This is a genomic window from Sulfurovum xiamenensis, from assembly GCF_030347995.1.
In the GTDB taxonomy this organism is placed as follows: domain Bacteria; phylum Campylobacterota; class Campylobacteria; order Campylobacterales; family Sulfurovaceae; genus Sulfurovum; species Sulfurovum xiamenensis.
Map to the genome: position 1 here is coordinate 1 of NZ_JAQIBC010000004.1, position 56,928 is coordinate 56,928.

The 56,928-nt window shown below is 39.9% G+C and carries 62 protein-coding genes and 5 tRNA genes (1 of these 67 only partly in view); 32 read left to right on the plus strand and 35 right to left on the minus strand.

Annotated elements, in window-relative coordinates:
- Positions 1-126 precede the first annotated feature (126 nt).
- The 3 genes from PF327_RS07255 (at position 127) to PF327_RS07265 (ending at position 1,479) form a co-directional block, all read left to right on the plus strand.
- Entirely contained in the window at positions 127-306 is a 180-nt protein-coding gene (locus tag PF327_RS07255; protein WP_289401934.1) for a hypothetical protein, read from the plus strand.
- Between the two features lie 71 nt (positions 307-377).
- Complete coding sequence (locus PF327_RS07260; protein ID WP_008245166.1) at positions 378-1,064, plus strand: Bax inhibitor-1/YccA family protein; 687 nt, start codon at positions 378-380, stop codon at positions 1,062-1,064.
- The gene (locus PF327_RS07265) at positions 1,057-1,479 is read left to right on the plus strand and encodes a thiamine-phosphate pyrophosphorylase (RefSeq protein WP_289401935.1); all 423 of its coding nucleotides are present in this window, start codon (positions 1,057-1,059) and stop codon (positions 1,477-1,479) included. The genes PF327_RS07260 and PF327_RS07265 overlap by 8 nt, the downstream gene beginning before the upstream one ends.
- Here the strand turns inward: PF327_RS07265 and PF327_RS07270 are convergent.
- Positions 1,451-2,173, minus strand: a complete 723-nt coding sequence (locus PF327_RS07270; RefSeq protein WP_289401936.1) for a methyltransferase — start codon at positions 2,171-2,173, stop codon at positions 1,451-1,453. The two genes, PF327_RS07265 and PF327_RS07270, sit on opposite strands and share 29 nt — an antisense overlap.
- 118 nt (positions 2,174-2,291) lie before the next feature.
- Here PF327_RS07270 and secG point away from each other — a divergent pair, with 118 nt between their 5' ends.
- From secG to pyrE, 3 genes are all read left to right on the plus strand, one after another.
- Positions 2,292-2,633 carry a preprotein translocase subunit SecG gene (secG, locus tag PF327_RS07275; protein ID WP_008245163.1) on the plus strand — a complete coding sequence of 114 codons (342 nt, stop codon included), beginning with the start codon at positions 2,292-2,294 and terminating at the stop codon, positions 2,631-2,633.
- A 155-nt stretch (positions 2,634-2,788) separates the two neighbouring features.
- Positions 2,789-3,346, plus strand: coding sequence for a ribosome recycling factor (gene frr, locus PF327_RS07280; RefSeq protein ID WP_008245162.1), 558 nt, complete (start codon positions 2,789-2,791; stop codon positions 3,344-3,346).
- A gap of 2 nt (positions 3,347-3,348) precedes the next feature.
- On the plus strand, positions 3,349-3,966 hold the full coding sequence (gene pyrE / locus PF327_RS07285) for an orotate phosphoribosyltransferase (protein WP_008245161.1): 618 nt from the start codon (positions 3,349-3,351) through the stop codon (positions 3,964-3,966).
- 55 nt (positions 3,967-4,021) lie between these two features.
- Here pyrE and PF327_RS07290 read toward each other — a convergent pair whose 3' ends face one another.
- From PF327_RS07290 to PF327_RS07330, 9 genes are all read right to left on the minus strand, one after another.
- Entirely contained in the window at positions 4,022-6,355 is a 2,334-nt protein-coding gene (locus PF327_RS07290) for an ATP-binding protein (protein ID WP_289401937.1), read from the minus strand.
- 84 nt (positions 6,356-6,439) lie between these two features.
- Positions 6,440-7,000: a PulJ/GspJ family protein gene (locus tag PF327_RS07295; protein ID WP_289401939.1), complete on the minus strand. Its 561-nt coding sequence runs from the start codon at positions 6,998-7,000 to the stop codon at positions 6,440-6,442.
- A 5-nt stretch (positions 7,001-7,005) separates the two neighbouring features.
- The gene (locus PF327_RS07300) at positions 7,006-8,517 is read right to left on the minus strand and encodes a GspE/PulE family protein (protein ID WP_289401940.1); all 1,512 of its coding nucleotides are present in this window, start codon (positions 8,515-8,517) and stop codon (positions 7,006-7,008) included.
- Complete coding sequence (gspD, locus tag PF327_RS07305; protein ID WP_289401941.1) at positions 8,517-10,502, minus strand: type II secretion system secretin GspD; 1,986 nt, start codon at positions 10,500-10,502, stop codon at positions 8,517-8,519. The genes PF327_RS07300 and gspD overlap by 1 nt, the downstream gene beginning before the upstream one ends.
- The gene (locus PF327_RS07310; protein ID WP_289401942.1) at positions 10,489-11,319 is read right to left on the minus strand and encodes a PDZ domain-containing protein; all 831 of its coding nucleotides are present in this window, start codon (positions 11,317-11,319) and stop codon (positions 10,489-10,491) included. Before PF327_RS07310 ends, gspD begins: the two co-directional genes overlap by 14 nt.
- Positions 11,303-11,818, minus strand: a complete 516-nt coding sequence (locus PF327_RS07315; protein ID WP_289401943.1) for a hypothetical protein — start codon at positions 11,816-11,818, stop codon at positions 11,303-11,305. Before PF327_RS07315 ends, PF327_RS07310 begins: the two co-directional genes overlap by 17 nt.
- Positions 11,806-12,207 carry a hypothetical protein gene (locus PF327_RS07320; RefSeq protein ID WP_289401944.1) on the minus strand — a complete coding sequence of 134 codons (402 nt, stop codon included), beginning with the start codon at positions 12,205-12,207 and terminating at the stop codon, positions 11,806-11,808. Before PF327_RS07320 ends, PF327_RS07315 begins: the two co-directional genes overlap by 13 nt.
- Positions 12,204-13,127 (minus strand): hypothetical protein, encoded by a 924-nt coding sequence (locus PF327_RS07325; RefSeq protein ID WP_289402048.1) that lies wholly within the window; start codon positions 13,125-13,127, stop codon positions 12,204-12,206. Before PF327_RS07325 ends, PF327_RS07320 begins: the two co-directional genes overlap by 4 nt.
- On the minus strand, positions 13,114-14,055 hold the full coding sequence (locus PF327_RS07330; protein WP_289401945.1) for a hypothetical protein: 942 nt from the start codon (positions 14,053-14,055) through the stop codon (positions 13,114-13,116). The genes PF327_RS07325 and PF327_RS07330 overlap by 14 nt, the downstream gene beginning before the upstream one ends.
- A 73-nt stretch (positions 14,056-14,128) precedes the next feature.
- Here PF327_RS07330 and gspG point away from each other — a divergent pair, with 73 nt between their 5' ends.
- From gspG to mobA, 8 genes are all read left to right on the plus strand, one after another.
- Complete coding sequence (gene gspG, locus PF327_RS07335; protein WP_008245133.1) at positions 14,129-14,560, plus strand: type II secretion system major pseudopilin GspG; 432 nt, start codon at positions 14,129-14,131, stop codon at positions 14,558-14,560.
- Positions 14,561-14,569: 9 nt separating this feature from the next.
- Complete coding sequence (locus PF327_RS07340; protein WP_289401946.1) at positions 14,570-15,118, plus strand: prepilin-type N-terminal cleavage/methylation domain-containing protein; 549 nt, start codon at positions 14,570-14,572, stop codon at positions 15,116-15,118.
- Complete coding sequence (locus PF327_RS07345; protein WP_289401947.1) at positions 15,115-15,531, plus strand: hypothetical protein; 417 nt, start codon at positions 15,115-15,117, stop codon at positions 15,529-15,531. The genes PF327_RS07340 and PF327_RS07345 overlap by 4 nt, the downstream gene beginning before the upstream one ends.
- 89 nt (positions 15,532-15,620) lie before the next feature.
- A complete protein-coding gene (locus tag PF327_RS07350; protein WP_289401948.1) occupies positions 15,621-16,835 on the plus strand; it encodes a type II secretion system F family protein in 1,215 nt (404 codons plus the stop codon).
- Between the two features lies 1 nt (position 16,836).
- Positions 16,837-17,574 (plus strand): TIGR04219 family outer membrane beta-barrel protein, encoded by a 738-nt coding sequence (locus tag PF327_RS07355; RefSeq protein WP_289401949.1) that lies wholly within the window; start codon positions 16,837-16,839, stop codon positions 17,572-17,574.
- Positions 17,574-18,059, plus strand: coding sequence for an RDD family protein (locus PF327_RS07360; RefSeq protein WP_289401950.1), 486 nt, complete (start codon positions 17,574-17,576; stop codon positions 18,057-18,059). The genes PF327_RS07355 and PF327_RS07360 overlap by 1 nt, the downstream gene beginning before the upstream one ends.
- The gene (locus PF327_RS07365) at positions 18,056-19,174 is read left to right on the plus strand and encodes an MFS transporter (protein WP_289401952.1); all 1,119 of its coding nucleotides are present in this window, start codon (positions 18,056-18,058) and stop codon (positions 19,172-19,174) included. Before PF327_RS07360 ends, PF327_RS07365 begins: the two co-directional genes overlap by 4 nt.
- The gene (gene mobA, locus PF327_RS07370; protein WP_289401953.1) at positions 19,171-19,746 is read left to right on the plus strand and encodes a molybdenum cofactor guanylyltransferase MobA; all 576 of its coding nucleotides are present in this window, start codon (positions 19,171-19,173) and stop codon (positions 19,744-19,746) included. Before PF327_RS07365 ends, mobA begins: the two co-directional genes overlap by 4 nt.
- Before the next feature lie 3 nt (positions 19,747-19,749).
- Here mobA and PF327_RS07375 read toward each other — a convergent pair whose 3' ends face one another.
- On the minus strand, positions 19,750-20,649 hold the full coding sequence (locus tag PF327_RS07375; protein WP_289401954.1) for a LysR family transcriptional regulator: 900 nt from the start codon (positions 20,647-20,649) through the stop codon (positions 19,750-19,752).
- Between the two features lie 121 nt (positions 20,650-20,770).
- Between PF327_RS07375 and PF327_RS07380 the strand changes: the two genes are divergently transcribed.
- Positions 20,771-21,835, plus strand: coding sequence for a YeiH family protein (locus PF327_RS07380; RefSeq protein ID WP_289401955.1), 1,065 nt, complete (start codon positions 20,771-20,773; stop codon positions 21,833-21,835).
- A 24-nt stretch (positions 21,836-21,859) separates the two neighbouring features.
- Here PF327_RS07380 and PF327_RS11455 read toward each other — a convergent pair whose 3' ends face one another.
- From PF327_RS11455 to PF327_RS11465, 3 genes are read right to left on the minus strand one after another with little or no spacing between them, the layout of a single operon-like run.
- A complete protein-coding gene (locus PF327_RS11455) occupies positions 21,860-22,711 on the minus strand; it encodes an ATP-binding protein (RefSeq protein ID WP_353049160.1) in 852 nt (283 codons plus the stop codon).
- Between the two features lie 45 nt (positions 22,712-22,756).
- Positions 22,757-23,170, minus strand: coding sequence for a magnesium chelatase domain-containing protein (locus PF327_RS11460; RefSeq protein WP_353049166.1), 414 nt, complete (start codon positions 23,168-23,170; stop codon positions 22,757-22,759).
- On the minus strand, positions 23,097-23,396 hold the full coding sequence (locus PF327_RS11465) for a hypothetical protein (protein ID WP_353049167.1): 300 nt from the start codon (positions 23,394-23,396) through the stop codon (positions 23,097-23,099). Before PF327_RS11465 ends, PF327_RS11460 begins: the two co-directional genes overlap by 74 nt.
- A 160-nt stretch (positions 23,397-23,556) precedes the next feature.
- On the opposite strand from PF327_RS11465, the gene gdhA reads away from it, so the two are divergent.
- Positions 23,557-24,909 carry an NADP-specific glutamate dehydrogenase gene (gdhA, locus tag PF327_RS07390; protein WP_289401957.1) on the plus strand — a complete coding sequence of 451 codons (1,353 nt, stop codon included), beginning with the start codon at positions 23,557-23,559 and terminating at the stop codon, positions 24,907-24,909.
- 31 nt (positions 24,910-24,940) lie between these two features.
- On the opposite strand, the gene def is transcribed toward gdhA, so the two are convergent.
- The 5 genes from def to PF327_RS07415 all read right to left on the minus strand — a co-directional run bounded on the left by def (position 24,941) and on the right by PF327_RS07415 (position 29,449).
- Entirely contained in the window at positions 24,941-25,465 is a 525-nt protein-coding gene (def, locus tag PF327_RS07395; protein ID WP_289401958.1) for a peptide deformylase, read from the minus strand.
- A gap of 12 nt (positions 25,466-25,477) precedes the next feature.
- On the minus strand, positions 25,478-26,065 hold the full coding sequence (clpP, locus tag PF327_RS07400; protein ID WP_008245082.1) for an ATP-dependent Clp endopeptidase proteolytic subunit ClpP: 588 nt from the start codon (positions 26,063-26,065) through the stop codon (positions 25,478-25,480).
- 109 nt (positions 26,066-26,174) lie between these two features.
- Complete coding sequence (gene tig, locus PF327_RS07405) at positions 26,175-27,467, minus strand: trigger factor (protein WP_289401959.1); 1,293 nt, start codon at positions 27,465-27,467, stop codon at positions 26,175-26,177.
- 133 nt (positions 27,468-27,600) lie between these two features.
- Positions 27,601-28,407, minus strand: coding sequence for a hypothetical protein (locus PF327_RS07410; RefSeq protein WP_289401960.1), 807 nt, complete (start codon positions 28,405-28,407; stop codon positions 27,601-27,603).
- 46 nt (positions 28,408-28,453) lie between these two features.
- Positions 28,454-29,449 carry a hypothetical protein gene (locus PF327_RS07415; protein WP_289401961.1) on the minus strand — a complete coding sequence of 332 codons (996 nt, stop codon included), beginning with the start codon at positions 29,447-29,449 and terminating at the stop codon, positions 28,454-28,456.
- A gap of 192 nt (positions 29,450-29,641) precedes the next feature.
- Between PF327_RS07415 and PF327_RS07420 the strand changes: the two genes are divergently transcribed.
- From PF327_RS07420 to PF327_RS07435, 4 genes are all read left to right on the plus strand, one after another.
- Complete coding sequence (locus tag PF327_RS07420; protein WP_289401962.1) at positions 29,642-30,589, plus strand: A/G-specific adenine glycosylase; 948 nt, start codon at positions 29,642-29,644, stop codon at positions 30,587-30,589.
- 23 nt (positions 30,590-30,612) lie between these two features.
- Positions 30,613-31,191, plus strand: a complete 579-nt coding sequence (gene folE / locus PF327_RS07425; RefSeq protein ID WP_008245055.1) for a GTP cyclohydrolase I FolE — start codon at positions 30,613-30,615, stop codon at positions 31,189-31,191.
- 280 nt (positions 31,192-31,471) lie between these two features.
- Positions 31,472-32,677 carry a NifS family cysteine desulfurase gene (locus PF327_RS07430; RefSeq protein WP_289401965.1) on the plus strand — a complete coding sequence of 402 codons (1,206 nt, stop codon included), beginning with the start codon at positions 31,472-31,474 and terminating at the stop codon, positions 32,675-32,677.
- A gap of 27 nt (positions 32,678-32,704) precedes the next feature.
- The gene (locus PF327_RS07435) at positions 32,705-33,679 is read left to right on the plus strand and encodes an iron-sulfur cluster assembly scaffold protein (RefSeq protein WP_289401967.1); all 975 of its coding nucleotides are present in this window, start codon (positions 32,705-32,707) and stop codon (positions 33,677-33,679) included.
- A gap of 295 nt (positions 33,680-33,974) precedes the next feature.
- On the opposite strand, the gene recJ is transcribed toward PF327_RS07435, so the two are convergent.
- From recJ to dnaA, 4 genes are all read right to left on the minus strand, one after another.
- Positions 33,975-35,555 carry a single-stranded-DNA-specific exonuclease RecJ gene (gene recJ / locus PF327_RS07440; protein ID WP_289401969.1) on the minus strand — a complete coding sequence of 527 codons (1,581 nt, stop codon included), beginning with the start codon at positions 35,553-35,555 and terminating at the stop codon, positions 33,975-33,977.
- The gene (gene pyrG / locus PF327_RS07445) at positions 35,556-37,187 is read right to left on the minus strand and encodes a CTP synthase (protein ID WP_008245051.1); all 1,632 of its coding nucleotides are present in this window, start codon (positions 37,185-37,187) and stop codon (positions 35,556-35,558) included.
- 15 nt (positions 37,188-37,202) lie between these two features.
- Positions 37,203-38,270: a DNA polymerase III subunit beta gene (gene dnaN / locus PF327_RS07450; RefSeq protein ID WP_289401972.1), complete on the minus strand. Its 1,068-nt coding sequence runs from the start codon at positions 38,268-38,270 to the stop codon at positions 37,203-37,205.
- Between the two features lie 186 nt (positions 38,271-38,456).
- Positions 38,457-39,791: a chromosomal replication initiator protein DnaA gene (gene dnaA, locus PF327_RS07455; RefSeq protein ID WP_289401974.1), complete on the minus strand. Its 1,335-nt coding sequence runs from the start codon at positions 39,789-39,791 to the stop codon at positions 38,457-38,459.
- 165 nt (positions 39,792-39,956) lie between these two features.
- Between dnaA and ruvC the strand changes: the two genes are divergently transcribed.
- Entirely contained in the window at positions 39,957-40,442 is a 486-nt protein-coding gene (ruvC, locus tag PF327_RS07460) for a crossover junction endodeoxyribonuclease RuvC (RefSeq protein ID WP_008245046.1), read from the plus strand.
- Here ruvC and PF327_RS07465 read toward each other — a convergent pair.
- The 3 genes from PF327_RS07465 to PF327_RS07475 form a co-directional block, all read right to left on the minus strand.
- Positions 40,435-42,141 carry a L,D-transpeptidase family protein gene (locus PF327_RS07465; protein ID WP_289401976.1) on the minus strand — a complete coding sequence of 569 codons (1,707 nt, stop codon included), beginning with the start codon at positions 42,139-42,141 and terminating at the stop codon, positions 40,435-40,437. The genes ruvC and PF327_RS07465 overlap by 8 nt on opposite strands.
- Positions 42,142-42,283: 142 nt before the next feature.
- The gene (locus PF327_RS07470) at positions 42,284-42,835 is read right to left on the minus strand and encodes a porin family protein (RefSeq protein WP_289401978.1); all 552 of its coding nucleotides are present in this window, start codon (positions 42,833-42,835) and stop codon (positions 42,284-42,286) included.
- A gap of 110 nt (positions 42,836-42,945) precedes the next feature.
- Positions 42,946-43,785: an FAD-dependent thymidylate synthase gene (locus PF327_RS07475; protein ID WP_289401979.1), complete on the minus strand. Its 840-nt coding sequence runs from the start codon at positions 43,783-43,785 to the stop codon at positions 42,946-42,948.
- 70 nt (positions 43,786-43,855) lie between these two features.
- On the opposite strand from PF327_RS07475, the gene PF327_RS07480 reads away from it, so the two are divergent.
- Positions 43,856-44,959 (plus strand): deoxyguanosinetriphosphate triphosphohydrolase, encoded by a 1,104-nt coding sequence (locus PF327_RS07480; RefSeq protein ID WP_289401980.1) that lies wholly within the window; start codon positions 43,856-43,858, stop codon positions 44,957-44,959.
- 145 nt (positions 44,960-45,104) lie between these two features.
- Positions 45,105-46,922, plus strand: a complete 1,818-nt coding sequence (gene typA, locus PF327_RS07485) for a translational GTPase TypA (RefSeq protein ID WP_008245037.1) — start codon at positions 45,105-45,107, stop codon at positions 46,920-46,922.
- Between the two features lie 133 nt (positions 46,923-47,055).
- Here typA and PF327_RS07490 read toward each other — a convergent pair whose 3' ends face one another.
- Both PF327_RS07490 and PF327_RS07495 read right to left on the minus strand, forming a co-directional pair.
- Positions 47,056-47,415: a hypothetical protein gene (locus PF327_RS07490; RefSeq protein WP_289401981.1), complete on the minus strand. Its 360-nt coding sequence runs from the start codon at positions 47,413-47,415 to the stop codon at positions 47,056-47,058.
- Positions 47,408-48,619 carry a BaiN/RdsA family NAD(P)/FAD-dependent oxidoreductase gene (locus PF327_RS07495; RefSeq protein ID WP_289401982.1) on the minus strand — a complete coding sequence of 404 codons (1,212 nt, stop codon included), beginning with the start codon at positions 48,617-48,619 and terminating at the stop codon, positions 47,408-47,410. The genes PF327_RS07490 and PF327_RS07495 overlap by 8 nt, the downstream gene beginning before the upstream one ends.
- An 85-nt stretch (positions 48,620-48,704) precedes the next feature.
- On the opposite strand from PF327_RS07495, the gene PF327_RS07500 reads away from it, so the two are divergent.
- Genes PF327_RS07500 through purM form a run of 3 tightly spaced genes read left to right on the plus strand, consistent with a single transcriptional unit; the run spans position 48,705 to position 50,280 of the window.
- Positions 48,705-49,019, plus strand: a complete 315-nt coding sequence (locus tag PF327_RS07500) for an MTH1187 family thiamine-binding protein (protein ID WP_289401984.1) — start codon at positions 48,705-48,707, stop codon at positions 49,017-49,019.
- 41 nt (positions 49,020-49,060) lie between these two features.
- A complete protein-coding gene (locus PF327_RS07505) occupies positions 49,061-49,285 on the plus strand; it encodes a DUF2892 domain-containing protein (protein ID WP_008245033.1) in 225 nt (74 codons plus the stop codon).
- Positions 49,285-50,280, plus strand: coding sequence for a phosphoribosylformylglycinamidine cyclo-ligase (purM, locus tag PF327_RS07510; protein WP_008245032.1), 996 nt, complete (start codon positions 49,285-49,287; stop codon positions 50,278-50,280). The genes PF327_RS07505 and purM overlap by 1 nt, the downstream gene beginning before the upstream one ends.
- 34 nt (positions 50,281-50,314) lie before the next feature.
- Here the strand turns inward: purM and PF327_RS07515 are convergent, their stop codons facing one another.
- A complete protein-coding gene (locus PF327_RS07515) occupies positions 50,315-51,784 on the minus strand; it encodes an alanine/glycine:cation symporter family protein (RefSeq protein WP_289401985.1) in 1,470 nt (489 codons plus the stop codon).
- Between the two features lie 155 nt (positions 51,785-51,939).
- Here PF327_RS07515 and PF327_RS07520 point away from each other — a divergent pair.
- The 5 genes from PF327_RS07520 to PF327_RS07540 all read left to right on the plus strand — a co-directional run bounded on the left by PF327_RS07520 (position 51,940) and on the right by PF327_RS07540 (position 52,483).
- Positions 51,940-52,016: transfer RNA gene (locus tag PF327_RS07520), tRNA-Pro, on the plus strand.
- 44 nt (positions 52,017-52,060) lie between these two features.
- Positions 52,061-52,136 (plus strand) — tRNA-His (locus PF327_RS07525).
- Positions 52,137-52,172: 36 nt separating this feature from the next.
- Positions 52,173-52,249 (plus strand) — tRNA-Arg (locus tag PF327_RS07530).
- Between the two features lie 39 nt (positions 52,250-52,288).
- Positions 52,289-52,365: transfer RNA gene (locus PF327_RS07535), tRNA-Arg, on the plus strand.
- Between the two features lie 33 nt (positions 52,366-52,398).
- Positions 52,399-52,483 (plus strand) — tRNA-Leu (locus PF327_RS07540).
- Between the two features lie 101 nt (positions 52,484-52,584).
- Here PF327_RS07540 and PF327_RS07545 read toward each other — a convergent pair.
- The gene (locus PF327_RS07545; protein WP_289401986.1) at positions 52,585-52,806 is read right to left on the minus strand and encodes a hypothetical protein; all 222 of its coding nucleotides are present in this window, start codon (positions 52,804-52,806) and stop codon (positions 52,585-52,587) included.
- A gap of 150 nt (positions 52,807-52,956) precedes the next feature.
- Between PF327_RS07545 and PF327_RS07550 the strand changes: the two genes are divergently transcribed.
- Positions 52,957-53,367, plus strand: a complete 411-nt coding sequence (locus PF327_RS07550; RefSeq protein ID WP_289401987.1) for a hypothetical protein — start codon at positions 52,957-52,959, stop codon at positions 53,365-53,367.
- 6 nt (positions 53,368-53,373) lie between these two features.
- On the opposite strand, the gene PF327_RS07555 is transcribed toward PF327_RS07550, so the two are convergent.
- From PF327_RS07555 to PF327_RS07575, 5 genes are all read right to left on the minus strand, one after another.
- On the minus strand, positions 53,374-54,081 hold the full coding sequence (locus tag PF327_RS07555) for an OmpA family protein (protein WP_008245020.1): 708 nt from the start codon (positions 54,079-54,081) through the stop codon (positions 53,374-53,376).
- 29 nt (positions 54,082-54,110) lie between these two features.
- A complete protein-coding gene (locus tag PF327_RS07560) occupies positions 54,111-54,386 on the minus strand; it encodes a YMGG-like glycine zipper-containing protein (RefSeq protein ID WP_008245019.1) in 276 nt (91 codons plus the stop codon).
- A gap of 63 nt (positions 54,387-54,449) precedes the next feature.
- Entirely contained in the window at positions 54,450-55,634 is a 1,185-nt protein-coding gene (locus tag PF327_RS07565) for a replication-associated recombination protein A (protein WP_289401990.1), read from the minus strand.
- A 3-nt stretch (positions 55,635-55,637) separates the two neighbouring features.
- A complete protein-coding gene (locus PF327_RS07570) occupies positions 55,638-56,486 on the minus strand; it encodes a pseudouridine synthase (RefSeq protein WP_289401992.1) in 849 nt (282 codons plus the stop codon).
- A 12-nt stretch (positions 56,487-56,498) separates the two neighbouring features.
- Positions 56,499-56,928, minus strand: partial view of a KpsF/GutQ family sugar-phosphate isomerase gene (locus tag PF327_RS07575; RefSeq protein WP_289401993.1) — the end only. Its footprint extends 539 nt past the window's final position; the window shows 430 of its 969 coding nt (coding positions 540-969); the start codon falls outside the window, past its right edge — the gene reads right to left on this strand; its stop codon occupies positions 56,499-56,501.

The following is a 56,928-nucleotide window of genomic DNA, read 5'->3' on the forward strand; positions in this document are numbered from 1 at the left end:
TTTATACGATTTTTTTTGAAAAAATTTTTTTGCTTACATAAATATATATAAAATTAACACTCTGTGCCTAATATTTATCTATAGTATTTTATAATCCTAGACCAGTTAACACTCAAGGAATATTCAATGCGTCTACTTTTTCTACTCTCTACTCTATTCTTTTTATCTGCATGCATGGATACGGCTGAAGTACCTACCTCAAGTGCAGAAGAAAAAAGCATTACTCAGCTAGAAAGTACTAAAACGGAGGCTGAGGCGGCACAGGACGAGTACAAAAAGTTACAAGAGCAAAGAGAAAAAGAGTAAATTCCGTTATTAACCTTAGATTAATCTCTGTCGATTATACTTTTCATTAAATTTACAATTGAAGGAATACTATGGCTTTATATAATAGAGACTACACATCAGCAGAAGCTGGCTATGTTCAAGAAGGTGCATCGGTAAGCTTTATGAAGCAAACGTATCAACTCTTGGCTGCGAGTATGATCGCAGCTGCTGCAGGAGCATATGCAACGATGCCTTATGCTGAAACGATCATGCAATACAAGTGGTTCATTTTTGGTGCTGAACTTCTAATACTGTTCTTTGGACTTAATATGACAAGAGGAAAAGCAGGGCTTAACTTGGCAATGTTGTTCCTCTTCACTTTTTTAACAGGTGTATCACTTGTACCGCTTTTGGCTTCACTTATCGGTGCAGGAAATGGTGCGGTGATAGGAAATGCTTTCCTTATGACCTCTGTTCTTTTTGGTGCGTTGAGTCTGTTTGCAATTAACAGTAAAACAGATTACTCAAGCTGGGGCAAACCGCTTTTCATTACTCTGATAGTCGTGATCATCGCATCATTGGTCAATATGTTTATACTTCAAAGTCCTATGATGCATGTGATCATCACTGCAGGTATCTTGCTTTTATTCAGTATCTTTACGATCTATGATACTCAGAACATAGCAAATGGTGCTTATGATTCGCCGGTAGATGCAGCTGTATCACTTTACCTGGACTTCCTGAATATGTTTACAGCACTCCTCCAGCTTCTTGGAATCTTCGGAAGCGATGACTAGAGAAGAGACTTCAGAAAAGATTGCGCGTCTTATCGATGCCAATCTTAACCGCCTTAAAGAGGGTATACGGGTGATAGAAGATATCAATCGTTATATCTACGATAATAAATCTTTAACTTCTGAACTTAAACATTTGCGACATAAACTTCAATCTGCCTATGACCAAAATCGTTTACAATACAGAGATATAGAAAATGATGTACAAAAAGAGAGTATTACTTCTGAATTATCACGCAGCAGTATCAATGACTTGATCATAGCAAACTTTTCAAGAGCCCAAGAGTCTGCTCGTGTCCTAGAAGAGAGTTTTAAACTGGTAGACCAACCATTGTCGGAACTTTTCAAAGAGGTTCGCTATGGCTTGTATGCGGTAGAAAAATCCTTCTTTATACAAAAGGCCGAACCAAAGAAGTAGCCTTCACGAATAAAACTTCAAACTCCAGATAATCCAAAGGATAGCTTTTCATAAGCTGCTTTGTCTCTCTGTAGCACAGTTGTTTTTCTCCTCCGCTGACACCACTTTTTTTAATATAATTGAACATTTCACGTACGCTCTCAAAGTGAAGTTTATATTTTTTTACTTCAAATGTAGCATCATAGTATTTTGTGATCGTCTCTCTCAATACCGCTTCAGAGTAAATAGGTGAAATGATCTGGGCTGTTTCATGCAAGGTCTTAAACGTATTGGAGGTGAAAATAGCAAAATAGGCATGGGGTGCCTTTTTTGAGATCTCAGAGAGTGTGAAATCCAGATCTTCACTCCATTGCAAAGCGGAAGAGGATAGGATAAGATTCCCTGGTGAGAATGAAAGGTTCTCAAATGTCTTAAACTTGTTGAAATCTGCACATATTTTTTTGATCTTCTTTGAAGAGGGGTGTATCTCCAGCATCTCTGGAGAAGAATCCAACACAAGAAGTTGATCAAATGAAAGATCATGTTTCACTAAGTTCTTATAGACTTCCCCACTGCCACAACCGATATCTATAAGTGTCACATAATGTGCGGAAGGAAGTTGTTCTACCAATGCTTTGGCAACCTCTGCCTGAATGACATTATAGGTATCATACTCATGTGCAAAACGAGAAAACTCTTGAATAACAGTAGACACGGCTTCTCTCCTTTGCCATGAAATGATGGACTTCATCACCATTTCAAACTTTTTTGGGTATAATCGCCGAAATTATACCCAAATTTAATGGGCTATCCAATCATATAAAGAGGCATAGATGACATCAACACTTTTAATCGTACAAATCATACTTGCAATAGCGATCACCATTGCAGTACTTCTGCAAAAAAGTTCAAGCATAGGTCTTGGCGCATACAGTGGAAGTAATGAGTCTGTATTTGGAGCAAAAGGACCTACTGGTTTTCTTGCAAAACTTACTTTTACACTTGCATTTGCATTTATCGTGAATACGTTAGTATTGGGATACCTGTACACTACCGAAACTACAGCATCTGTTGCAGACACTATCGTTCCTGCAAATAATGCCGCTGTACCAGCAGTACCAACAACATCGGAAAATACTACACCTTCAGCACCTGCTGCACCAACTGCAAACTAAGCATATATAAAGAAGTTTTCCTTCTTTATATACTCCTCCTACCATACTATCTAAATACATAACAAGGTAAAAAAGGGTAAAATTTCCCTAAATAATAGCTGAACCTTCTGATGAGATTCTAGGTATTTATCAGAAGATACAATAAGGAGATAGTTATGGTAAATGAGATTTTTGAACAAACAAAAGAGAATATGCAAAAGAGCATTGAAGCCCTTAAAAGAGACTTTGCTTCACTAAGAACAGGGAAAGTTACTACGGGTATCGTAGATAACATTAAAGTGGATTACTATGGAACCATGACCGCATTAAACCAAGTAGGAAGTGTAATCGCAACAGATGCGACAACGATCAGTATTACCCCTTGGGAAAAAACGCTTCTTCCTGTGATCGAAAAAGCGATCCAGGAAGCAAATATCGGTGTAAATCCAAACAATGATGGAGACTTCATCAAACTCTTTTTCCCACCTATGACAAGTGAACAGAGACAAGAGATCGTGAAACAAGCCAAAGGTATGGTTGAACATGCAAAAATTGCTGTCAGAAATGTCAGAAAAGATGGTAATGACAAGATCAAAAAACTGGAGAAAGACAAAGAGCTAAGTGAAGATGAATCTAAAAAAGCACAAGATCAGATCCAAAAGATCACAGATGAATACATTGCAAAAGTAGACGAAACATTCAAAGCTAAAGAAGCTGATATCCTTAAGGTTTAACTATGCAAAAATCCTATGATGTAGAAAAAGCATATAAAGAGGCAAATGCTCTGCTTGAAGGGCACTTTCTCCTAGCAAGTGGCAATCACTCAAATAGATATCTTCAAAGTGCCAAAGTCCTTGAATATCCTAAGAAGGCTTCTTTGCTTACCGATGCCCTGGCAGAAATGATCCGATCACATGGTATTGAAGTAGATACTGTGTGTGCACCTGCTTTAGGCGGTGTACTTGCCGGTTATGAACTTGCACGTTCACTGGATGTACGTTCTATCTTTGTTGAGAAGAAAGAGGGAGGCATGGAACTACGTCGTGGGTTTGAAGTAGCGAAGGGTGAGAAGATCATCATTTGTGAAGATATTATCACGACTGGCGGTTCTGCCCTGAAGGCAGCAAAAGCCATCGAAGCACTGGGAGGAGAAGTTGTTGCCTTCGCATCACTGGCAAACAGAGGTTTTTGTAAACGTGTAGGCAGTGACAGCGAGGCAAAAGAAGAGTGCAGTCTCCCAAATGATGTGCCGTTCTTTGCACTGGATGACTTTACTTTTGAAATGTTCACTCCAGAAGAGTGTCCTATGTGTAAAGAAGGAAGTACCGCTATTAAACCGGGGAGTAAAGGGTAAACCACTCAAGTACTAAAGTAAGCTTTACTTATTTTAGTGCTCTCCTTCTGAATCTTTAGATCACTCTCCAAACCACTGCACAGATCTCCACATCTATATCGCTCTTTCTTGGCTTGACGGTAAATGTTTCTATCTCACAATTGTCCACATTGTATTTTTCCTGTAATTCGTCTATTTTGTCTTCCAGTTCAACCTCAAGCGCTTCTATCTCCTCTTCTATAATTACCATACGCTCTTCAGCCCTGCTCATCTCTCCACGCTCTTTAAGGATCTTGCTTCCTTTACTTACAGCACGGCCTATCTTTGTTGGCGTAGATCGTCCAAACAGGGCGCCAAGGACAGCGATCCCTGCTTCTATCATGGATCCTGTAGAGTCTGATACCTCTTTTTCAACCCGATCTTTAGCACGGGAGAGTCTATCCAGAAGCGTTTTCTCTTTTTTATCATAACGTATTTGAAGCTTTTCTATCTCCATCTCTTGTTTATCATTCAGTTCATCTTGCAAACGAACCATGAAATCAGTACGTGATTCATCTACCTTTGATTCCAGCCTAGGAGAGAGACAACGTAGCAGTTCCAAGTTATGCTGGCGGTAAAGGGTCTCTTTCAGTTCTCTCACTGCTTTTGCCAATCTCTTATCTTCTAAAACAATATCAGGAAGAGGATGGAACTTCGCATTTGAAGGAGCGGTATGAGGAAATCTGTCAAATCCAAGTGCTTCTTCTACCGCCTCTTCCCATGCAATGTGCTGCTGCTTTTCATCCAATGCTACATAAAGTTCGATCATTCTCTCGTAATCGATACCTTTTCGTTGTTGATAAAAGTGTATTTTCACTTTGGCTCCCAAGGTAGGAGTAAATGTATTTTGTATGGCTATGTCCGGTTCGTAGTATTGAGGTATGGATGCATCAATCGTTTGATAACTTTCCAGCTTAGAGGGTTTTTGGACCATTCTTTCTACACTTTTTGCTTCGCTATTCTGCATCGGTTTTTGCTCTCTCATAAGCATGGAGATCTCATCTCTTTTGAGTGGTCCTTTAAGATAACTCATCACCCAGCGCGTACCAAAGAGCCTTATATCATCCAGGTGTGCACTTTTAAGGAAAAAAGTTCTTTTTTTCAGATTGCTCAATAGGTTCTTAATCTCTTTTTTCTCAAAGTTTGAACCTACTTTTCCTCCAAGTCCGTCGATGACTCTCTCTATATCCTGTATTGTTTGTAATCTTCCAATGAACCATGTACCTATGTTCGAAAGCCCTTTATAATCCAAGTCTACAGGATTTTGCGTACTCAACACCACACCTACACCAAAAGCCCTTGCCTGCTTGAGCAGAAGCAGCATAGGCTCTTTACTTGGCGGGTTTCTGGTAGGAGGGAAAAACCCGAATATCTCATCCATATAGAGGAGTGTTTTAAGCGCAGAGGTACCGCTTTGAAGACGCATCCATGCAATGTATTTATTGAGCAGCAAAGTGACAAAGAACATGCGCTCATCGTCATTGAGGTGGGAGATAGAGAAAATGGCTACTTTGGCTTTGCCGTTTTCATCATACAAAAGTTTTTGAATATCCAAACTCTCTCCCTGCAGCCAAAGTGAAAAGCTTGGACTTGCAAGCAATGCATTGAATTTACTGGCCAATATAAAACGGTCACTTTGCGGATAAACATCATCCAGAGACAACACCCCTATCTTCTTAAACGAAGGGTTGAGTATCTTTCCTATGATGCCTTCTATACTTAGGTCTTCTCCTGCCAACCATGAGTTTGTGATGATCTGTGCAAGCAGGATATACTCTTTTGACTCTAAAGGGTCCGCATGGATACCTACCAAAGAGAGCAATGATGTAGTAGTACTTTTTAAATAGGAGGCAAAGGCATCGCTCTCTTCGAATATCTGCACTGGAGGTACTTCCAGAGAACTCATGATATTCAAAGAGACACCGGCTGAGCTGCCAGGTGTATAAATGGTTTTTTTCACATCATGGAACTTTTGTACCCGCTCGACACTCTGTCCCCAACTCTCTATCCCCTCTTTCCAATCGCTGCTTACTTTCTTGGCATACGTATGGAGATCGGTATCTTTGGACTTTGCTTCCTCTGCCACCCAAGGTTCAAAAGAGGCAGGAGAAAAACTTGGATCGGTAAGACATAGGTCTCCCATATCTCCCTTTGGATCTATGATAATGGAAGGAATATTGTCTATGACAGCTTCTTCTATGATACTTACACCCAGTCCGGTCTTACCTGAGCCCGTCATTCCTATAATCGCTGCATGGGTGGTAAAGTTTTTGTTTTTAAGCAGGGTAAGGGCTTCTGTAGCTTCCATACTTTGCTTGTCTATCTCTTTACCCAGATAAAACAGTCCTAACTTTTCATAGATCTCTTCCATACCCTGATCCTCCATGTTAAAAATAGATAGAGTCTATTTTAGCGAAAGTTCGTTTGATTATTCTGTAGAGGAGAAAGGCAGATACTATAGAGGTGTTGGGGGAATTGTCGTTGCATTTTTGTCTATAGGTGCTTTCTTTTTCTCAGGCTTGACAATGCCTTGCAACATAAAACTGATGGGCTCTTTTCCTTGTTGCTGTATCAATACCAGGATCTTGTCTTTTTCATGGTAGAGATCAAAGACCTCTATCGCCGTCATAACAGGATCAATTTCAACGCGTTCTTCCAAGCGTAGAGGTAAATGATATCCATTCCCTTCGATCCGTGCCAGTGTATTCTCTTTTTTGAGCACGATCCAACAGACTTTTGCCGAAGGTAACGCATAGAGTGAATTTCGTGTCTCCCCGATGCAGACTCGACTGAATTCATCTTTTGTTATCGTGATATTACCATCAGAGTCTATCATATCCATATACAGCACTTTGGTGATATTGGTGGTTTTTTTAGACTTTTCCAAGTATTGGGCAAGTTGTTGATTGGAGTCCTGCATCATATCTACAGAAGAAAAAAGAGCTACGATCACGATACCCATAAGGGCGATAGAGATGAGTACTTCTAAAAGGGTGAATGCTTTACGGTTAGTCATGTACCCTAGCCGTCCATCAGTCCGACACGGATCGCTTCTTCATAGCTGGTTTGTCCCTCTAACATCATCACTTTAAGTTTATCGGCAATGGTTTTCATCCCCTCTTTTTTCATCGCTTCTCTTATTTGATGATCATTAAAATCATCTTTCATCATCTGTTTGACCTTGTCATCGATAATAAAAAGTTCTCCAATGGCCTGTCTGCCTTTATAACCTGTAAAATCACACGCTTTACACCCGACGGCTTTAAAAAAGATCTTCTCTTCAGGCACACCTATCTCCTGTGCAGTTGCCGGAGCAAGCCTTGTCTCCTCTTTACAGTGCACACAGAGTTTACGTGTAAGCCTTTGGGCCAATACACCCAACAGCGTAGAAGAGACAAGAAAGTTCGGTATGCCCATATCCATCAAACGACTTAGGGCTGATGTAGCATCATTGGTATGAAGAGTAGAGAGAAGCAGATGTCCTGTCAATGCCGAACGTAACGCAATCTCTGCTGTTTCATTATCACGTATCTCACCTACCATGATAATATCCGGATCTTGTCTCAAAATCGAACGTAACCCTGCTGCAAAGGTAAGTCCTACTTTACTGTTTACCTGTATCTGGGAGATGTTATCGGCATTGTACTCTACGGGATCTTCTACGGTAATGATATTCTTGTCCGGTGTGGAGACATGCTGAAGACAGGCATGCAGTGTGGTTGATTTACCTGAACCTGTAGGACCAGTTACCAGTATCATACCGTGTGCATGGTTAAGCAGTCTATAGAGATCCTTCGTGATCTCATCCACAAAACCCAAAGATTCAAGTGTCGGGATATGCTCTGTTTGTGCAAGGATCCTCATCACGACCCTTTCACCATGATAGGTAGGAAGTATGGAAACCCTTACATCAATGCTTTTCCCGGAGATCGCCAACTGTGTACGTCCATCCTGAGGTACCCTTTTCTCAGAGATATCCAGGTTTGATATAACTTTGATACGGTTAATGACCAGGTTCACAATACTCTTATCAAGATCTAAATGTTTTTTAAGTGCACCATCTATACGTAAACGTACTTCACCCTTCTTCTCCCCACTCTCAATGTGAATATCACTTGCCCCTTTTTGTAGTGCTTGGAAAAAGAGTGAATTGACCAGTTTGATAATAGGTGCTGACTCTTCGCTTGAAAGCAGATCCTGAGAGTTACGAATAAACTCAAGCAGATCAGATTCCACTTCAATGAGCTCCTCTGAGGTGGTTCCCATCTCTTCAAAATCTGATCCTGTCTGTATCTCCAAAAATTTATTTTTTAAACGTTCAAAGCTCTCAGCATCTATAATAGTGATCGGATAATCCAACGAGAGTTTTGAGAGATAGTTCAGTGCATCTCCCAATGTCTTTTCCTCGACGATGCATGTTTTGACATCATCGACCATAGAGAAAAGCAAAGAGTGCTTGAGTGCCAGCTTGTGGTTTATCTCTTCTTCCCAAAGAGGGTCAAGGTTTACATCCTGAAGGCGAGGGAAATGCATCATGCTTCCTCTAAGATACTTAAATTGCTTTTAGGTTTTCTCTGGATCCTTCTGCTTGCTGGAACAATTGCGTCTTCTGCAGGAATACCTGTTTTTTCCTCCAGTGCTTCATTGAAGAAAGTATTATATCTGCCCTGGACCTCTTCGAGTTCAGCCAACATACTTTTCAACTTTTGAAGGTCACCACTTTCTCTCACGATATAAGGGGTGAGATAGATCACTACATTCTGTTCCTGTTCTATATCTGAAGTATTCTTGAACAACTCTCCCAAGATAGGGATATCCCCCAGGAGTGGTACTTTAGATACCCCTTTCCCACCCGTTCTTTTGATCAATCCACCCAGAATGATCATCTCACCATTGTTCACGATCGCATTGGTCTTCACGGTTCTTTTTGTGGTCGTTGGTCTGTCTGCCATTTGTGCCGAAGACGGATCAATATCTTCCAGTACTGTCTCTACCTCCAAGGTCACTTTATTGTTACTCGAGAGTCTTGGTTTTACTTTGAGGCTCAGACCGATGTCCTCTCTTGAATAGTTGTTGACTACATTGGAGACACCTGTCGTGGATTGCTGTGCCTGGGTCAAGATGGACATCGTTTGACCTACGTAGATCTCAGCTTCTTTATTGTTGGTACAAAGCACAGAAGGTTCACTCAAGATACGTGCAGCACCATTGTTTTCCAGAAGGTCAAGCGTAGCACCCAAGGCAAAGACCTTATCTACTGCATCAAATGAGAAAGCAGGGTCATTAGAGTAGATCGGATTACCATTCGTATCAAACCCTTCAAAGTTGTTTGTATTTGCATTCAAAAAGCTCAACAGTGCGGGAGAGATCTGCAGTGCAGAAGCTCCCATATTTCCTGCCAGTGTATAGAGACCGTTGGAAGTGATAGCCCCGCCATTAAATCCGTATTTGAATCCTACCTGTTGCGCCATATTGCTATCCACCTCAACGATCTTCGCTTTGACATATACCTGCACTTTAGGGATATCGATCCTTTTTATCGTATCTCTGATGTTTTTCATCTGTTCCGCCGTTGCAAGCAAGACCAGTGCATTTCTTTCAATATCCGAAACAACCATAGCCTTACTTGGCGGTTCTGCACCTTTTGCAGGTGTTTTCATCGCCACATTGTTCATCTGGGAGATGAGTTTACTCATGATCTTCTCCATCTCTTCAACATTGGAGTTCTTGAGTCTGATGACATACATCTTCTGTGTGGTACTCTCACCTTGAATATCGAGCTGTTTGATATACTTGATCATACGATTATTATTCTTTGGTTGCCCTACCAGAATAATCGAATTGGTCGCATCATCTTTAAATATATCGACTGTTTCACTCTCAATGGTCTGAGGGAAAATTTTCTTTGCCATATTCTGCGCATTGGCATACACGTCTCTCACACTAGCGTTTTTCAGTTTGATCACCACCGATTTTTTTTCACCTGTTATCTCGACAGCATTGATCACTTTAGCAATGGATTCCAATACTCTTGGGGTTGCAGTAATGGCCAAGACATTATTTTCTTTAAAAGAGATCACTTTTGCACTTCTGTCCAAAAGTGGCTTGATCTTCGCACGAAGTACAGCTGCATTGGTGTTCCTTAACGGGAACATGACCGTTTTCATTGTCTCACCCTTGATAGAACTGCTTACTTCCAGCCCCTCTCCTGCTGCATCAGTACCTTTTACCACCTTATAATACTCACCCTGGTCTATGATCGTTAGACCTTTGCCTCCGAGTATAGAGTTTGCCAAAGAGAAGAGTGCACTTTTTTTAATAGGCTTGGTGGAGACGAAGTTGATCTTTCCTGTAGGCTCAGCTTCGATCAAAATATTCTTTTGTGTAATCTTGGAAACCATTTCAATGAAGTCTTTGACACTAAGGTCGCGGAAGTTCACGTCTACCGTCTCTTCTTCCGCATATGATCCTACAGACAATACCAACAATATACTCAATACAATTTTAGTTAACTTCATATTCTAACTCCATTTCTTCTTTACCTCTTTGAATGACCAATGTCATGTTATTGATATTGGAAATATTTTTATACACATCAAATGCAGCATTATAGCTGTCTATCTTTTGACCGTTTACAGCTTTGATGACATCACCTCTTTGAAGCCCAAGTTTTGCAAAAGGTGATCCTTTTCTAATAAAGGAGATGCTAAAACCTTCCAGATCTTTACCTTTTTTGATCTCCTTGATACCAATGTTCTTATAAATATCATCCATATTTTTTGCATAATGATCCAGTAGTGAGCGATCTACGATCTTGTGATCCCCCGCATCTATCACTTCGCCTTGAACTTGATCTGCAGAAGGAGCTGAAGCTGCAGAAGTCTGGGCACTTTTGATGCTCCCTTCACCTTTTCTACTGACGATCAAATCGATCTGATAGGTTTTTGCATCTTTACTGAAAGTCGCATAGTTGCTCCCTGCCCCTTCGAGGACAAATCCATTGATCGTTTCACCTTTGGCAAGCACTTTTGTTGCACGTTTGTATTCTACTGTCACAACAGTGACATCGGAGGCATTATAAATAGCCAAAAGTTTGATATCCTGAATACTCCCCGCAGTTTGTACAGGTCTCTTCGTCGTAGGTACCGCTCCGTCATTGGGGCTTAACTTAACCCTATAGTAAAGTGCTTTGGCTCTACTCTCTTTACTGTGATCTACTCCCATGGTCGGTAACCATAACAATTCAACCACGAACCAGGACATTTTGATCACTAGCAGTAAGATCAAGAGTGTCCAGATCCCTTTCGCTACTTCAGGTTTAAAAAGATGTTTCATAGACCCATCCTTTTTCACTTTGTTTCAACTGAGGCTTTAACATCTCTATGTTCTTGCTCTCATTAAAATCCAAATGTACTTGACGTTCACCAAGATCAATGCTACCCGTCATCCCACCAAAAGACCCCTCTGCATCTACAGAGATCTTCAGTGGAGAGAGGATAGAGTGCGAGAACAGTGCTTGTTTCGTATCCTGTGGCAGCATTCTTTTTAAAGAGTCATCCACATGCAGCTCCTGTAGCTCCACGCTGCTATAGAGAAGTAATGTACACAGAGCCACCTCATCGATGGTCGCCACAGGGATACCTTTAACATACACGGTGACCTGATGCAGCTTCAAAGAGAACAACCCTTCATCGATTTTCTCTTCATTAAGTTCTATCTCCTGTTTGTCAAGCTCTTCTTCGAGTTTATAATAAAACTCCTGCTTGGGCATTAGTACAATTATGGCAAACCAGGCTACTATCAATACAATACCACTCTTTTTTACCATTTGCATTTAAACTCCACATTGTAAGATGAAGCTACTTTTTGTATCTTAAGTTTCTGTATCTCTACCGGAACATTTAAGATCTTTGTCACTAAAGCATTTAACTCTGTCGCCGTTAAATTTTTATAGCTTGCTGTCACCTTTTTGTTTTGACTGCTCCATGTTACCTTGGAAGAGGGAACGAGCGTCTGAAGCCTCTCTACTTTTTTTCCGGTTCTTGTATCGTCCCATATCTTCTTCAAAGAGATGACCTCTTGGACCTCTTCTACAGCGTGTTTTGCCGTAGCAAGACTTTGGCCCTGTGAAGAAACCTGTGCCGTTTTATACCCATAGGCCCCCAACATGAAGACAAATGCAATTAGTGCGATCAACTCATTCTGATATCTTTGCCAGGTCATAGTGTACCTTCTATCTTCAAGTCATGACTTCCTGAAATGGCTGAAGTTTTCAGTTTGTTCTTTGCTGCCAACTGGTTGAGACGTTTTACAACCTGGGCATCTTTACAGGTAAAATGTATTTTGTAGCTCTTGGTATCTATCTCTAATGCAGAGAGTGTCACGCCTTTAAAGATCATTCCTGATACCATTTTAACAAGCTCACGTTTTTTTCGTTCCGTTGTATCGATCGCTTTATATTTGGTCATAATGCTCTCTCGTGTATAGGTACTCTGAAGAGCCGGATAGGATGAAAGTAGTTCTTGTATCTTGGCCTCTCCTGCTTTGGAATCATCGCTGTAGCGACTACCTTCAACAAAGAACATTAATGCAAAAAGTATAAAAATTGCTGAAAGCATCGATGCTTGTTTCAGGCTCAGTACTGAACCGTATGCACCGGAAAGTACGATACCTTTTTTAGGCGTAAAATGATTGTCGAAGACCGGTGAAGGGCCATCCTCATCTGAAAGCGCCCCCCTTGGAACGACCACAACCATACCGTCCAAAGAGACCAATGCATCATCTTCTCCAAACAAAATCGGTTTATCGAAAAGATCAACGGATTGTTGGGCAAAAAAGAGTTTGGAAACGTGCTCCAAGGCAAAGCCTTTACTCTCCAAAAATGTTGTGATCTTCTGTATATCATAAGCGAGGAAGACCCACGCTTCATCCTCTTTCCATACCATATACTCATAATCACCTCCTTCAAGCAGGCCGTCAAACAACGATGGTGCGATCTTCTTTGCCTGATAGGCGTAACGGAGGGGCAATACTTCTTTTTTAAGCGTGTAGAACTGTGGTGGCAACATAACATTTACCGCCTCTGTCAACGATACAGGTTTCATAGAAGGATGTATAAGCAGTAACTCTTTATTGTTTCCCATAAAATTCAAAATATTTTGCCTCTCCCTGAATATATTCAAATCTAAATCCATACTGATTATCCGCCACCGCATAACGTACAGAGCATTCTGCCGCTTCTAGGAATGTTTCACCTGCAAGAATGCTTTTTCTTTTCTCATAGTCTCCGCCATTCTCACGTATAAAGTTTTCCAGCGTGCCTTTATCCACAAGCGATGTCAACTCTTCAAGCGACGTCCACTCTTCCACCGTTGATAAATCCATATCAAACAGGTAAGCGAGTAGTTCTGGGGAACTATATTGGGCATCTACTTTATCTGCCTCCGGAGAAAAACTAAAATATTTTTTCCATGGAACAGACCCTATCTCAGGATCATCTACCTCAAACTGGTAACGGTCGATGATCTCTGAGAACTGCTTGTAAGATATAATACCCTTTTTTTGGTGAAGCCTGCTTTGCTCTTTTTGTACCCATCTATTTTCCCCACCTATCTCTTCAAGCAGCATCTCCTGCAATCTTCCAGGATCTTGGATATTGTAGTCCTGGGCAATGGATTCAAAGAGTTCTTGTGCTACGGAAATATATGCTGTTTTTTGAGCACTGTTCTCTAACCCGAGCCAGTTGATGTTCACCCCTTTGTATAAGGGTTCACACCGAAGTTGCAGAGAAAACCTACCTTCTGGCGTCTGCAAGGGTAATGCCGTACTGTATAATACAGAAAAAAGGGTTTTTTTATTTTTAAACCCTTGAAATATGTTTGTTATATTTTTATAGTATATATCTGCCTGTATCAGTGCTTTTGTATCGCTGGCATCCTGTTTGACCTCCTCAAAATAACTCAGAAGTACGGTGGTCAGTGCGATGATAACGGCCAAGACCGACAAAGTGATCAGAAGGGCAAATCCTTGTCTATGCTTGACATCATGTTGGGCAGGCTGGGTTTTATCCATCTAAAAGCTCGATTAAAGTAAAATTTGTACAATTGGATCAAAATATTATACCAAAGCAAACTAAAGGACATCTATGAAAAAAAACATGCAACTTAGAGCCGGTTTCTCCCTTATAGAACTACTCATCGTGATCGTTATTCTTGGAGGGCTTGTTGCGGTTGTGGCTCCAGGACTTATGGATGCTGCGGATGAGGCAAAAAGAGATACAGTCTGTTTAAAAATGAACGATCTGGGCAAAAGACTCGACATGTTTAAACTGGATAACGGTACCTACCCTGAAACAGAAGAGGGGTTTGAAGCGCTTTTAAGCAATCCCGATCCGGATAAATATCCGAACTACCGTGCAAAACCTTACCTCAAAGAGTTGCCTAAAGACTCGTGGAAAACACCTTTTATCTATATCAATAAGGGAGACGAGTTCGAGCTCATCTCCTTTGCTGCCGATAGAAAAGAGGGCGGAGAAGAGAGCAATAGAGATATCCTCTTTAGTGAATGTAACAAGTAAGCTCTTTTTATGCCCACTATCCAGAGATATAACGCAAGCAAAGGATTCTCTCTTTTAGAGCTTCTTATCGTTATTCTCATTGTCTCCATGGTCTACTTTCTTGGTTTTGAGGGAGTAGAGATAGGGAAACAAAGGCCAAAGGCGCTCACCCCCCTTAACCTTAAATCCAATATCATCTCATCTGAACTCTTCAGCGGGGAAGGGACTCTTCTCTGTATCAATCAGTGCCGTTCCTGTTACTTCAGATCGGATGTTTCCTCTCCGTTTGAGGCGTATACAAGTCCTATAGACCTCAGCAATATCCAAGCCTATACCATTGACAGTTATGACGCACTGACCCGTATCGAATATGGACGATATCTAGATCAAAAAATTTGTCTGATCATGGATTTTTTCAAGAATGGTAGCTCTACCCAGATCATTTTGAAAAATGATGAGGGGAGTTATTTCCTTCCTGCTTTTTTTGGAGAGCCCCAACGCTTTTCTTCTCCCGAAGAGGCAAAAGAGTATTGGTTGAGAAACACTGCTTTAGCTTCCGACAGTGGAGCGTTCTATTGAAACAGTTACGCCCGGCTTTTACCATTATTGAGATCCTTATCTCTGTGATCATTCTTTCACTTGCTATTGTGCCTGTGCTCAAAGTACATACAGACAATCAAGAACAGATCATTTACATTTCGGAGAGGAACAAACGTGCTTTACAGGATTCTCTTTACTTAGACACTGCTATTTTTCAGCAACATAAAGAGACTAAAAGCGCTTATGATATATTGGCAGGATCATTCAAGATAAACGAGCTGAAAAGCCGTGAGATCTTAAAGAAGAACCATAGAGACATATACATCCCTGAAGAGATCCGTATCACCCCTCTTCCTGAGCAGGGCGGACCTACCGCCATTGTCAACGAAGTGATACTGAAAGATAAACACTCTTCGAACTATTATTTTTTTACATTGGATGGCTTTGAATAAAGTGTTTAAACCGTTTCATCTTTTCCTAGAGCAAGATACAGCTAAAAAAGTTATAATACCTATAATTTACTGCAAGGACATACACACGGATGCTTTTTAAGTACAAAGGGTTTGACAAAACAGGAAAAAAGGTCAAAGGTACTGTTACAGCAAGTTCTGAAGAAGAAGCGGGACAAAAACTTCGTACACAAAATATCTATCATGAAGGGCTTACACCTACCAAAGAGTTTTCACTGGAAGCCTTTGCCAAACGTCAGATGCCAGGGGAACTTCTGAGTACTTTTTCTAAAGAGCTCTCCTCCTATCTCAAGTCAGGTATGACCATACTCACTGCGATCAAGCTTCTTGAGAACCAGCATGAAGGAGAAAAAAAATATGTCTCCTTTCTGAACTCCGTGAAAACTATGATCGATGAAGGGAAATCTCTTTACCATGCACTCAATACCCAAAAGGTCTATGCACTGCCTGAGTTTTTTCTTCAAAGCCTCAATGTGGCAGGACAGGGAGGGAAAATGGTCGAAGTCCTTACAAACATGGGCAATTTTTTCTCTGCGCAGAACAAAGTCAAAAAACAGGTCAAGGGTGCGATGACATATCCTGCCATTATTTTTACCGTTGCCATAGGTATGACCTCTTTTCTCATCGCTTTTGTGGTACCCAAGATCACAGGCATTTTTGAAGATACCGGCCAGGCACTTCCTCCGATCACACAATTTGTACTAGGCTTAAGCGACTTTTTGACCGCACATTATATTGCTATCATCGTGGTGATCCTCTCTGTGATCCTCATGTTTAAGATCGCGTATGCCAAAATAGAGACCTTTCACCGTATCATTGATGCAATGCTGCTGAAGATACCTGTACTGGGGTCGCTGATCCAGAACCATGAACTTGGGAGGTTCTCCTATATCCTCTCACTGATGCTCAGCTCTGGTGTTGCCTATGCCCAAGCCGTACAACTTGCCAAAGCGACTTTTGCAAATCACGGCTTACGTGACCTGTTTGAAAAAGCATCCGTAAAAGTGCTCGAAGGGAATAAACTCTCCAATGCACTTCAAATGTCAAAAGGCGTAAAACTCAAACGTAATTTTATGCAATCTCTGGCCCTGGGAGAAGAGTCCAGTGAAGTCGCACAGATCCTGGACAATACCTCTGCACTCTATGCCGAAGAGAATGAGGACAAACTCAAACTGCTTCTGAGCCTACTCGAGCCGTTTATGATGCTCTTTATCGGTGTGGTTGTGGGTGTCATCGTCTCAGCGATGCTTTTGCCTATCTTTACTATGACACAAGGATTACAATAAAATGGTAAATATAAAAAGACTTCTACCCTTCATACTACTGCTCACACTCAACGAGCTTCATGCAGATACCGTAGGAGGAGAGGTCTCCCTTGGATTTTTCAATCATCAGCCAAACGGAAATGCTGCATATAAAGGAAACACTGCAGATATTGAAGATACACTGGGCTTTAGTGAAGAACAAGATACATTTTTAAAAGCCTATTTAGAACATCCTTTACCTCTCATTCCCAATATAAAATTGGGATATACCACACTTTCACATGAGGGAAGCAGCAGTGTGAATAACTTCACTTGGGGAGACCATACCTATAGCAGTACTATAGAGGGCAGCCTGTCACTTGACATGTCGGATGTCACGCTCTATTATGAATTCCTGGATAATTGGGCCGAGACGGATGCCGGATTTACCCTCAGATATATCTCTGGGGATATGGGCGTACACAGCAATGCGAACAGTGATGTTGCAGACTTTTCGACCTGGGTACCGATGCTCTATGGTAAAGTACGTTTTAATCTGCCTGTCACTGATCTCTCTTTTCAGATCGAAGCCAATGCTATTAGCTATTGGGATATCACCGCTTATGATTATGAACTCTCTGCCCGTTATACCCTGGCTATGGGAATAGGTCTGGAAGCCGGGTATAAGGCCTTTCACCTGGAGAGTGATGAGTTGGTCAATGGGTTTAATGCGGATGTGGACTTCTCAGGTCCCTATGCCGCTGCGATTTGGGATTTCTAATGGCTAAACAGCGTTTTAGGGATGTCAAACAAAAAAGGCTCCAATGCCAGACACCTACAGTCAAATCGACACCTACTACAAATGACTATGCCTCAACGAGTGTGAAGATAAAAGCATTTTTGACCGATGCTTTTATGCTTCTCATGCCTATCATGTATATTGTCTTTTATCTTGTCATGGATGGCAGAGAAGATTTTTCTGAACATAAAATACTGGGCTGGATCTATATACTGGTTCCTTTGGTCATCATCCAGACGATTTTTATGTATAAAACGGGGCAGACCCCGGGATATCGTGCCTATAACATTACACTCATTGATGAACATACGAAGAAAAAGCCCTCACCTTTTATCATCCTTTTCAGAAATTTGGCTGCAATACTCTCACTCTTGACGATAGCAGGTTGGATACTGATGTTTTTTAGGAAAGACAACAAGACGCTGCATGACCTCTTATCTGCAACGGCTGTTGTAAACAAAAAATGAAACCGGTCAACAGATTTCTTTCACCGCTTTTAGGGGGATACTACTTTTTTTACTTTGCCCTTGTTGGTGTCTATGTCATCTTCCTGCCAAAAGTGTTGCTGGATCTGGGATATACTCCTTTTGAGGTGGGCATCATTTTTGCTGCTGCCCCCTTCATGCGGTTTCTGCTGCCTTTTGTATTTCGGCACTTTATCTCTCTAAGCCCCAAGGTCTACCAACTTTCCCTGCTCTTCACTTTTATTGGTACTTTGCTTTTTTTGGCCACGGTACAGGATTTTTGGATCTATCTTGCTGCAAACCTTCTTTTTGGGGCCGCAATGGGTATCTCTCTTCCGTATGTCGAGACCATCGCACTGGCTTCTTTGTCCAGACACATTTACGGCAAAGTACGACTCTGGGGCTCTCTTGGGTTTATGGGTATTGCGTTATGGCTGGGGAAAGTACTTGAATCACCTTATGAAGCGCTCTATTACTTAAGTGCCGTAGCGTTTTTAACCCTTCTTTTTGGTGCTATGCTGACAAGGTATGACACGATCTCCCACTCTAGCCCGCAAGAAGATGCCTCATTTTCACTCACACAATATTGGGCATTTTGGGTTTCTATCTTTTTAATGCAAGTAGGTTTTGGAGGCTTCTATAACTTTTTCACTATCTACGAAACTGCACATGGTGTCTCTCTTGAAATGACAAGTTGGATGTGGAGTTTTGGCGTCGTCTGTGAAATTTTTATGTACTATTTTCAAGGTCCTCTTCTGCAAAGAAACCTGCTTCGTATCTTGCAGTTTGCCACTCTTATCACGGCAATCAGATGGATGATACTCTATCTCTTTCCTGACTCAATCATTTTGACCTTTGCATCACAATCTCTACATGCCATCGGTTTTGCACTCTACCATACTGCAGCCATTACCTATGTCTTTTCACTCTATACCCAGAAAAAACTTGCACAACAGTTTTTTTTGGGTATTGCATTTGGATTAGGGGGTTCAGTGGGTGCAGTACTTTCCGGCCAGGTCTATGGAGAATATCTTTTCCTGATCGAGTCACTCATCACATTTTTGGCATTTGCCGTCTTGCTGATACATCAAAAACGTAAAGAGAGTGTCAACGTATGAGAGAAGTCACAACTGCCGTCATCTTCGCTGGAGGGAGAAGTTCCCGTATGGGTGAGGACAAGGCTCTACTTCCTTTTGCCAACTATCCTACACTTACCGAGTTTCAACTAGATAAACTCCGTACCTTATTTGACGAAGTCTATATCTCGGCAAAAGAGAATAAATTTGATTTTGATTGTAGGGTGATCCAAGACAACTATCAAGAGAGCTCCCCTCTTGTAGGACTTATCTCTGTCTTTGAAACACTACAGGCAGAAGAGATTTTTATTTTAAGTGTAGATGCACCCTTTGTCGGCAAAGAGATCATAGAGAAGCTTTTGGAACAAAATGAAAGTCAATTTGATGTGATCGTTGCACAAAGTCCCAGTGGTGTGCAACCTCTCTGTGGACTCTATAAGAGATCTGTTTTGCCTTTGGCCTATACACAATTAGAAAAAGGGAACCATAGATTGGGGGACCTGCTGCGCCTTGCCAATACCCACCTTGTAGCGTTTAATGAAGATGGTCCGTTCACGAACCTGAACCATCCCGAAGAGTATCAGCAAGCCCTTAAACGTTTTAAAAACCATTGATATCTAGGCTTTTTGCCCCTCTATCATCTGCATCATCAGTTTTCGGGAGAAGAAGACAAACTTTTCAAACAATGAACTGTGATACTTGTCTTTATGATAGATCATCAGGAAATCCCTTTTACACTCAAAGTCCTTTACCGGTACTTTATAGAGTTTCCCCTCCTCGAGTTCATTTTTCACTGAGATCTTGGAGATACAGGTCAGACATTCACCGTTCATCAAAATACTTTTAATGGACTCTGTATGTCCAAGTTCCAGGAAAATATTTAAATTGTCCACTTTCTCTTTAATATAACCCAAAAAGACCTCTCTTGTACCAGACCCCTCTTCTCTAAGGACCCATCTTTTTTGTTCCAATTCATCTATCGTACATGGTTTGCAGAGCTCCTCATTTGCAGTCACAACCACCAGTTCATCTACCCCTATTTTCTCTTTAACGATCTCTGAACCAGGAACAAGCCCTTCAACAAAACCTATATCTATCGTCCCCTCTTTGATCATATCTGCGATCTCTTTGGTGTTCCCCTCTTTAAGCGTGATCTTCACATCAGGATACGAACTCATGTAACTGCAGATAATGGCTGGCATCAAATAGTCTACGATCGTGGTACTTGCCCCTACCCGTATCATTCCCTTATTCTCTGAATTCTTAAATTCATACTCAATATCTGAAAGCTTTTTAAAGATGGGGTCTATCTCTTTATAAAATGCACGTCCCACTTCATTGAGCACAAGTTTTTTATTGATCCGGTCAAAGACAGGTCGACCCAAAATATTTTCTAATTCTTTAATGGACATAGAGATCGCTGATTGACTCAGCTTCATATCTTTAGCCACATTTGTTAAATGTCCAGAGACTACAACATTGAGGAATATCTCCATTTGTCTAAGTGTTAATTTCATATTTTTTTCTCTTCTTTAGAATGGTTTTTTAACATTAATTACCTAAATAGTTTGTAAATTATATCAAAATTATAGTAGAATTCTAAAAAAGTTATCAATAATTTTGAATAAAAGGATTTTTATGCCATTTTCTCCACAAAAGCGTAAAGGTACAATGAGTGGTATTTTATTTGTTGCTATCTTCGCTGCGGCAGCAACATTTATCTCAGATTTCCCTGCTGTCAAGGCATTGGGTATCTCACCGCTTGTTATCGGTATCGTCATTGGTATTTTCTATGCCAATACTTTGCATAATCAGACCCCCGAAGCATGGCAAGGGGGGATCACGTTCTCAGCGAAAAAGATCCTTCGTTTTGCGATCGTTTTCTATGGGTTCAGACTTACGTTCCAAGAGATCATCGATGTAGGGTTGGCAGGATTCCTTGTCTCTCTTATCATGCTGGCATCTACCTTTATACTCGGTACATGGTTGGGACACAAGATCTTCGGTATGGAGAAAGATACTTCTATGCTTACAGCTTCAGGAGCATCAGTATGTGGTGCCGCGGCCGTACTTGCAACGGAACCTGTACTCAAGTCTGAAGAGTATAAAGCTGCCATTGCGGTATCAATGGTAGTACTTTTTGGTACGATCTCGATGTTCCTCTACCCGGTACTCTACACAGCGATCATTGAGCCTTCTGCCGGATTCCTTCATATGACAGCCAAAGAGTTTGGTATCTATGTAGGTGGTACGATCCACGAAGTGGCACAAGTGGTTGCTGTGCCTGCCTCTGTACCAGGTTCACCTAAAGAGATGGCTGATGCAGCCGTGATCGTTAAGATGACGAGAGTCATTATGATCGCTCCAATGCTGATCATTCTTGGTATCTACTTAAGCTATAGTGCTAAAAAAGAGGGTGGTGCAGGTGAAAAAGTGAAACTCGTGATCCCATGGTTCGCAGTTTACTTTATCGGTGTAGCCGGTTTCAACTCACTGCACCTTGTGCCTGCAGATATCGTAAATATAATCAATGAGATCGATACTTTCCTTCTTACGATGGCAATGACCGCTCTGGGTATGGGAACACGTTTTGCGAAGTTCAAAGGTCTTGGACTCGCACCGGTCTATACAGCTTCTGCAATGTTCGTATGGTTGGTTGTTGGTGGATTTATCCTTACTAAAGCGGTTTGTTCGGTATTCTAATACCGAATAGATCGGTTCTTTTTTCTATTTTCTGCGTCTATAACTCAATGCTTCCAAAATATCACTTTTCTCGATCTGCAAATGTCCATTAATATCTGCAATGGTTCTAGCTGTCTTTTTCACTGATGCGATACTTCTATGTGAAAGTCCAAATTTACTGATAGCATTTTCTAAAATTTGACTCGCATGACTCTCTAATAAACAGTAAATCTCTATCTCCTCTTCTGTCAATTTTCCATTAAGACGCTCTTGCCCGCGCTCTTTTTGTATCTTAAATGCCCTGAGAACAGCTTGATGCATCTGAGCAGAACTTATATCACCCTTATCCTCACTGTTCACTTCCTGCATCACGACAAAAAGATCTATTCTATCCAAAAATGGGTCGGAAAGTTTATTCTGGTAACGTTTGATCTCAAGTTCCGAACACCTGCAGGATTTACTTTTAGAGAGCAGATTCCCACAGGGGCAAGGATTTTGCGCCGCTACGAACATGATATCCGCTTCATATTCTATCTTTGCATTGACCCTTGCTATATGCACTTTTTTATCTTGCAACGGCTCTCTAAGGGCTTCAAGGACCGCTTTGGAAAAGTGAGGCAGTTCATCGAAAAAGAGTATCCCTTTATGTGCCAGGGCTACCTCTCCTATCCTGGCTATAGAAGAGCCTCCACCAAAAATAGATGCAGAAGTAGCAGTGTGATGAGGAGATCTTATAGGACGTAAAGCTGAAAAGCTTGGTACAACACCATCTAGGAACTGATGTTTTGCGATGGACAGTATCTCTTCTTCAAAGAGTGGAGGCAAGATATCTTTGATGCGTTTGGCTATCATACTCTTTCCGCAGCCCGGATTTCCTTCCATCAAAAAATTATGCATCCCCGCTGCTGCAATAAGTGAAGCTCTTTTGGCAATAGACTGCCCTTAGACATCACGAAAATCACTCTCATAGTTTTGTTCATAGTAATAAGATCTCTCTTTCACTCTGAAACTTTCAGACTTGTAAGAAAATGCCTGTACATTTGCTTTAAAGTTCTTGCTTTTCAATATCTCTATCGCTTCATTGAGTGAATCTACAGCGATGAAATCTACCCCAGAGATATGACTCAAATAGGGAATAGACTCTTTAGGCACAATCGCTTGCTTGATCAACCCTTGCTCCTTAAGAGATAAGACCAATGGGAAAAGCATGGAACTTGTTTTCACCTTCCCGTCCAATCCGAGTTCACCAAAGACAAAAAGTCCCTCCTCCTCTACTGCACTTTTATGCATGGCAATAAGCAATGCCATAGCCAGATCCAAGTGTGTACCCGACTTCTTTAGATCCGAAGGACTCAAATTGATCGTGATTTTTTCGGTACCTATAAGTCTTATATATATGGACACAAGGAAAAGCCCAATACACGGATACTAATAATTTATACTTTGTCCTCTCTTTGGCTTCCTGAATGTCACTGCTGGCTAAACCTACAACCGTAAATCCTGGAACTCCCTTAAAGGTCGCTTCTACTTCTATCACCTGTGCATTCACACCCTCTAGTGTTGCACAGGTCAATCGATTCACAATAGCCTCTTTTTTAGGTTCTTGTTTATGTTGCTTTTGGGGTGGAGTACCACTATCTATTTTTGCATTCATACACTCATGATGCACTAAATTTGTGAAAATGATTAAAAATATGTCAAATTGTAATATAATTGGGTTTACACACATACAAAGGACAAGCATGGAGTATATTGAGCAGGCATTAATACGTGCCGAAAAAAGTAACTGTAAAAGTGAGACCATTTTTTTTCAAGCACTGAAAGAAGTACTCGAAACGATACAGCCACTCTTAGAAAAACATCCCGAATATCTGCATCAAAATATCATAGATCGTATCATGGTTCCCAACAGAGCGATCCATTTTAAAATAGAATGGATGGACGATGACAATATCATCCATGTCAATAATGGGTACAGGATTCAATTCAACAATGCGTTGGGCCCTTACAAAGGCGGTGTACGGTTCCATCCTTCAGTCAATCCGGATATCCTGAAATTCCTTGCTTTTGAGCAGATCTTTAAAAATGCGATCACGGGACTTCATATAGGAGGCGCAAAGGGTGGTGCTGATTTTGACCCTAAAGGTAAAAGTGATAAAGAGATCATGAAATTCTGTCAGGCTTTTATGTCTGCTTTTTATAACAGTATCGGTGCAGATATCGATATCCTGGGTGGAGATATCGGTGTAGGAGCTAGGGAAGTAGGCTATCTTTTTGGACAGTACAAACAGCTCACGAACTCTTATGACAGTATCATCACCTCCAAGCCCCTTGCTCTGGGGGGGAGTCTAGGACGTACCGAGGCAACAGGATATGGGCTTATCTATTTCACACAAACCTTCCTGGAGGATATGGGAGAGACACTCAAAGGTAAGATCTGTACCATTAGCGGCAGCGGCAATGTTGCGATCCATGCGATAGAAAAACTCTATGAGATCGGCGCCATTCCTGTCACCTGTTCAGATTCCAAAGGTGCAATCCATGACAGTAACGGTATAGACCTTGAACTTTTAAAAAAGATAAAATTGGAGCGAAGAGCTTCACTGGAATATTATGCACTGGAACGAAAAAAAGCCACATATGTGAAAAGAGAAAGCTATACAGAAGGGCGCAGTTTTGTATGGAGTATCCCTTGTTTTGCCGCATTTCCCTGTGCTACCCAAAATGAATTGGGTGAAGGTTCTGCAAAACTGCTCATAGAGAATGATGTGAAGATCGTTGCTGAAGGTGCAAATATGCCTACCACACCTGAAGCGATCGCTCTTTTTGAAGAGAATAATATTCTTTTTGGCCCAGCTAAAGCAGCCAATGCCGGAGGTGTGGCTGTCTCCGTATTGGAGATGAGCCAAAATAGTTCACTCAACTATCTCTCATTTGAAAAAGTAGATCAAAGACTGCAAGACATTATGTCAAATATCTACAGTGACCTCAAGCAAACATGCGATGAGTATAAGCTTGATATGGATCTTGTTTCTGCTGCGAATATCTTAGGATTTCAACGTGTGGCTGATGCGATGATTATGCAGGGAGTATAAAAAAGAAAAGGCCAAATACACTGGCCTTGGCCTACGCCTCTTTTAATCTTCGTTTCCACTCTTTTTCAAATTTCTTTCTTTTTGTAAAAGAGAGTTTTTCAATGAATACCTTACCATCCAAATGGTCTATCTCATGCTGTATAGCAATGGCAAGGAAGTCATCATCTTCTATGATATGATTATTGCCCTCTCTGTCTAGATACGCTACTTTCACATGTTTGGCACGTTCGACTTCTTCATAGATACCCGGAACCGAGAGGCACCCTTCTTGAAACTTTTCGGAACCATCTTTTTCAAGGATGATGGGGTTGATCATCTCTATCGTATTCTCTTTAGGCTGGTCATGTTCTCCATCCGTATTCTCTAAAGGAACGTTGATGATCAGGGCACGTATATCAATACCGACTTGTATGGCTGCGAGGCCTACACCGTTACGGGCACGCATCGTGTCATACATGTCATCAAGAAGATCATGTAATGCACCATCAAAAGACTCTACCTCTTTTGAGACAAGTTTGAGTCTTTTGTCCGGATATACTACTATTTCTCTAACCATACACCGTCTCTATTAGGTAAAACTTTTTGTGAGTACTTTATCTATAAGCCCGTATTCCAATGCTTCCCTGGCTGACATAAAGTTATCTCTCTCTGTATCTTTTTCAATACGTTTGGTTGTTTTACCTGTCTGCTCTGCCAAGATCTCATTGAGTGTATCTTTGAGTCTTTGTATCTCTTGTGCCTGTATCTGGATATCTGTTGACTGCCCTTGAGCACCGCCTGAAGGCTGGTGGATCATAATACGCGCATGTGGCAGCGCATAACGTTTACCTTTTGTACCCGAAGAGAGCAGGAAAGCACCCATAGATGCTGCCTGGCCTATACAGATCGTTACAATATCCGGTTTAATGTAGTTCATCGTATCGAACATCGAAAGTCCAGAAGTAATCACACCTCCTGGAGAGTTAATGTAAAAATAGATATCTTTATCCGGATCCTGTGCTTCAAGAAAAAGAAGTTGTGCCACTACAGTGGAAGCCACTTGATCATTCACTTCACCGCTTAGCATAATGATACGGTCCTTAAGTAACCGTGAATAGATATCGTAAGATCTTTCACCTCTACCGGTCTGTTCTACAACGTATGGAATATAACTCATCTTTTGCCTTTAATAATATATAGTTAAATAGATTTTTATCCACTCAACTATACACTCTATAGGTTAACAGAACAAATAACAACTGATGTTGCTATTTGTTTCTTTTGATTTATTTATCTAAACCTAGCATCTTACCAAAGAGTTTATCTTCGATCATACCCATCTTCACTGCTGGAAGAAGATTGTTCTCTTGGTAGTATTTGATCACTTGTTGTGGATCTTGACCACTCATCATTGCTTCATAGTAAATAGCCTGTGATACTTCTTGATCATCTACAGATACCTCTTCTTTTTTAGCCAGTGCATCTACGATAAATGTCGCTTTTACACTTGCTACTGCATCTGCTCTTACTTCTTCACGAAGTGCTTCGATCTTCTCAGGGTTGTCTTTATAAGAGTTAAGCTCCTCTTCACTCATCTCTCTTGCTTTTGCATTCACTTTTGCATCGATCTCTTGCTCAACAATATTGTTTGGCAATGCAAAGTCGAATTTCTCTACCAATGCTTCAACCAATTTTGGCTTGAGGTCTTCGTTATAGAGTTTAGAAATTTCTGTTGATTCGATCTGTGTTCTTACTCTATCCGTCAACATTTCAAGTGTTGCATTCTCTTCACCTTGAAGTAGTTTTTGTGCCAACTCATCGTTAAGTTCTGCAGGTACCTGCTCTTGAATTTCGTGAAGTTTTACTTTGAACTCTGCTTCTTTTCCTGCAAGATCAGATGACTGATACTCTTTAGGGAACGTCACAGTGATCGTTTTCTCTTCATCATATTTCATTCCAATGATCTGCTCTTCAAATCCAGGGATGAATTGACCTGAACCGATCTTAAGGCTGAATTTCTCAGCTTTACCGCCGTCAAAGGCTACACCATCTACAAAACCTTCAAAGTCGATCACTACCATGTCACCGTCTCTTACCATACGCTTTCTTTTGATCTTCGTATACGGTGCCTGCTGAGCTACGATCTCATCCAATTTCTCTTGGATCGCTTTGTCTGATGCTGTTGGTCTCTCAAAGGCCGGAAGAACATCCATATGACCTTCTGCTTCAAATACCGGTCTAGTAGAGATCTCTACCTCAACATCGATACCAGAATCTGTTTTGTCATATTTCTTAAAAGTAGGCTGACCAAGCATATCTGCAGGATTGATACCAGCTTCTTTCATACCTGCATCAATAAGCTCTCTAAGTACTTCACCTTCAGCATCCTGTGCAAGCTTGTCACCATGGAGTTTTTTCACTACGTGTGCAGGTACTTTACCTTTTCTGAACCCGTCTACTTTCATCTCTTTACCAGCTTGAACAGCCATCTTGTTAATGTTCTCTTCAACAGCACTGTTTTCTATAGTGCCGCTTACGATAATATTTGCGTCGTCTACTTTGTTTACTGTAACTTTCACTACAATCCTTTATATATAATGATGTGATTTTATCTAAATAATGTTGAAATACCAATAAGCGTTAAAATGGTAGGAGGAAAAGAGGTTGTAACCAGAGTTCTCCAGGTTTAGCCTGGAGAACAAAAAAATCATACTATTTATAGGTTCTTTTGATATCTTTTTCTATATTACCTGGAGCAGAGGCTATTTTCATAAACTCCGTCATACTTAAAAGAGGTAACGAGACCGCCAAATAATATTTAGGGTCCAACATCACCGCTTTACCCTCTTTGATCATACTTCTATACGGCAAGATATGTGCATTATGCGCTGCATCTATCTTAAGAAGGAATTTATTTGTTCTGCTTCTTAGGTTGTGCCCGACCAGTGTTGATCCATTAGGAAGTTTAAGAGTGTAAGCTACATATTTGTTCTCTTTGAGTTTTGTTTCCAGGTCTTCACCTTCACCTACTTCGATCGTATCTTCTACATGGGCCATACCCATCATGAACTGATAGTGAGGAAGTTTTAAAAGTTTAAACTCATCTTCTACCGTATAAAGGTCACCGAGTGCTTTTTGAAAAGATTTCAATGTTCCGGAAAACTGACCATAGGTATACTTGTCCTGAAGGTAAGCTGCACCAAAATAGGATGGATTTTGTATGCGTACTTCTTTTTCATTGACAAGTACATTCAGTGTTGCCAGCCAAGTATTTGTAGCCTTGAGCTCATCATTGGTCACTGTGATCACCGTTGAACCTTTGACCGGTGTAGTCGTAGCCAAAATGGAAAAGCCGTTGGCTTTCAATTTTGATTCTACTTTTTCTGTACTTTGTGCTTTTGCAGCATAATATGTGCTTAATACTTCCGGTGCAGGTGCAGAGATATCCAGTTTAGTTCCTTCTGCCTGCAGTGTAGAAAATGCCAATAAGAACGCTAATGCCATTTTGGTAAATTTCATCTATTTCCTTTTTATACTATTTTCTTTAACTTGTCTTTTGTAAGCGCTAGTCTTTACCGAGAGTGACTACTTCAAAGCCCATCTCTTTAAAGGTTTCAACCACTTCTGCATCGATCGCCCTCATATGATCAATACGTTTTTGGTCTTTAAAGTCGAGTGCATTGATCCAGTTATCTACACTTGCATATCCTACGTGAAGTTCATTGGTTCCCTTAGGAACATAGAAATAGACTGAACATGGTGCGAACATACCTGCTTGAGGCATACCTCTATTGAAAATAGAGTTTGAGAATTCAAAGTGGCAAAGCATAGAGACCCAGTAGGCATCATATTTGTCAAATTCCATCTCCATATCGGCATATTCAAATTTAAAATCAATGAATCCCGCAATAACAAAATGATGTTGAGAGAAACGTCCATCATGGTCCATAACAAACTCTTCAACAAATGTCTCTAGGTCATCTGTTCTTTCAAACTTTTTCACCATTCTTGTCAACCCGTTTTTCGGTAACGGCTTTGAATGTTCAAACCTTTTTGATTTTGTAGGCTTCATCTCTTTTTCTACCAATGCATCAAAAGAACCTACCATATCTGTAAATTCTTTCCTTGTCTCTGCATCTTTCTCACCGATGATATCCAGCATGGTATTTGGAGTAAGGTGTCCATACCAGGTGTTGTTATCCTCTTTATCAAGTGTTTTATAGCCAAAGAAGTTGAAAGGGGCATAAGCGCCGAAATCCGGGTTTTTAAGCAAAAGCGGTCTCAGTGCCTCTATATTTACAAGACCATAGAAAGAGATCATCTCCAAAGTCTTCTCATTAAACATGTTTTGCCAATGTACTTGTATATTTCTATTCGCTTGTACGACAGAATAACCAATGGTATTGATCTTTTTGATCAATGAATCCAATTGAACTGCCTGATTACCTTCATTCCCCCAAAGTTCTGCTGTTAATTTTGTTTCTGCCGCATTGGAAGGCACATCCGCCTGTGCCAGTCCAAAAAGCATCAAAAATGCCAATATCACTCTCTTTAATTTCATACGTCTTCCTTATCGTGTTCAATAGAATCTCTTATGGTAATAAAAGTTGTATTAATATGTGATTAACCATAAAATAAACTGAACTTCATAAAAATGTTTGCTGGGATACCCTATTATATAATGATGGTACAAGCGTTGATTTTCTTTCTCTTGATTCTGGGCGTACAAAGCAACACATGCTATAATCCCATCATGTATAGAAAAACCCACCAAACCATCCAAGAGTGGTACCAGCAAAGCGGAAGACTGGACCTCCCCTGGCGTAACACAGATGAAGCATATTATATCTACCTCTCGGAAGTGATGCTTCAACAGACACAGGTCAAAACCGTATTGGAGAGATACTACATCCCTTTTATTGAACGTTTTCCCAGCCTAAAAAGTTTAGGGGAAGCACCTTTGGATGATGTATTGAAGATGTGGGAAGGGCTTGGCTACTACAATCGTGCCAAAAACCTACACAAGACTGCCACACTTGTAGATGAACTGCCAAGTGATATAGAGGAACTCATCAAACTTCCAGGTATCGGTAAAAATACTGCCCATGCCGTTGCTGCCTTTGCCTTTCACCAACCTGTTCCTATCATGGAAGCCAATGTCAAACGTATACTGTGCCGTCTGCATCAACTCATCAAGCCCACAGAGAAAAGACTCTGGGAGATCGCTTATGATCTGGTAGACAAAGTCAATCCTTTTGACTATAACCAGGCAATGATGGATATAGGGGCAACGATCTGTCTGCCTAGAAATCCCAAATGTGAGATCTGTCCTCTTAGTGATATCTGTAAAGGAAAAGAAGAGCCTGAACGCTATCCTGAAAAAAAGAAACGTATGGTACCGACCAGAGAACAAAACATCCTTATCCGTATCTATGAAGATAAACTCTCACTGACACAAAGAGAGGGTAAATTCCTACATGGCCTCTGGGGCTTTGAATCTGTGAAGATCCCGGAGTGTGCCTCTGAATATCTTGGTGAAGTCACCCATGTTTATACACACTTTAAACTCAACTGTAAAGTCTATCTCTATTATGAACATACGCCTGAACACTCTGACTATTTTAGTGTCGATGAGATACAAAAACTCGCTATCTCCAAAGTAGATGAGAAGATTGTTAAATTGTTTTTAGCTACAATGTGAAAAATATCTCATTAGGTACTATCATGAATAAAGAAGAAGAATTTGAACAGGCTGTGACCAAAGTCCTTGAACTTTTAGGAGAAGACCCTACACGGGAAGGTTTACTTAAAACACCAAGCCGTGTTGCCAAAGCACTCCAATTCCTGACAGAGGGTTACCAGCAGGACCCCAAAGAGATACTGAATCAAGCACTCTTCAGCACAAGTAATGATGAGATGGTACTGGTACGTGATATCGAGTTCTACTCTATGTGTGAACATCACATGCTTCCTATTATAGGACGAGCCCATGTGGCATACATACCTGACGGAAAAGTCGTGGGTCTCTCAAAGATCCCCCGCATCGTCAATGTCTATGCCAGACGTCTGCAGATACAAGAACAGATGACCGAACAGATCGCAGATGCTATTTTGGAAACGATCAAACCTAAAGGTGTAGCAGTAGTCGTACATGCACGCCATATGTGTATGGAGATGAGAGGGGTGCAAAAAATCAATTCAACGACAGTCAGTTCTGCGCTGCGTGGTCTCTTTAAAAGTGATGAGCGTACCAGAAACGAATTTTATAACCTTATCAATACACCTACCCCTTCAAATTTTTAAACCAAAACGGATAGTCTCCGTATTTGGTATTTGTAACTTGCAGATAACATCTATAACATATTCCGTATTTAAACTCTCCTCGTTGTAGATCAGGCAAAAACCATATAAATCAGAGTAAAACTCCCCCTCTTTAACTTAAAATTTATCTTAATTTAAGAATAACAGCGTATTATGCGTAAAACTAATTAGGACTAAAATTGTCTCAATTAAAATGAGTATCATTACAAAAAAAATTTAAATGAAATTGAATGGATTTGGTCCTATTCAAAGGAGAAAATGAATGAAGGTCTATTTAGACAATAATGCAACCACTATCGTTGACCCTCAGGTCTTCGCTGAGATGGAACCTTATTTTGTACAAAGGTATGGTAATCCAAACTCACTGCACATATTTGCAAGTGACACGCATCCTGGTATAAAAGCCGGTATGGAAAGAATCTATGCAGGTATCAATTCTCCTAGAGAGGATTCTGTTATCATCACTTCTTGTGCAACAGAGAGCAATAACTGGGTACTCAAAAGTATCTATTTTGATCAGATTTTGACAGGTAAAAAGAACCATATTATCGTTTCTGAAGTAGAACACCCTTCTGTCATTGCCACTGCGAAGTTTATAGAGAGTATGGGATGCAAGGTGACCTATCTTCCCATCAACAGTGAAGGACTCATAGAAGCCCAGAGTGTAGAAGAGAATATTACAGATAAAACTGCTCTTGTATCAGTGATGTGGGCAAATAATGAAACAGGTGCTATCTTCCCGGTAGAAGAGATAGGTGCTATCTGTAAAAAACACAACGTACCTTTTCATACAGATGCCGTACAAGCTATAGGGAAAATACCTGTAGATGTACAGTCATTTAATGTAGACTACCTTACATTCTCAGCACATAAGTTCCATGGACCTAAGGGTGTAGGTGCCTTGTATATGAAAAAAGGCAAAGAGCTTATGCCTCTACTTCACGGTGGTTCACAAATGGGTGGATACCGTTCAGGTACGCTCAATGTACCTGGTATCGTAGGTATGGGTAAGGCAATGGAACAGGCGATCGATGCGCTTGACTATGAAATGTCAGAGATCAGAAAGATGAGAGATGCTTTTGAAGATGAACTCCTCAAAATAGAAGATACATTCGTCGTCACACCAAGAGAGAAAAGAACACCAAATACCATCCTCATTTCATTCAGAGGTATTGAAGGTGAATCAATGTTATGGGATCTTAGCCGTGCAGGTATCGGTGCAAGTACAGGTTCAGCCTGTGCAAGTGAAGATCTGGAAGCAAACTCAGTGATGGAAGCTATCGGTGCAGCAGAGGATTTGGCACATACGGCTATCCGTTTTTCACTGAGCCGTTACACGACACAGGATGAGTTGGACTACACACTTAAAGTGGTCAACGCAGCGGTGATAAGACTGAGAGGGATCTCAAGTTCATACGCATATGCACCGGCAGGTCATGAGAGCGGATTAGACGCTCATCACCATTAATAGATAGAAAATAAGAAAGGATATATTATGGGTATAGATAGTTTAGTAGGCGGTACCATCTGGGATGAGTACAGCAATAAAGTAACAGATTTAATGAACAACCCGCAAAACATGGGTGAGATCACTGAAGAAGAAGCAAAAGAGATGGGTGCAAGGCTCATCGTTGCCGACTTTGGTGCAGAGAGCTGTGGGGATGCCGTAAGACTTTACTGGGCAGTAGATCCTGAAACAGATAGAATTCTTTCATCTAAGTTCAAAAGTTTTGGTTGTGGTACTGCTATTGCTTCTTCTGATACAATGGCTGAACTCTGTAAAGGCAAAACAGTGGATGAAGCTGTGAAGATCACAAATATCGATGTTGAAAAAGCAATGCGTGATGACGCTGATACCCCGGCAGTGCCACCGCAAAAAATGCACTGTTCTGTTATGGCTTATGATGTGATCAAGAAAGCTGCAGCACAGTATAAAGGTGTAGATATCGAAAGCTTTGAAGAGGAAGTAATCGTGTGTGAATGTGCACGTGTCACACTCTCTACACTTCAAGAAGTGATCCGTCTTAATGACCTTACTACAGTGGAACAGATCACAGATTACACAAAAGCAGGTGCATTTTGTAAATCATGTATCAAACCTGGTGGACACGAGGAAAAAGATGTCTATCTTGTAGACCTGTTAGAAGAGTATGAAAAGGAAAAAATCGCTGCTGGTGCAACGCTTGGTAATGAAGGTGGTCCTGCTGCTGATTTTGCTAAAATGACTATCGTTCAGCGTATCAAAGCAGTCGATAAAGTAGTCGATGAAAATATCAGACAAATGCTTGTGATGGACGGCGGTGACATGGAGATCCTTGACATCAAAGAGAACGGTGCGAACTTTGACATTTACATCCGTTATTTAGGTGCATGTTCTGGTTGTGCAAGTTCAAGTACAGGTACACTTTTCGCTATAGAAAACATTTTAAAAGAGAAACTAGACGAAAACATCAGAGTTTTACCAATTTAATCTCTCTCCATTAACATACCTAAGGCTTTTTGCCTTAGGTTCATCTAATAACATTATCAATAATTTTAAATCTCACTTCAATTGATTAAAAAATATACAGAAATATGTATATTTATTGAATGACCTAGGTTATACTTATCTTATCCATAGTATTTATCCCTAATCTATGGGCGTTAAAACAGATACATTACAATTTTTTTTATTGTAATCTCCTTTTTGAATACACACTCCACCTATCTGTTTTAACGTTTTTTATCATTTGGATCTTTACTAATTCAATCTAGAAAATAAAACATCATGTGACGATTTTATCTACCATTAGTTGTAAAGTAACCCTTCCCCGAAAATGATTTTCAGTGACTGTATAGACGATATCAACTTTAGTACCCGTTTCAAATACTTCCCGTGTCTTGAATTTCACTCCCTGCATCACGACACCATCCTGGGCAAAAGAAAAACGTATGTGTTCTCCCTCTTTACCCATAGTGTCTGCCTGAAGAATCTCCACATTGCTACTGACAAATTTAGGTGTAGCATTTCCCTGTCCGTAAGGTTCATACTTCTTCATGAGGGATGTCAACTCAAAAGAGATAGCAGAAAAATGCAGATTTCCTACAATATCCGGGTCAAACAGTTCTTTCACATAAGCACCTTCTTTAAAATTTCTCTCTACTTCCATTTTAAAGGTTTCTAAGCTCTCTTCTTTTAAAGAGAGACCAATGGCTGCTTGATGACCTCCGAACTTCTCTAAATGCATTCTAGCACCATCTACAATAGCAAAGAGATCACACTCTCCAAAACTTCTACCACTCCCTTTCAGTAATCCCTCTTCACTTTGAGTCAGTATGATACAAGGTTTTTCACATGCCCGTGCCACCCTTGCCGCTACGATACCTACCACGCCTTCATGCCACGCTTCACCAACCACAATCGCCACTTTGTCATCCTGTTCCACTTGGGTCATGGCTTTTTGTGTAATATCATGTTCGGTAGCTTTTCTAAGGGTATTAAATTCTATAAGACGTTCCAATCTTACTCTAGCATCATAGATATTAGTCGAAGTGAGAAAATCTACGGCAAAAGAGGCATCTTCCATCCGCCCTGCACTATTCAGTAACGGTGCAAGAAAGAATCCTATATCTTCTGATGTGATCATCTCTTTTTGACTGTGTTCAAGAAAAGCTCTGATCGCAGGCCGTTTACTCTGATTGAGCGCTTTGATCCCTGCAAGAACCATTGCACGGTTAATATGCTGCAGTGGCATCATATCTGCAATAATAGCAATAGAGACCAATTCCATATATGCCATCATGTCAATTTTAATCTCAAGTGCATTTTTAAGTGAGGCAATAAGATACCATGCAATTTGAGCACCACACACATCTTTATAAGGAAAAGTACATGTTTCTTGTTTTTGGTTTATGATGGCATAAGCTTCTGGTACTTCAGGCGCTAAAAGATGATGATCTGTAATAATAAGATCTATACCCTCTTCTTTACAAAGTTGGGCTGCATAGACAGCTGAAATACCGTTATCCACTGTCAGTGCCAGATCTGTACCGATTATACGAGGTATGATATTTGCAGAGAGCCCATATCCATCTTTAAACCGGTTTGGTATGATCCACTCTATAGGATAACCGATTTCATCGAAAAAAAGTTTCATCAAAGTGGTAGAGGTGACGCCATCGACATCATAGTCACCGATAATGGTTATTTTTTCTCTATTTTTAATGGCATCAACGATACGTTCTGTTGCTCTATCCATATCTTTAAACAAAGAAGGTTTAGGTAGATCCCGCAAAGAGAGGAAACCCTCTTCAAAGCGCATAGTTAAAAGTGTTTCTAACCCTGTGAGTGTTAATGGGCGAACCATCTATTTTTTATGTTGAAGTGCTGCATTGACAAAAGCCAAGATCGATGGATTGGCATTTTGGAGTCTAGAAGTAAATTCCGGGTGGAACTGTACACCTAAGAACCATGGGTGATCTTTTACTTCTACTGCTTCTATCAGTCCGTCAGATTCACCTGTAATTTCCATACCCTTTGCCTCTAACGCTTCTCTATATTTAGGGTTTGCTTCATACCGGTGTCTATGTCTTTCATAAATCACTTTAGAACCATAAGCTGCTCTAAGATTTGAACCCTCTTTTGTTTCACATTCATATTCACCAAGACGCATGGTCCCACCCATTGGAGATGTCGTAGTTCTTACCTGTTTTGAACCACTCGCATCTATGAATTCATCGATAAGATAAATAATAGGATTTGGGGTATTCTCATCAAATTCTACAGACGTTGCATCGTTTATACCCAGTACATTTCTGGCAAATTCTACCATTGCCAGTTGCATACCAAGGCAAATACCTAAAAATGGTATTTTATTTTCTCTTGCATATTGAATGGCCTGAATTTTACCTTCTACACCACGTCCGCCAAAACCACCTGCAACCAAAATACCGTCACAGTCACTCAAATATTTTTGCGCACCGTCATCTTCAACCTTCTCACTGTCCACCCATTTGATCTCTACTTTTGTATCAAGATGTGCACCTGCATGAATAAGGGCTTCTGTTAAAGACTTATAAGACTCTTTAAGATCCAGGTATTTACCTACAAATGCAATTTTCATACTGTCACTAGGCATAATGATCTTATGTACCAGATCTCTCCATTTATCCATGTTAGGCTGGCAATCATGTAGATCCAATTGTTTACAAATAGGTGTTAATATATCTTGATCTAAAAAGTTTAAAGGTACTTGATAAATCGTAGGTGCATCAGCAGCAACGATTACAGAATCTTCATCTACATCACAAGAGTAGGCTATTTTTCGTTTAATTTCAGTAGAAACTGGCACTTCAGCACGGAGTACCAACATATGCGGTGCAATTCCTATGCGTCTAAGTTCCTGTACAGAATGCTGTGTCGGCTTGGTTTTAAGCTCTCCTGCAGCTTTGATATAAGGTAAAAGCGTGACGTGTATATTCATCACCTGCGTTTTACCAAATTCATGTTTCATTTGTCTGATCGTTTCTAAAAACGGTAAACCTTCGATATCACCTGTTGTACCACCCAGTTCAACAATGAGAATATCTTTATTTTCGCCTGCTTTAACGATACGATCTTTAATTTCGTTTACAATATGAGGAACCACTTGGATCGTTTTTCCAAGATATTTTCCTTTACGTTCATTTTCAATAACCGTTTTGTAAACAAGACCTGTGGTAAAGTTATTGTTTTGTGTCAATGAAGTATCTAAAAATCTTTCATAATGACCAAGATCAAGGTCTGTTTCTGCACCATCTTTGGTAACAAAAACCTCACCATGTTCCAAAGGAGACATAGTACCAGGGTCAACATTGATATAGGGATCGAGTTTTAGTACGCCTACACGTTGTCCTGTATGTTTTAATAATGTTCCTATACTTGCAGCAGTAATACCTTTTCCTAAAGATGAAAGTACACCACCTGTAACAAAAATATATTTTGTTTTATTTTCACTCATATAACGCTGTTCCTTTTATGCTACGATTGGCATGATGATTGTAATAAAATTATCGTCTTTAACAATAAACGGCAGTGAAGGTTCATTGAATTCAATAGTAAATTCATTCTTATTGACTTGTGAAATAAAATCTAAGATATATCTACTATTGAATGAGAGTTCAAATTTATCATTGAGACCTGTATTGATCTCTAATTCTGTTTTAGCTTCTACATTATCTGCACTCAAAGAGTTAAAAATAATAGTATCAGATAAAAGTGTCATTTTTATTTCTTGTGAAATGGTTGTGATCATTTTTATAGCATCAACCATTTCTTTTTTAGGTAGTGTAATTTGATGTTTTGTTGTAGCAGGGATGATACGTTGATAATCCGGGAATTTTCCATTGATCAATCTTGTATAGAAATAATAGTTTTCATTTGAAATAATAAGGTTTGTTTCATCAAAGAAGATATCGATTTGATCTAAAAAGAGTTTTTGAATTTCCAAAATAGCTTTTTTAGGCACAATTAAAGAGAGGGCTTCATTATTATTTCCTGGTATGGTTGCAATGGCCAATCTTCTAGTATCGGTACCTACTAGATCTGTGCCGTCATTTTTTATATTGATCAAAGCACCATTGAGTTCAAATTTTGGATTGTTCGTGTCTATTGCAGGAGAGATCTTTTTAAGATTTTGAATCAAATTTAGAGAATCCAGAGAAATTTGAGGTTTATCATTTATATTAGGGAATGATGGATAAGAGTTAGCATCAAATGTCGGTAGTTTAAATTTAGAATGTTTTTGTTTGATAATGAGTGTATTGTCTAAAAGTTCTAAGGTAATTTCATCATCTTTAAGTATACGTATAATATCCAGGAGTTTTTTACCGTGTGCAGTAAATGCTCCTTCTGCTTCTATATTAATATTATCAGTAACAATTTGTAAACCTATTTCAGAATCGGTGGCTTTAATAATACACTTATTGTCTTGTGTTGAAAATAGTATATGTGAGGTTATTTGACTTGCATCTTTTTTCTCTAAAAAAGGTTGTAAATTAATGAGTATAGATTCTATAATTTGTTTTTGTGCTCTTATCTTCATTGACTCTCCTTATTTTTAATAAAATTAGTAGGTAGTAGTAGTACGACATGAATATGTGAAAAACTACTTTAATCGCTGGCGTGACCGTTGTTTAATTGAATGTCTAACTCTTTTTGAACATTCACATTTATTCACTTTTAAAATTATATCTTTTTTTTATTCAAGTTTTCTATGATGAAATAGTGTTTATATGTCATTACTTTGTGTATGGGTATTTACTTTGTTGGAGAGTTCTTCTAAAATTACTTTAAAATTTTCATCACTCTCTATAAGTTCATTGATTTTTTTCATAGCATGTGAAATGGCTGTATGGTCCTTCATACCAAAATATACGGCTATTTGAGGCATAGAATTAGGGGTCAGGTTTCTAGCTAAATAGATCGCAATTCTTCTTGCATTTACCACATTTTTGGTACGTTTTTTAGATTTCATATCTGAAGGTTTGATATTGAGTTCTTTTGAAATAATTTTTACTATTTCATCTATGGTAATGTTCTCTTTTTTCTCTTTAAGCTGGTCTTTGATGGCATTTTGTGCAAAATCAAGAGTGATCTCCTGGTTAAGCATGGAAGACAATGCGTTCAGTTTGATGATGGTTCCTTCGATTTCACGTATATTGTCACCCATGTGCGTAGCGATGTAATTGACGATTTCATTATCCAGTGATATACCGTCAAGTTCACATTTTTTTTGTATGATGGCAATTTTAGTCTCCAGTCCAGGTGGTTGTATATCTGCAAGGAGTCCCATTTCAAAACGGGTTCTTAGTCTATCGACAAGTCCGGCGATCTTATTGGGTTGTCTGTCTGAAGTTATGACAATTTGTTTATTATTGTTATAGAGTTCATTAAACGTGTGAAAAAATTCTTCTTGTGTCTGTTCTTTTCTGCTTAGAAATTGTATATCATCTATCAAAAGTAGATCACACTCTCTAAACTTTTCTCTAAATCTATCCATGGTCTGGGAACGTAGATGTGAAGTGAAAGAGTTCATGAATTGTTCTAATGTTGTATAGATAACAGTTTTTCCCAGATCTATATGATAATTACCTATGGCTTGAAGAAGATGTGTCTTCCCCAGCCCTACACCACCATAAAGAAAAAGAGGGTTATAAAGTTTACCAGGTTTTTCTGCTACGGATTTTGCTGTGGTATAGGCAAATTGGTTAGAGTCCCCTACAATAAAACTTTCGAAGGTCAAAGAGGGGTTGAGATAGGTACTTTTCGAATGACTTTTTTCACTTGTATGTTTTGTAACTGGTGTTGAACGTTGGTCTTTTTGTTTGCCTACGGTGATTTCTATTTCCGGTTTGACTTCGTTCTGCAGTTCAAAAAGATGCATGAGCTTATCAGTATATTTACTTTTGATCCATTTTGCAATGATCATATTAGGCGCATTAAAATAGGCAATATTACTTCGGGAACGTTTGGTATCATAAGTAAGGTTTTTAATATATCGTTCATATTCTACTTCAGTGATCTCTTTTTTCAGTTCAAAAAGTACTTTTTGTCCTATATTCATCCGTTCATGCCTTTAATATTTTTAAATGTGTGAATAGATTTTCACAGTTTTCAAGCGTTAAAATTCTGTATGTGAATAACTTATGATATTTTAGCCAACTTAAGCTAAAATAGCGTCATTAAACAGAGTTGAATAATTTTATTCACTATGTGAACAAAGGTGTGAATGAATATTTTAGGAATAGACCCCGGAAGCCGTAATTTAGGGTACTGTATCATATTTTGGGATGGAAAAAAGTTTTCACTGGTTGAAGCAGGTTTACTTAAAATCAAAGCAAAAGAGTTACAAGAGCAGATCATTGAGCTTGTAGAAGGCATTGACGTCATTTTAAAGGCACATAAAGTAGATGAAGTGGCCATAGAAGATATCTTTTTTGCCTATAATCCCAAGTCTGTTTTAAAGCTTGCACAATTCAGGGGAGCACTTTCATTAAAAATACTCCAGGAGATAGGTTATTTCTATGAATATACGCCATTACAGGTCAAAAAAGCAGTCACTGGAAATGGAAAAGCTGATAAAGAACAAGTCGCTTTTATGGTAAAAAGACTTTTTGGCATTAAAAAGGAGATCAAACCCTTGGATATTACAGATGCAATGGCTATTGCATTGACACATCTGCAAAGGGTAAAACTACGAAAAAAATCTAGTTAGAAAGCGGTTGTGCATTTTTCTTTACAGATATCATACGTTTTTCAGGTATGGTAAATGTAGACTTTTTGTTCCCTTCTACGGACTCTTCAATGATCTTATCATACAAATAGATATCATTTTTGAAATAGGCCAATCCATTCTCTTCGTAGACAGTAAAGTATAGGATATGCACAGGGATCTGTTTTTTCAGATAGATAGTTGTAGGCTCATTACTTGCGAGTATTTCATCAATTTTGTTTTGAGAATAGTTTTTCCATGTATGTTCAAGCAGCATATCTACAAGATCAAAAGGTTTTTCTACACGCATACAACCGGAACTATAGATCTTATAACGACGGGATAGCAATGATTTATTGTCTGTATCATGTAGATAGACGGCATATTTATTTGGGAACATGAATTTTACGCGTCCAAGTGCATTTGTTTCACCTGGAAACTGCACAATACGGTAAGGCACAGGTTTTTCACTCTTTTCATAGGGATCCAGCATCTCTTGGGTGATATTTATTTCTTTATTCCCTTGAAATACATGCATATTATTCTCTTCGAGATACATAGGGTTATCTCTCAGTACAGGGATCAGATCTCTTTTGATAAGATTATCAGGTATGGTCCATGTCGGATTGAGTACCATATAGCTTATCGCATTGGAGAAAAGCGGTGTCGGTCTGTCTATACGTCCTACGACAATACCTTTTTTCATGACCTTCTTTTGATCTTTATAATACCGAAGATTAAAATCGGGTATATTCACTTCAATATGTTCATCTTCAAATTGTTTTGGATAGAGTTTTGTTTTATCCAGATTTGTAATGATGGCCTGTATATTACTTTTTGCAGGAAGATTAAGATAGTAGGTTGTTGTTCTGTCCACCATGCCTGTTACTTTGATCAGGTAACGCTTTTGGTAGGTCATGACTGCTCTTTTAAGTGTTTCATCAAATTTACTGTCAATAGGTGCATTTTTAGGATAATCACCAGTGATCTGCAATCGTCTCTTTATCTCTTCGACACGACTGGAACTATCACCCAGTTTCAACGTTTCATTACTATATTTTATCTTTGGAAATTTATCCATCACACGATAATCATTAAGAAGTTTGACAAGTTTTCTGTATCGTTTTTCCATAGGAAGAAGAGAAGTTAGATACTCATAGATAGTGTCATTCTCTATAGCAGAGATCAGTCCGTTAAGATCTGGAAATGCTTTAGGTTCCATTTCCCATCTAGCAGTAATATCATCACTTTGTTCAAGGGTGTTCAGTTTTTTCTGTACAAGGTTCCAGTCTACATCACCCTGAACGATAAATCTTACTAAACGTACGAATGAGCTGGTCAATACAAGGTCAAGTTTTGCATAGGCAGAGGTTTGTTTTACCTGGCTGATCTCTCCATTGTCAAGCTGGTAAAAGAGATGTTTGATGGATCTTTGATCAAACGATTTATTTTTATAGTTAAAAAGAGGGTCATTGAGCGCCTGTATCAGGTGACTTGTTTTTATTCTGTTTTTATTTCCTATCCATAAAGGCTTATTGCCAGTTTGGGTATAAATCTCTTGAATGATAGGTCTGTTTTGACCAGCGATACGTGTTTGAACACCTTTTTGGATATGTGTGGTGATGTTCTCCATTGAAAGTATCTCCCCATGAAGAGGATTGAGTGTAAATAGCAAAAATATCAGTAGTGTTAAAAAACGCAAAAAAGTGCTCCAAAATTTAAAGTATAAAGTCATTCATGAAAACGTATTATAGTGAAATTTAGTGTAAGTTCAATTGTAGCAAGAAAGGGTAAATAGAGTGAAGATTTTTATGTGGCCAAGCCCCTTAAGGCTTAGCATTATTTTAGAATTTATAGGTAAATCCTATATTGATAGAATCAGCTAGAACATCTTGGTTTGGTAATGCACCATCAAATCCTGTATCATCATAGAGATTTGTGTAGTCCACGAATACATCTATATTCTTAACCACTTCATAGCTGGCACCAAGTCCCCACTGAAAACCTGATTCAGACAAGTTTTGTCCGCCATCATAGTCTACCTGCCCGTACCCAAGCAATCCGTAAAGTGTAATACCACCCATTGGATACATAGGTTTAAGATAGATAGCTGTATTCTCAAGACAATCGGTAAGTCCGCTATATCTACCTTCCACACCAATATATTGGTTAAAGTTGTACCCTGCCAGTAAAAGTACTGCGTCACCATTTGCTTCATCACTATTGTCAGGATCCAAGTTCATATAGGAATAACCTAAACCTGCATAAAATGAGCCTGTAGATTCTTCTACCATTGGAGTTTCTACTACTGGCTCAACCGGTGCAATATCTCCACCCGCCGTTGCGAATGTACTCATTGCCAACAACGCTACTAATGAAAGATTGAATTTTTTCATTTTACACTCCTTGTATCATTGTAATTCTCATTAAAATTTATTATATTCTTATATTATATTAAATGTCAATTAAATTCTTGTAAATATATTTTTAAAAGACAATCTTTATATTATTTGTCTTTATAGTTTTTATCGATGAGTTTTAGATATTTTACAGGGGTGACTGCTTTCATCGCTTCAGCCAGCCATTGTATCTGGAACCAAGCTGCACCGGAATCCCTGAGGTCAAAATAGTTTTTAAGACTTCTGATATTAAAGGTGACCACCATGTCCACTTTCCAGTTATCTGAGACAATGTGTTTAAAGCCATCTCCCACGTTTCTTTTTTTCTTTCCGTTTTCCAATGCTTTAAAGAGTGTGGCGGCATTGCCTCTGTTCTCTTCTATAAAAGGTATAGAAGATTTTGCCACAGCATTGTTTATGAAATCACTGTCTCTTTGATATTGAAAATGTAATTTGTCATAGATCGCTCTGATCTCGATGTGCAGATACTCTTTGTCTGTTATGACGAAAAGGTTTAAAGTGAGAAGTGTTTCAAAAAAGAATTCAAAACCGTCCTCTGCCTCAAGTGAAGCTACAAAAGCATTGATAACGCTTGACATGGTGTAGCGTGTACTTCTTACAGAAATGGCTTGGAGTCTGTGTCTTGCATGCTCCTGCAGCACACCTCGTGAAGTTCCCTGTATCAAATAACTCAAAGTCGCATGTTCGATGATGGAGTGATGGTGATGTACCCATGCAAGACTTGAAAGAAGATCTGAATCATCGATGTTATTGATGGCATTCGTATCCAAATGATCCATTGCATTTTTTACACATGAATTTTCACTGTTTTCGAAACTGTCATAACATGTTCTTGCTGCGATCTCTGCAACACCAAGGCCAGATTGTTGTAAAAGCGTAACTTTAGGTTTTTCATACGCTATGTGATACATTTCCATTGTTTCCATGGGGAGACTCCATCATATATTTAGATACAATTATATCACTATAAATTTAGAGCTATATAAGGATTAGACTGTGAGACCCGATGAACGATTTTTTAGTTTCGAAAAAGATTTTAGAGACCCTTTTGCAAGAGACAGGGATAGAGTGCTGCATTGTAGTTCTTTCAGACGTTTAGAGTATAAAACACAGGTTTTTTTAAATCATGAAGGTGACTACTTTCGTACACGCTTGACCCATTCACTTGAGGTAAGCCAGATAGCCAGAACACTTTCACGTATGCTGGACCTTAATGAGACTCTTGCGGAAGTGATCGCACTTTCACATGATCTGGGACATACGCCGTTCGGGCATGTGGGCGGAGACGAGTTAGATAAACTTTTAAAGGCAGATGGCAGGCCATTAGGCTTTGAACACAATTTTCAGTCATTCAGGGTTTTGACCAAACTGGAAAAACGTTACAAAGAGTTTGACGGACTTAATCTTACATTTGCCACGCTAGAAGGGGTACTTAAGCATTCCTATCCCTATAAAAAACCTTTTTTGGAGGGACTGGACCCCCATTTTGATTTAGAAAAACACCCTTCTCTTGAAGCAATGGTAGTGGATCATGCAGATGAGATAGCCTACACATCACATGACATAGATGACGGTATCAAATACGGGCTCATTTCGTTTGATGACCTGTTAAAAGATGCGCTTTGTTTAAGGGTGGATGAAGTGGTACAAAAGGAGGGCGTTACAAGAGAAGAGAAACTCTATAGACACCGATTTGTAGCAGGACTTATTAAGCTGCTTGTAGAAGATTTTATAGAGACTTCAAAAGAGGGTGCAAAACAATATCGGCAAGAGACACCGATCTGTGTGACCATCGATGCGCAAGAGGAGTTACCTGTAGGATTTTCAAAAGAGACAGGAACACAGCTTAAAAAACTCAAAAAACTGCTATATCAGAAACTCTATAAACACCAAAAAATTGTACGAAAAATGCACGCAGGGAAACAGTGTATACAAGGACTCTATAAGGCATTCACAGAAGATACAGATCTGCTTCCTCCCTATCAAAAAGAACTTTTTGATGTACGTATTAAAGAGCGGGTTATTGCAGATTATATCGCAGCGATGACGGACCGTTATGCGATGAAAACCTACCATGAAGTATACGGATTTTCACTGTAGAAAAGGTAGATATCTGTATAGCGATAGAACAGAACATTGAGTCAAATGAGATAATTTTTTATATTAAAATCTCTTATATAGCAATTTTTGGGTATAATTCGCGAAAATTACACATAGGGCACAAAGCCTTATTTTAGGACATTTTATGCAAAAGATTAAAAACATCGCGGTTATTGCGCACGTTGACCATGGTAAAACTACACTTGTAGATCAATTACTTCAACAATCAGGAACCTATGCTGCACACCAAGAGGTGCAAGAAAGAGCAATGGACTCTAATGATATCGAAAAAGAAAGAGGAATTACGATTCTTTCAAAAAACACGGCGATCACTTACGGTGACCATAAGATCAATATTATCGACACTCCGGGTCACGCTGATTTCGGTGGTGAAGTTGAGCGTGTACTTAAGATGGTAGATGGCGTATTGATGCTTGTGGATGCACAAGAAGGTGCAATGCCACAAACAAAATTCGTTTTGAAAAAAGCAGTTGAACTTGGACTTATTCCCGTTGTTGTGATCAACAAGATCGATAAAGACGGAGCAGACCCTGAAAGAGTACTTGACGAAATGTTCGACCTTCTTGTTGCACTTGATGCCAATGAAGAGCAACTTGAATTCCCTGTACTGTATGCAGCAGCCAGAGATGGGTATGCAAAATGGGAAATGGAAGATGAAAACAAAGATATGACACCACTTTTCGAAGCGATTTTAGATAAAGTACCATATCCGCAAGGCTCACCTGACAATGATACACAGGCTCAGGTATTTACCCTTGACTCAGACAACTTTGTTGGACGTATCGGTATTACACGTATCTTCAACGGTAAAGTGAAAAAAGGTGATGAGTATCTTCTTGTTAAAGCAGATGGTTCTAAATCAAAATCCAGAGTCTCTAAGCTTATCGGATTTAAAGGACTTGATCGTATCGAGATTCAAGAAGCTGAAGCAGGTGATATCGTAGCGATCGCAGGATTTGCTGACATTGATGTGGGTGATTCTATCTGTGATCCTGTAAATCCAGTAGCACTCGACCCTATGCACGTGGAAGAGCCGACACTTTCAGTTATTATGTCTGTCAATGATGGTCCTTTGGCAGGTACAGAAGGAAAACATGTTACGTCTAACAAGATCCGTGAAAGACTTGAAAAAGAGATGGAAACAAACATCGCTATGCGTATGGAGCCTACAGGTGAAGCATCATTCAAAGTATCAGGTCGTGGTGAACTACAGATCGGTATTTTGGCTGAAAATATGAGAAGAGAAGGATTTGAATTCCTTCTTGCACGTCCGGAAGTTGTTGTGAAAGAAGAAGAGGGTGTGAAAATGGAGCCATTTGAGCACTTGGTTGTCGATGTTCCTGAAGAGTTTCAGGGTGTTGCCATCGAAAAACTCGGTAAAAGAAAAGCAGAAATGACTTCACTTACCCCTATGCCAGATGGTACGGTAAGGATTGAGTTTGAGATCCCTGCACGTGGACTTATCGGATTTAGAAATGAATTTTTGACAGATACTAAGGGTGAAGGTATCATGAACCACTCTTACTTAGAGTACAGACCTTATTCTGGAACTGTTGTTAGTAGAACACCGGGTGCATTGGTTTCTATGGATAACGGTGAAGCCGTAGCCTTCTCTATCTTTAACCTTCAAGCACGTGGTGTGATGTTCATTAAACCGCAAGATAAAGTATACTCGGGTATGGTAATCGGTGAATCTGCAAGACCAGGAGATTTGGATGTGAACCCACTTAAAGGAAAGCAGCTTACAAATATGAGAACTTCGGGTGCTGATGATGCCATCAAGCTTGTACCACCAAGACCTATTACACTTGAAAGCGCAATGGAATGGATAGAAGATGATGAACTTATCGAAATTACTCCTGTCTCTATCAGAATCAGAAAGAAATATTTGGATGAGAATATCCGAAAGAGAATGGCAAGAGACAAAAAGAACGCAAAATAGTTTTTCCCTTTTGTTCCATCTTCAAAAAGCATGCGGGTCATATATACTGATTCGTATGCTCCTTTACCACATTAGAAACTTTCAAACAAATTTAACACAGAATATATGTTTTTTATATTCAAGTTTTCCTTCTTTATTTAAAGAGTTTATAAAGTATTAGTAATAAAACAGCAAAAATAAAACTATATTTTGCCGCCAATAAACTAAAAAATGATTCTTGTGTCTGTAGATAGAAATTTTCCTCCTCTTCACTTCGTTCTTGTTTGGGTTTTTGAGAAATAATTTTATATCTTTCTTTTTCATTACGGCTAAGTATGCTAAATTTTTTATATCTATTCATGGAATTAAGTAACATAAAAAAGCTCAATACAAATAGTATGAAAATGACAATGGCAGTTTGTTGAATAAGCATTAGAATACATACTAAAAAGAACATCATTACAGATACTGTTAGCTCCAATTTATTTTTTTTCAAAAATTCTTTTTTAAACATTTTTTCCTCCTCTCATCCCACTCACCCAGGCAAAGTGAAAATTAAATCCTCCCCTGTCTCCATCAACATCGAGTATCTCTCCTGCAAAATAGAGATTTTTTACAAGTTTTGATTCCATCGTTTCCGGATTGATTTCAGTGGTATTGACACCGCCTGTGGCGACTTCTGCCCCTTTGAAACCTTTGGTATCGTTTATGGAGAGCTTGAGATTTTTAAGGGTGTAGACCAGCTTACTGACCTCTTTTCTGTTTAAGTCCTTTTCCTGTTTGATTTTACATTTTGACTGTTCCAAAAGGATAGAGATGAGTTTTTTGTTGATGACACCGTGAAGCCATAGTTCTATAGGTTTTTCATTTCCTTCTTTGATGCGATTTAGCAGTAGGTTGGTAAGCTTTTCTTTGCTTAGTTCTGGCATGAGGTCCAAACTGAGCTCACAATAGTCATAATTTGCCAGCCTTGTACTGACCTCTCGGCTAAGATCTAGAATGGCCAACCCGCTGATGCCATAATTTGTGAAGAGCAGATCACCTTTTTTCTCTGTGATGTACTCTCCATTTGCATAGAGTTTCGTTATCCCAGCCACTTTTACTCCTGCACAGGTTTTCACCCATGTTTCATCCGAACAGAGTTGTACAAGAGCAGGGTGACGCGGTATGAGAGTGTGGCCCATTTTTGTGGCAAAGGCATATCCGGAGTTTGAGCCTCCGAGTTGCGGTGCGGCAGGCGAACCTGATGCCAAAAGGAGTTTCTTACAACGCTTTGTGCCATGGGATGTCTCTACAGTAAAAATTTCCTCTTCTTTGCTTATGGATGTGACTGCAGAGTCACAGAGTATCTCTACACCTGCTTTTTCAGCTTCATACTCAAGTATTTCAACCACGGAACTCGCTTGCAATGACATAGGAAACATTTTTCCTTCTTTCCCTTCGATGAGTTCAAGCCCCAGGGATGTGAAAAACTTTTCTACGACTTGAAAGTCATATCCTTTCAACACGCTATCTATAAAATCAGGGTTCTCTCCATGAAAGCGATGTGAAGTGATATATCTGTTGCCTATGTTGCATTTTCCGTTACCAGAAACAAGTATTTTTTTGCCGATTTTGGTATTTTGTTCCAGAAGGAGTACCTTCTGTCCTGTTCTTGCAGAAGTGATGGCAGCGACTAGTCCTGCAGCCCCCGCTCCTACAACGATCATATCCACCATTTTCATCCTTTAACCCGAACTATGCTGGATTATAACCTATAATCTGTTATAACATCAAAAATAAATTAAAAGAATAAGGATGACCATGTCAGCATTAGTAGAATTCAGTATGTTCCCTACGGAAAAAACCCAAAGTAAAAGTGCCTTTGTAGCAAGAGTCTTGGATATTGTGGATAAAAGCGGATTGGCGTACCAGCTTACGCCTATGGGTACGATCATAGAGGGTGAAAGTGTAGAAGAAGTGTTGGCTGTGATTAACAAAGCCTATGAAGAGCTTCAAAAGGATTGCGGTCGTGTCTATAGTTCTATCAAGATAGATTGGCGTGATGGTCCAGTGGGCAGACTGGGTAACAAAGTAGGTTCAGTGGAGGAGAAGCTGGGTCGGAAGTTAAACAGCTAAAATTAGATATAATACGACCAATTTCTCATAAGGATCTTTAAATGTGTGCTGAAAAGATACAACGTTTAATACAGGCTAGTATACTGGGCTTTGTTATGGGTTTGGCCGGTTCTGGCATGTATGCAGCTGCGTTTATTTTGCAATTTGCCATGATGGTCATGCTTGTTATCGCAGGATTGACAGGCTTCTGTCCAGGGCTTATTATGCTTAAAAAGATCTTCCCTGCGTGTAAATGTGAAGAAACCAATGAAAAGGACAATAACTAATGTCAAATATATCATATAAAGATGCCGGTGTAGATATCGATGCAGGTAATGAGTTTGTAGAAGCGATCAAAAGCGATGTAAAATCTACTTTCGATAAAAATGTGATCGGCGGTATAGGTTCATTTGCCGGAGCCTATGCACTGCCAACGGGTTACAAAGAGCCAGTGATCCTTTCTGCAACAGACGGTGTAGGAACAAAGCTGAAAATTGCCATAGAGAGCGGTAAACTTGATACCGTAGGTATTGACCTTGTAGCCATGTGTGTGAATGATCTTATCTGTAATAACGGTACACCGATGTTCTTCCTGGACTACTATGCAACAGGTAAATTGCTTCCTGAGAATGCAAAAGATGTCGTTGCGGGTATCGCAGAGGGATGTCGTAGATCGGAATGTGCGCTTGTGGGTGGTGAAACAGCAGAAATGCCAGGTATGTATTCAGATGATGACTTTGACCTTGCAGGATTTGCAGTAGGTATCGCAGAACGTTCAGAGATGGATACGGTAGCCAATGTCAAAGAGGGACAGGTCCTCATTGCTATGCCAAGCTCCGGAGTACATTCAAACGGGTATTCATTGGTAAGAAAACTTTTCTTTGACAAGTTGGGTATGAGCCTCCAAGATGATTTTAACGGCAAACCGCTTGTAGAGACGCTGTTGGAACCGACACGTATCTACGTCAAAGAGTATAAAGCCAATAAACAGTACGTAAAAGCCTTAGCCCACATCACAGGTGGAGGAATCGTAGAAAACCTTCCTAGAGTCCTTCCAGAAGGTATGAGAGCGATCGTAAACAAAGAGAGTATCAGGGTACTACCTATCTTTGAATTCATGAGCCAGTATGTGGAAGAAGAAGAGATGTACAGAGCTTTTAACATGGGTGTAGGAATGGTATGGGTAGTAGACCCTGAAAATGTCGATGCCGTACTTGAAAATACAGACGGTTATGTGATCGGTACACTTGAAAAAGGTGAAAAGGGTGTGGAGATGGTTTGATCCATCTCTCTTTTAAAATAACTTACATAATACTCTACGACTTAGGTTCACAAACCCCTTTTTCTATACACTCTTTATCCAACTCTCCACTTTTCCATTTTGCAAGATACGCTTTGAGATTTGCGTGAACAACACCTTGCAGCATATAAAGCCCTATAAGGTTTGGCAAGGCCATTCCCAATATAAGAAGATCAGAGAATTCTAACAGTGTAGAAGCGCTTGTGATGGATGATATCACTGTAAATGACACAAAGATCAGTTTATACAACAGAGTATATTTTTCTCCAAACAGATACGTCCAAGAACGCTCACCATAATAAGACCATGAGATCATCGTGGAAAAAGCAAAAAGTACAATAGAGAATGACAAGATCACAGGGAACCATGAAATGACGGTTCCATAGGCTGCTGCCGTCAGTGCTGCACCCTGTTTTGAAGCCACGAGGTTTGCAAACTCTCCACTAGGGTCATAGACACCTGTAGTGACGATCACAAGTGCTGTCATACTACAGATAACGATGGTATCTATAAAGGGTTCATAAAGTGCGACCATCCCCTGTCTGACAGGGTATTTGACTGAGGCAGTAGAGTGTACAATGGCTGCAGAACCTATACCGGCTTCACTTGAGAAGGCAGCACGCTTAAAACCTTGTACAAGTACACCTATGAGACCACCTGCAACGGCAGTAGGAGCAAAGGCTTCATGAAAGATGGTTAAGATCGCAGCAGGTACTTGAGAAGCGTTGGTGATCAGTATCCATAAGGATGCGGCCAAATAGATAAATACCATGACAGGAACGATCTTCTCTGCTGTACTGGCGATACGTTTAATACCTCCGATAATGACAAATCCTACCAGTGTTGCCAAGATCAGACCGAAAATGATCGGATACTCTTGAAAGAAAGGGATACGTTCTGAGAGTGCACCCATGGCCTGTGAAGTTTGGAATGCATTCCCCGCACCCAACGATCCTCCTATGGCAAGTACAGCAAACATCACAGCGAGTACTTTTCCCAGTTTGATATATCCTTTAGAGGCAAGTCCTATGGAAAGGTACTGCATCGCTCCACCCATGATACGTCCATCAGGTCTTATCTCTCTATAGATCTGTGCAAGGGTCACTTCTGTAAATTTGAGTGTCATACCAAAGAATCCTGCCAGGATCATCCAGAATGTAGCGCCGGGTCCTCCTACCGCTATGGCAATGGCAACCCCTGCAATATTCCCCAGACCAACTGTGGCGGATAGGGCAGTGGTTAAAGACTGGAAAGGGGTGATCTCCCCTACATCGTCAGCAGTCTTATATTTACCTGTGATGATCTTAAAGGCATGACCAAACATGCGTGCATTGATAAAACCAAAACGAAAAGTAAGAAAAATCCCTCCTACTATCAACCATGCAACGATGAAAGGCATACTCGTCCCTTCCATCTTGCCAAAAAAGATGTCAAAGAAGAAAAAAGAGCCTAAAATACTATTGATTTGTTCAAATATACTGTTCATATGTTAACCCTGTATCGAAGATTGAATCATTATACTAATTAACGCCTAAAGTACCTCTAATTTAGTGATTAAATGCATATTTTTCACTTTTTTTCCAAAATCTATTGACAAATGGAAACCTTTTGACTATAATTGCGTTCCTTTTTATAAGGTAACGGAGTGTAGCGCAGTCTGGTAGCGCACCTGGTTTGGGACCAGGGGGTCGAAGGTTCGAGTCCTTTCACTCCGACCATTTAGATATTTAACGTTATAATAATAAGTAATCATTTAATTATGGTGGATGTAGTTCAGTTGGTAGAGCACCAGTTTGTGGCACTGGGTGTCGCGGGTTCGAGCCCCGTCATCCACCCCATTGGTAATTAAACAGGGTAACCACCCGAATGATGAAGCGCTAGTGGCTCAATTGGATAGAGCATCAGACTTCGGATCTGAGGGTTAGGGGTTCGAGTCCTCTCTGGCGTACCATTTAATGTATCAACTTTGTTATTTATTATTATATTGTTTGCACTCGTAGCTCAGCTGGATAGAGCACTCGCCTTCTAAGCGAGCGGTCTCAGGTTCGAATCCTGACGGGTGTACCACTTACTTTTTATTGTTTAGTAAAACAATCACATGCGGATGTGGTGAAATTGGTATACACGCCAGACTTAGGATCTGGTGCTTTACGGCGTGGAGGTTCGAGTCCTCTCATCCGCACCATCTACAAATTCATAATCAATATTCTCACACAATGATAGACTAACCTAAGAGACTTTCAGAATGATTATCCTGATATTTATTGCTAATGTTTTATTCTCAAGTTATATCGATGCCTTTATAGTCTCTTTAGCCAAATACTGCTGATCTATCAATTTTGTTCCATGCTGTACAGTATCCATAAATTGCTTTCTTTGTTGCTGGATAGGTATCCTTAGCGACATTGGTAAAAAGGGCTTTAAATGCATTTGAGAGTGGTTTAATATCATAAATGATACTAGTTTTTTCATCTCTTTTTCATACTCTTTCTTGTGCTGTTGTCGCATTATTTCATATTTGTTCTCTTTTCTTTCGAGGATAATAGCGCTTCACGGATTTTCATGGAGTATGAATTAGGTTTAAAATAAAACTACAATTCACATATATAAAAAATTATTGTATACTTTTCATCGTAAATAAATAATTAGGATTTCATAATGGACAAAAGTTTATTTTTCTTTATTGTCATAGGTATTGGGTTTCTTTATTTTGTCACCAATTTCGTAGGTGATATCCAGGAAGATGAGAAATTCCAAAATGAAGAATATAAGCAAAAGCACCAATTTGATCAGTATCAAACCGTTGACAGTATAGGGCGGGAAATACTCGATATGACTGATACACCAGCAACTGTACAGGTGCAAGCATGGAATAATTCTAAGTTAAAAGCAGAATTTTTAGAGCTTTTCCCTGATTTTTCTGAAATGAAAATATTTGTAAAAGAGAGATTGAGAGGAGAGATATTACAGGCGAAACTTATTGCCTCTATCGATAGTGTGGAAAGTCAATACTTTTCTGGTAAAATGAATGCAGAACAAGCCAAGCGAGAGCTTAGCTTATTGAAATAGCCGAGGTTAACGGCAAGGATCAGACATTCTGTTTCTGTCTGCATAAAGATAGACTTCTACTCTTCTGTTGAGTGCTCTATTTTCAGCAGAGTTATTCGGTGCGATGGCTTTATTGTACGAACATCCTTTTGTGTAGGGTCTTCCATTCACAGCAAGGATATCACTTACTGTAGCTGCACGTCTTTGTGAAAGTCCAAGATTGTATTGGTAGCTTCCTACATTATCTGTAAATCCTGCTACACCTACAACAGTTTGAGGATAGTTACGTAAAACTTGTGCGACTTTTTGTACTTTATATCTTGCATTCGACTGTAGCTTAGATGATCCTGTAGCAAACATCATACGATCTCTAAATATGATCTTTACATAGTTATTATATTTTGATACAACGATGTCTCTACGTGGATCAAGCGCTGCTAGAGGGTCATTATTCACACCTGTACCTAGTGCACGGGCAACTTCATTAGCTTGTTGGTCCATATTGTAGCCGATAGCTCCACCTACAGCAGCACCTAAAAGACCACCTATGATGGCACTTTTCGCATCATGTTTACCTGTATTATAGCCTATCATTGAACCTGCCAAAGCACCGGCAGCTACACCTGTTTTTGTACGATCGTAACTTTCATCTTGAACTAGGCCTGGCTGATTGTAACATCCTCCAAGCATAAAAGCAGCTAATGTAGCAGCAAATATTGGTTTGGTTAATTTCATTTTATCTCCTTTTGATGATCAGATGAAGGCTATTGCCATCCGCCTGTTTCTACTGGTTCTGGATTATTGCTGTCCACCGCACTTCCTATGCCCGCACCAAGGGCTGTACCGATAAGCGCACCTACCGCAGCATTTTTTCCGCCACCACTACCTGTATTGTATCCTATCACTGCACCTGCCACAGCACCGGTAGCTGCGCCTGTCTGTGTAGCATTGTTAGGTGCTACTTCTTGACCTGTACAACCATTTAATAAGATAATACTTGTACTGGATACAAGCATATACTTAAGTATATTTCGTTTCATCTCAATTTCCTTTTTATATTAAATAGTGTGAATTATAGCACAGAAATGTGTGAAAAATGTGTCTTATGATTTAGGCACTATTTTCTCATGCCATTGCCAAAGCGTTTTTTCAAAACCTATCTGTTGTGTGTCATAGTATTTTTTGGGTACTGAAAGGTAGGATTGTTTGACCCAGCCACCAAAATCATGGGGATAGAGATAGTTTTTTGCATGGGTTTTAATATGGGATGGAATAGGGTGTATCTCTCCGGCTGCTATATCCTTAAGCGCATGGTTGATAGCCATATAAGCACTGTTGGACTTGGGTGATGAGGCGAGGTAGATGACCAGCTGTGAAAGAGAGATCCTTGCTTCAGGATACCCTATATGTTTCACAATGTTAAGTGTGGAACTGGCAAGATTGAGAGCAGGGGGGTTGGCATTGCCTATATCTTCACTGGCCAGTATCGCCAAACGTCTTGCGATGAACTCTGCAGGTTCTCCCCCGTCGATCAATCTGGCAAGATAATAGATGGAGGCATCTATATCCGAACCACGGATACTTTTGATCATAGCAGAGGTGAGTTCATAATGACTTTCACTTTCAGCACTGCCTGCCTGCATGGCATGAGGACGTATCTGTTTGAGTGTATAAAATGTGATAGGACTTTCTACAGATGCTGCACTCTCAAGCAGGTTTAACATGGCACGGACATCGCCGCCACTGGAAAAGACAAGGTACTCTTTTGCATCCTCTTCTACACTGATATCTTCAAGTTGAATGATGGTATCAAGATAGGTATGCAACGCTGTTTCATCAATCGCTTCGAGCGCAAAAAGATGAGAACGGGAACGCATCGCTGCAGTAAGTGAATAGTAAGGGTTCTCTGTGGAGGCTCCTATGATCAGGGCTGCCTGGTTTTCCATAAAAGGCAAGAGTACTTCTTGCTGGTTCTTGCTGAGTCTATGGACCTCATCGATGAAAATAAGAGGTTTTTGTAAGGCATTGGTGTACTCTTTAAAGATCTTGCGAAGATCCTCGATTTTGAGTGTAGTGGCATTCATCTCGTAAAAAGGTCTATCTAGAAGGGTAGCGATCACCCTTGCAAGCGTTGTTTTCCCGCAGCCTGGCGGTCCGTAAAAGAAAGTATGGGAGAGGGTACCTGATGTGATGAGCTTTCGTAGTATGGCATGCTCACCTAAAAGATGTGATTGACCTATCAGTGCATCGAGTGTTTTGGGACGATATTTCAGTGCAAGGTTTGGCAAAATTTAATCTTTTTTACTATACTTTTTTGATGTATCAGATTTTTTCTCTTCTTGTTTTGCTGCATTGGCTCTGTTCTTTGCCTCTATTTCGGCATTCTTTGTTCTACGTTTCATGAATTTGTGTAGATCATCATATTCTCTGCGTGTAAAATAACGTGTTTTGTTCGTAGGCAGATTGTTCAGTTCTATACCTCCAAAAGCGACACGTTTAAGGTCAAGTACTTTTGCTTCAAAATGTGCAAAGAAACGTCTTAGTTCTCTATTTTTACCTTCAGCAATGGTCACACGAAGCTTTGAAAAATTTTTCCCTTCAGCCCGTATCTCAAAGTGCACGAAAGGTGCAAACTCCATACTGTGGATCTTGCTTTTTTCATGAGCACCTGCGCGGGCATCATCCAGTACAAGACCTTCTTGCATCGCGCTGATCATCTCTGGTGTGATAGGTTTGTCTATTTTCAGGTTATAGGTACGGTCTAATTCACTCTCCATAAGAGCTGTTGCGACTTCTGGAGAGTCTGTTAAGAGCAAAAGTCCTTCAGAGGCATAGTCGAGCCTACCTACGGGTACAAAGTGTCTATATTTGCCTGGTAGTTTATGATAGATGGTTGCACGTCCTCTGTCATCTTTTTTTGTGACCAGAACCCCTTTGGGTTTGTTGTAAACGATGACAGTCACTTCTTTACTCTTCTTGACCGGTCTGCCTTTAACATAGATATGGTCATCTTCTTCTACTTCATAAGCAAAGTCTTTCAACACTTGTTTATTGAGAGTGACCTCTCCCTCTTCAATAAGCTTATCTGCTTCTCTTCTGGAATATTTGGTGTTATGTGATATATATTTGTTTAGTCTCATTATGTCTCGTTTTTATTTGCTTTTAATACCGGCATTGACCAGGTCATGGATATGCAATACTCCGATGATCTTCCCCGCATCATTGGTGATAGGCAGAAGTTGTATGCGTCCATTTTCTATAATTTCAAGGGCTTCACTTGCCAGTAGCTCTGTATTGGTATAGCTTTTAGGATTCTGGCTGGCATACTCTATAGCCAGGTGGTCTAAACTGAACCCCTCTTTCATCAGTGCCCGTCTAAGGTCACCATCACTTAAGATAGCGATAAATTTATCATCCGCATCTACGATAAGCACTGTACCCAGTTTCCCTTCGCTCATGGCCACAATGGCATCTTTCAGGGTGGTTGTATCTTTGATAATAGGCAGATCTGTGGTTCTCATGAGATCTTTGATCTTCACAAACAGTTTTCTTCCCAACGAACCTCCAGGGTGGAAAGAGGCA

Bases quoted from the DNA above. Each gene is read 5' to 3' on its own strand.
- PF327_RS07570 (WP_289401992.1), bottom strand. From the start codon at position 56,486: ATGAGACTAAACAAATATATATCACATAACACCAAATATTCCAGAAGA.
- PF327_RS07320 (WP_289401944.1), bottom strand. From the start codon at position 12,207: ATGACCTGGCAAAGATATCAGAATGAGTTGATCGCACTAATTGCATTT.
- purM (WP_008245032.1), top strand. From the start codon at position 49,285: ATGTCAAATATATCATATAAAGATGCCGGTGTAGATATCGATGCAGGT.
- pyrG (WP_008245051.1), bottom strand. From the start codon at position 37,187: ATGAGTGAAAATAAAACAAAATATATTTTTGTTACAGGTGGTGTACTT.
- clpP (WP_008245082.1), bottom strand. From the start codon at position 26,065: ATGAGTTATATTCCATACGTTGTAGAACAGACCGGTAGAGGTGAAAGA.
- PF327_RS07475 (WP_289401979.1), bottom strand. From the start codon at position 43,785: ATGGAAACAATGGAAATGTATCACATAGCGTATGAAAAACCTAAAGTT.
- PF327_RS07260 (WP_008245166.1), top strand. From the start codon at position 378: ATGGCTTTATATAATAGAGACTACACATCAGCAGAAGCTGGCTATGTT.
- dnaA (WP_289401974.1), bottom strand. From the start codon at position 39,791: ATGAATATAGGACAAAAAGTACTTTTTGAACTGAAAAAAGAGATCACT.
- PF327_RS07315 (WP_289401943.1), bottom strand. From the start codon at position 11,818: ATGCAAATGGTAAAAAAGAGTGGTATTGTATTGATAGTAGCCTGGTTT.
- mobA (WP_289401953.1), top strand. From the start codon at position 19,171: ATGAGAGAAGTCACAACTGCCGTCATCTTCGCTGGAGGGAGAAGTTCC.
- typA (WP_008245037.1), top strand. From the start codon at position 45,105: ATGCAAAAGATTAAAAACATCGCGGTTATTGCGCACGTTGACCATGGT.
- PF327_RS07310 (WP_289401942.1), bottom strand. From the start codon at position 11,319: ATGAAACATCTTTTTAAACCTGAAGTAGCGAAAGGGATCTGGACACTC.
- PF327_RS07410 (WP_289401960.1), bottom strand. From the start codon at position 28,407: ATGAAATTTACCAAAATGGCATTAGCGTTCTTATTGGCATTTTCTACA.
- PF327_RS07300 (WP_289401940.1), bottom strand. From the start codon at position 8,517: ATGCATTTCCCTCGCCTTCAGGATGTAAACCTTGACCCTCTTTGGGAA.
- PF327_RS07375 (WP_289401954.1), bottom strand. From the start codon at position 20,649: ATGAAATTAACACTTAGACAAATGGAGATATTCCTCAATGTTGTAGTC.
- PF327_RS07495 (WP_289401982.1), bottom strand. From the start codon at position 48,619: ATGGTGGATATGATCGTTGTAGGAGCGGGGGCTGCAGGACTAGTCGCT.
- PF327_RS07430 (WP_289401965.1), top strand. From the start codon at position 31,472: ATGAAGGTCTATTTAGACAATAATGCAACCACTATCGTTGACCCTCAG.
- PF327_RS07515 (WP_289401985.1), bottom strand. From the start codon at position 51,784: ATGAACAGTATATTTGAACAAATCAATAGTATTTTAGGCTCTTTTTTC.
- PF327_RS07420 (WP_289401962.1), top strand. From the start codon at position 29,642: ATGTATAGAAAAACCCACCAAACCATCCAAGAGTGGTACCAGCAAAGC.
- folE (WP_008245055.1), top strand. From the start codon at position 30,613: ATGAATAAAGAAGAAGAATTTGAACAGGCTGTGACCAAAGTCCTTGAA.
- ruvC (WP_008245046.1), top strand. From the start codon at position 39,957: ATGAATATTTTAGGAATAGACCCCGGAAGCCGTAATTTAGGGTACTGT.
- PF327_RS07365 (WP_289401952.1), top strand. From the start codon at position 18,056: ATGAAACCGGTCAACAGATTTCTTTCACCGCTTTTAGGGGGATACTAC.
- gspG (WP_008245133.1), top strand. From the start codon at position 14,129: ATGAAAAAAAACATGCAACTTAGAGCCGGTTTCTCCCTTATAGAACTA.
- PF327_RS07545 (WP_289401986.1), bottom strand. From the start codon at position 52,806: ATGCGACAACAGCACAAGAAAGAGTATGAAAAAGAGATGAAAAAACTA.
- PF327_RS07470 (WP_289401978.1), bottom strand. From the start codon at position 42,835: ATGAAAAAATTCAATCTTTCATTAGTAGCGTTGTTGGCAATGAGTACA.
- PF327_RS07550 (WP_289401987.1), top strand. From the start codon at position 52,957: ATGGACAAAAGTTTATTTTTCTTTATTGTCATAGGTATTGGGTTTCTT.
- PF327_RS07500 (WP_289401984.1), top strand. From the start codon at position 48,705: ATGTCAGCATTAGTAGAATTCAGTATGTTCCCTACGGAAAAAACCCAA.
- dnaN (WP_289401972.1), bottom strand. From the start codon at position 38,270: ATGAAGATAAGAGCACAAAAACAAATTATAGAATCTATACTCATTAAT.
- def (WP_289401958.1), bottom strand. From the start codon at position 25,465: ATGGTTAGAGAAATAGTAGTATATCCGGACAAAAGACTCAAACTTGTC.
- PF327_RS07290 (WP_289401937.1), bottom strand. From the start codon at position 6,355: ATGGAAGAGATCTATGAAAAGTTAGGACTGTTTTATCTGGGTAAAGAG.
- PF327_RS07295 (WP_289401939.1), bottom strand. From the start codon at position 7,000: ATGACTAACCGTAAAGCATTCACCCTTTTAGAAGTACTCATCTCTATC.
- secG (WP_008245163.1), top strand. From the start codon at position 2,292: ATGACATCAACACTTTTAATCGTACAAATCATACTTGCAATAGCGATC.
- PF327_RS07330 (WP_289401945.1), bottom strand. From the start codon at position 14,055: ATGGATAAAACCCAGCCTGCCCAACATGATGTCAAGCATAGACAAGGA.
- PF327_RS07490 (WP_289401981.1), bottom strand. From the start codon at position 47,415: ATGTTTAAAAAAGAATTTTTGAAAAAAAATAAATTGGAGCTAACAGTA.
- PF327_RS07255 (WP_289401934.1), top strand. From the start codon at position 127: ATGCGTCTACTTTTTCTACTCTCTACTCTATTCTTTTTATCTGCATGC.
- PF327_RS07350 (WP_289401948.1), top strand. From the start codon at position 15,621: ATGCTTTTTAAGTACAAAGGGTTTGACAAAACAGGAAAAAAGGTCAAA.
- PF327_RS07355 (WP_289401949.1), top strand. From the start codon at position 16,837: ATGGTAAATATAAAAAGACTTCTACCCTTCATACTACTGCTCACACTC.
- PF327_RS07325 (WP_289402048.1), bottom strand. From the start codon at position 13,127: ATGGGAAACAATAAAGAGTTACTGCTTATACATCCTTCTATGAAACCT.
- PF327_RS07340 (WP_289401946.1), top strand. From the start codon at position 14,570: ATGCCCACTATCCAGAGATATAACGCAAGCAAAGGATTCTCTCTTTTA.
- PF327_RS07555 (WP_008245020.1), bottom strand. From the start codon at position 54,081: ATGAAATTAACCAAACCAATATTTGCTGCTACATTAGCTGCTTTTATG.
- gspD (WP_289401941.1), bottom strand. From the start codon at position 10,502: ATGAAGTTAACTAAAATTGTATTGAGTATATTGTTGGTATTGTCTGTA.
- PF327_RS07415 (WP_289401961.1), bottom strand. From the start codon at position 29,449: ATGAAATTAAAGAGAGTGATATTGGCATTTTTGATGCTTTTTGGACTG.
- PF327_RS07380 (WP_289401955.1), top strand. From the start codon at position 20,771: ATGCCATTTTCTCCACAAAAGCGTAAAGGTACAATGAGTGGTATTTTA.
- PF327_RS11455 (WP_353049160.1), bottom strand. From the start codon at position 22,711: ATGCATAATTTTTTGATGGAAGGAAATCCGGGCTGCGGAAAGAGTATG.
- recJ (WP_289401969.1), bottom strand. From the start codon at position 35,555: ATGGTTCGCCCATTAACACTCACAGGGTTAGAAACACTTTTAACTATG.
- PF327_RS07505 (WP_008245033.1), top strand. From the start codon at position 49,061: ATGTGTGCTGAAAAGATACAACGTTTAATACAGGCTAGTATACTGGGC.
- PF327_RS07560 (WP_008245019.1), bottom strand. From the start codon at position 54,386: ATGAAACGAAATATACTTAAGTATATGCTTGTATCCAGTACAAGTATT.
- gdhA (WP_289401957.1), top strand. From the start codon at position 23,557: ATGGAGTATATTGAGCAGGCATTAATACGTGCCGAAAAAAGTAACTGT.
- frr (WP_008245162.1), top strand. From the start codon at position 2,789: ATGGTAAATGAGATTTTTGAACAAACAAAAGAGAATATGCAAAAGAGC.
- pyrE (WP_008245161.1), top strand. From the start codon at position 3,349: ATGCAAAAATCCTATGATGTAGAAAAAGCATATAAAGAGGCAAATGCT.
- PF327_RS07435 (WP_289401967.1), top strand. From the start codon at position 32,705: ATGGGTATAGATAGTTTAGTAGGCGGTACCATCTGGGATGAGTACAGC.
- PF327_RS07265 (WP_289401935.1), top strand. From the start codon at position 1,057: ATGACTAGAGAAGAGACTTCAGAAAAGATTGCGCGTCTTATCGATGCC.
- PF327_RS07360 (WP_289401950.1), top strand. From the start codon at position 17,574: ATGGCTAAACAGCGTTTTAGGGATGTCAAACAAAAAAGGCTCCAATGC.